Source organism: Streptomyces sp. NPDC111802 (assembly GCF_055634335.1).
This window is the reverse complement of record NZ_JBVKCZ010000053.1, coordinates 1-45,876: the sequence shown is the minus strand read 5'-3', so window position 1 is coordinate 45,876 and position 45,876 is coordinate 1. Positions and strand designations below refer to the sequence as shown.

Below are 45,876 nucleotides of genomic sequence, written 5' to 3'. Positions count from 1 at the left end.
CCGGCCCAGCCCGGCTCCAGCACCGAATCCCACTTACCGTTGGCATTCACCTCCCGCACCACACGAACCGTCGCCTGACCATCCCCAGCATCAGCAGCAGCTGAAGCCACCATGGAAAGAACACCAGTCGCTGCAAGCGACGCCGATAACGCCGTAGACAACGCCAAGGACATTCCGCCGGCCCAACGCCGACGCTGCCGCAATTCCATCAGTCAACTCCACATGAATCGAATGACCCAGATTGGTGACACATGGGCCGAGGAACAACGTAAAGATCCTCACTGTTCTCTCATATGACGCGAAGTGGGATAAGCGGGTGGCTTTCCATCAAATCGCACAATGTGCCGGAACTTGCTACGCCCATTGGCTGAGGCTTTTGACGGCTGACCTCGCCGCAGCCCTGGACGGACCGCCGTAGCCGGCTTCGTTGGGAGTGTGCCTTCTGTAACTCCCGCAAAAGAGCGTGGGAGCCCTCTACCTAGGTGTTTGGGCCTCCGGCTTCATCAGCTCACGAGCGGCGTGGATGGCGCTCGACTGAAGAGGTGGTGGCTGGCGTCATATACCTCTTTGGGGAAGCTCTCCCATTTCGTAACCGCCATGGGGCTTCTCCTGCCAGGTGCGCTCAGTCACAGCGCTCCCAACGCCGGAGGTAGACGCTCATGAAGGAGGGTCGGGCGAGGCCAGTCGCACGCTGTTTCGAGTGACCTCTTGCCGTCTATGGGTACGATCCGCTCATGGCTAAGAAGGTTGTGATGCGGTACACAGATGATCTGACTGGCATGGAATCCGATGAGGTTTCCACGCACGTGTTCTCGCTCAATGGCGTGGAGTACGAGATTGATCTGACGCCCGAGAACTACGACCAGCTGGATTCGGCTTTGCGTCCCTTCATCGACAAGGGCCGCAAGACGGGGCGAGGCAGGAAGACAGGACGTGCGCATAAGGGGCCGGTGGCTGGGTCCAGTGCGGAAGAGGTGCGGGCATGGGCGCGTGCCCATGGCTATGACATCAACGACCGCGGTCGTGTTCCGGGGAAGATCCGGGAGGCTTTCGAAGCCGCTCGGTGACCACATCTGCAGTGCGGCTTGGTGCGGGGGCTGGTACGTACCACCGGCTCCCTCACCCAGCAAGTGAGAGTCGCCGAGCCGTGCGCAGGGCCATTGCCCCATGCGAGCGTGCGGATCCGCCACATATGGCATCGCGGTCGTCGACAAGTCCGATGCGCTTACATCAGGCGCCATCAGGAAGCCGGTCGGATCAGCGTGCCGACGAACGGCTGAAGAGGCGTGTCCACAAGCGGCGGGGTTGCTGGGCGGGCGACGCCAAGTCGCCCTGCTGTGCTGCGGAGTTTGAGGGACGGTCTGAGGGAGTCGCGGGTGTGGGGGCCCCAGAACGGCGGCCCAGCCGGAGGCCCGCCGCCAGTCGAACAGTATCCGGCTGCTGATCACCGACGTGGTCAGCGACTCGACGAACACCCGGCGGCCGAACACCGTCTTCGACGGCACCACGTTGGTTGCCCTCCGACAGGCGCACCCGTTTCGACGGTCTGTCGGCCGAACCTCGGCAGTGACGACATCGAACCGCACGCTCCCGCGGGATGTCTGGCGAGGCCGTGAACCTCCGTCCGGGTGTCACCGCTTTCGCCATCGAAGAGCCCTGGTCGGCGCTCGGCCACCTGGATGCCGAAGGTCAGCCACCGTCGCCCCTCATGGCCAAGGGCGTCTCCCCCCACGGTCGCGCACGCCGTACACGAAGGGCCCACCACCTCCCGCAGAACAACGTAGGGAGCTCTTTCCGACGTGCCTCACACCGAGACGTCTCGGTGTGAGGCAGGGCAATTCACTGTCGGGGAACGCGGTTTCAGACGAGCTTAGCGCTGGCAGTGGACGAAGTTCCCTGCTGCTGACTCTGATCAGAGCCAGAGGGTTGCTGGTACGCCGGCTGCGTCTGCTGGTCAGCCGGTGTCTGCTGAGTCTGGCTCCAGATACCGGACTGCTGCGCCACAGGCTGGGCTGCCTGCTGCGTCGGGGTAGCCACGGGCGCCGCCCCATTCGGCGCCTGCTGCTGACCGCCCTGGAACGTCTGCTGCCGCCACTGCGCCCAGAAATCCTTCGATGCCGAACCGGGCGTGTCCGTGGAAATAGCGCCGCCGGCCTGCTGCGTGACGGGCGCATCCGATGCGTGCTGCACCCGGGATTCAGACGACTGTGAACCCGCCGGTGCCGCCAACTGATTCAGAGCGTTCGCCTGTTTGTCGCCGGCACCGACGCCACCGGGCTGCTGCGGGTTGGATGGCTGGCCCCAGGCGTTGGTGGTGCCGGGATCGTTTGCCTGGGGGGCGGTACCCCTGCTGTCTGAAGCGGACGGGGTGCCTGCGGACGTGCCGCTCGTGGTGAGGCTTTCGGGGGACGTGCCGCCAACGGTTGAACCGCGGCCGTCCGGGGTCGATATACCGGCCTTGACTGGGGCGGAGGCCCCCGGAAGGACGGTCTTGCCGTGGATGCTTGGCCAGTCCGCCTTCTGGCCCGGCTGCCACGCCGGACCGGCTCCATCCGCAGGCCCGTGAGCGCTGGTGCCGGAAGACAGAAGCGAGCTCTGGGAACCGAGTTGGTACTGCGTCGACTGCGGCGAGAGCGGGTTGGACTTGCCTGGCACCGACTTCGCCTGATCGGCGGCGTTCGTAGCCGAATCGGTCATCGCACCACCCCTGGCATTCAGGCTGTCGGACGTGGCCGCACTGCTGGCAGTGTCCTTGTCACTTCCGTCGGTGGATGAACTGCTCGGCGCGGGAGCACCGGTGGCTGAACCACCAGGACCGCCGCTCTTGGGCGAGGCAGCGCCACTCGCGGCGCCGTCCGTTGTAGTCGCTGACGGGGTAGTGGTATCCGACAACGGCTGAGCCTGCATGGCATCCTGGTCCGCACTTCGCTTCTGGCGCGAACCGGTAGAGGCCGAGCTCTCCTCGGGCGTCAGCGAATTGGCCGCGGCCGAGTGCGAGTCACCATCCATGGTTGAGCCGCCTGTTCGAACTGGGGCAGCCAACTGTGCACCCGCGTCCTGGTTGTTGCGCAAGCCGCTCGTGATGGTCCCGATCTGCCCGAAGGTGCGTTGCAGCTCTGGACCTTCTTGTCGCTGTTGCTCGGCCTGATCGACCAGGTTCACGATCTGCTGGAGGCTCTTGGCAACTGGGGAATTACTATCCTGCCGCTCCAGTACTGGCTTCACATGATCTCTGATCCATAACGCGGCTTCGGCGTTTTCGCGGCCGTCTGTACCGTGGGCCGCGAAATCATTGGCGAGGTCCGTCACCTGTTCGAGAGTGGTGGACAGTTCATCCTGCTTCTGTGGCACGGCATTTGAGGAGCCCCAGGGATACATGAGAGCGTCCGAGTCCGATCGTTTCATGATGGGGTACCGGTGATCCGCTTCGTAAATACCCTGTCCCGTGATAATCCAGGAAGCCTGCTGGTTGGCGTCGAAGCTGGTGAGCGGGCGAAGTTTTCCTGTCTTGCTATCCAATCCGGTGAAATCGAGGCGCACCGAATTTATCAAACCCACGTGTCCGAGGAAGCCTTTAGGGTTGAGTGGGTTGGCAGCGGGGAACAGGCTCACGCTGTTGGCATTCACCGTCTGGCCGGGAGCAATGACACTCACGCCATGGCTATCCGAAATATTTGCAGCCTCGGTCACCAGGTCAGCTACTCCCATTGACACATCGGCGATCTTACCGGGTATTTTTGCCATGCCTAGGAGCTTACTCGTGACCGCCTTTGCGGCACCACCCCAGGCATCCCATTTCGCAGCGCTGTCACTATCCGACGGGGCTACGATTGCGAAATCTCCGGTTTTATTTGTGACCCAGATCCGGTCCGTGTCCGGACTGGTGTGCGCAATACCGCGCCATGCCCTGTCAGGATGCTTCTCGGTCGTCGGCTTCGCTTCCTCCCACGTGTGCGTTACGCCAGCAGCATCGGCCGGACCCTCGATACCAATTTTATCCTTGTCGACAATCCACGAGTCACCCGCATTTCCGGTGAACTCCGACGTCCGGAGCTTCCCATCGCTGCCCACATTGAACAGGCTGAGTTGCAGATTGTTTACGCCGGGTATGTGGCGGCCCTGCTCAGAGAGGTTAGTCATGTCTCCCAGCGAGTAGACCTTAGCCTTACTGTGAGCCTTGACCATGACCACGCCATTTTCCTGCAAGAGGTCATGGAACGCACCCATGGTGTCCACCACTGAGGTAATGTCCCCATGAGGGCCTTCCATCTGTCCGGCGGCGAATTTCACGACATTACCGGCCCATGTAAACCACTTAGCCGCTTTACTTGCATCCGTAACAACGAACACGTCATTGTCAGAATTGTTCGTAACCCAGGATGTCTTGGCGAACGGGTCTTGACGCGTTGATCCCGCGCTGCCCGAACCGCCCTCGTGTCCGTTGTTCCCTGCGCTGCCTCCGCCATGGGAGCCGCCGTGTGAGCCGCTTCCGCCGTGGCCATGCCCGCTGGCAGCGAACGCCGGGGCCGCACCGCCCGCGCCGATTCCCAGAGCGACCCCTAAAGAAAGGGCCGTGGTGGCGTACCCGTTCGCCGCCAGAATCGAGCTCTTACTCACCTTCTTGTGACGCCCTGACATATCCTCAATACCTTTCATTTTCTAGTTGATCTCATCACGCCTCGGAGGGCGAATCGAAAACGGCTCCATCTGGCAGGTGGCGGACATGCGGAAGCTGCATTCCGGCCGGAAATTTCGGTGCCGCCTATGTGCAGGCTTCCCGCGTACGCCGACAAATGTCATAAACGATCGCTGCCAGGGTCCAAATCTGTCGGAGTGTAGAAGACTTATTTCCCCACGGCCTTCTTCCGTGTCATGCAAACACGATGACCTGAATGTCGTGTTCAGGGCACACGGAGGGAAACTGAACGAAGTTGGGCTACCCCCGGTAACGGCGGCCGCAGGCAGCAGCAGAGCACATTGAGATCACGAAGTCACTTTCAAACAAGCGTGCGCTCCGTTATGCGACAGCGAGCGTGATTCCCGTCACGTTAGATAGAGTGATAAATGATGGGCGACAGAGCCGTGGAAGCGGTATCCCCGACGATAAATTCTGGAGCGGGCGCCCCAGTCCAGTCACGCGAGAGGCGCTGCTACTGGGCTCTAGTCCGCCTGTGCGCATGATGCAAATCACATCCGCGCCACACGCTGTCGGCGTACGGACGTTTCTCCCCAGCTGTGCAGCGGCTTGCGTGTGGAGCAGTGAATGCGCTCGGCCTGATTGTCGCTCTGATGCGTGGTCGTGGTTGCTGGCGGGTCTTAGTCTGGAGCGAAAATCGGGGGCCGACCCCGCCGATCATGATGGAGGATCATGGCCAGGTCCCCGTGGCCCGTCGCTGCAGTGCTGTTAGGCGTGCTCGCTCTCATCATTCCCACCACGGCCTCGGGGTCGAGTGAGCCATCTCCGCTGCCGTATCCCACCAGGTCGGACTATCGAATCAAAGGTATCCAGCCTGATTACTGGGAGAACAAAGATGATATTTCCGGCAATAATGCCGGTGGCGTGGCGATGAACATGGTCTGGGCGAGCTGGGAGCCAACAGCCAAGACAGCGCCGTGTGCCGCGAACGAGCAGGAATACGACGGGCGCTGTTTCGCCGTCCCGGCTGACGTGGACGCGGCCATCAAGGAATGGGTTGACCGCGGCCTGGTGGTTACCGCCATCGTCTACGGCACTCCCGAGTGGGCACGCGCGGGGCGCCCTTGCTCACCCACGGGGCCGGGGATGGACATCTTCTGCGTGCCCAACAACCCGGCCGACTACGGACGTTTCGCGGGCATGCTCGCTGAACGTTACGACGGGCTGCACGGACACGGCAGGATCGCCGACTTCGTGATCAACAACGAGGTCAATACCAACGACTGGTTCGACATCGGCTGCGGGCAGGGCGCCCCGTGTGACACCAGCGCCTGGCTGGACCAGATCGCGGCCAATTACAACGCCGCCTATGACCGCATCATCGCCGAGCAGTCAACGGCGAAGGTGCTCACCTCGCTGGAGCACCACTTCGGCCGCGAGTTCGACCGGCCCGAGCAGGGGATGCTGTCCGGCATGACCGTGCTGGAGGGCCTCGCCGTGCGCGCGGGCAACCGCCAATGGCGCGTGGCCTACCATGCCTACCCCCCAAACCTGTCCAGTCCCACCTTCACCGCCGACGACTATCCCAAGGTCACCTTCGGAAACATCGGCATCCTGCTGGGCTGGCTGCGCCAGCGGTTCCCCGACAAACCCCATGCCTGGACCGTCCAGCTCACCGAAAACGGAATCAACTCCGGCCACCCGTCCAACGAGGCGCCGCAAGCGGAGCTGCTCTGCTGGAGCTTCCGCAACGTACTCGGCACGCCAGGTATCGAGAGCTACATCTACCACCGTATGCGGGACAACCAGAACGAAGGCGGCCTCCAGCTCGGTCTTCGCCGGGCGGACGGCTCAGCCAAACCTGCCTGGTCGACCTGGGCGCTGGCCAATCGCAACGACCTGTCCCCGGCCAAACTCTCCTGCGGCTTCGACGACTTGCCCCACACGGTGCTGCGTCGCGGCTCCCACACCGACCGGGGCCACATGGCTTCCTCCCGTGCGCTGCCGCCCGGGTTTGCTACCGAGGCGAACTGGCATCTGTTCCGCAACGAGCAGCCCGGCACGGTCATGCTCTATGAATGCAAGGTCGGCAAGCATTCGATGCTGACCCGGGACCCCGGATGTGAGGGCCAGTTCCCCCTCGGGCCCGTCGGCCACATCTACTCCAGCCAAGTCCCCGGAACAGTTCCCCTCTACCGCTGCTACACGTCGTCCAACGGCGACCACTTCGTATCCCAGCGAGCCGACTGCGAAGGCAAAACCCCCGAATCCCTCCTCGGCTACGCCATCCCATGACCCCAGTCAATTGACCCCAGTCAATTCTGCGCGGGGCTTATGGTCCGGTCGGTGCTGCGGCAGCCCACAGCACAAGTCACCGGCGACGCTACAAAGAGGGCTGCAAAAACGGATCAGCCCTCGTGCCACTCACGGTGGCAGAGATCCGGCGACTTCTGGGACGCTCTCGTGCCCTACCCACGAGCCCGCTGCGACCCCGTCATCCACACACTGAAGTGGTCGACCTGGAGAAGACGCCGCCAAGCCATCGCCCTTCATTGCCGCTACCGGAAACGCAGCTCAGGACACGAACCGCTGCTGGAGTACTAAACCCATGGCGACTGGCGGCACTGCCTCTCTCATCCGTGAGAGGCGCCGCTGCCGGAACTGTTCTCGAGGGCAAGTTTCAGCGAGTGCAGCGCATAGAGCACCCTGGAGCTTACGGTCTCACTGGGGATACCGAGTTTCTCGGCCGCTTCCCTGACTGTGTGCCCCTTGAAGTACGTTTCGATGAGCGCTTGGCGATGCGCGGCGCTGAGGCCACCCAGCGCATCGGAGAGCAGTGCGAGCGCCTTGTTGATCTTGGCTTCCTTTGGTTATGAACTCGAGGGGACAGGTGAACTTGAGACATTGGGTCGTACGGGGACGGCGCGCCGGTGTCGGGCACTTGGTCTGCGTTACCAGGATGCGCGGGCGGTCGGGAGGCCTTCCAGGCCGCGTGTAGATCGGTACGTTCCGGACCGATACGAAGTCCGCCGCTACGTGGGCTGGTAGCACCCATCATGGTGGCGCACGCCTTCCTAGCCGCTGATGGCCTCGGTGGATCTCGCCTTCCCTCAGCAGCCCTGCTATCGCGGCTAGATACCGGCGCCACCGGTCGCGCCACCGCCGGCGGCCATCAACCCGCCGCCCGCCTCGGTCACTACCAGTACCGAACACATCCCGATCGGGAGGCACGAAGCACCATCGTCCTGACGCAGCGTTAGCCAACTAGGCTCGGACAGGCCCAGCTGGCGCGGGGCGCGTCAGGACGCATGGAGAAGTAACTGGAGTCCTAGAGCTGGTGCAGTCAGTCATCGAAACCAAGAAGCGCTGTGATGGAGGAGAGAACGTCGCCCTTCCGGGCAGCGGATGAGCCCTTGTCAGGGACAGCTTGCCCACCAGCGGGGATATCCGTACGGCCGTCGTTGGACTCTTCGTCGGTGCTGGCGTCTTCGGCGCTGTCGTTTCCGGCGATGGTGCCGGTGTCGACCAGGCTCGAAAAGCCGATGTTCTGCCTGCCCTTGTTGAAGCTGGCCGCGTCTGCGGATTCTGCGGGCGAGCTTTCCGGCTCCTGGGTGGCGCTTGTGCTGGACTCGGAGGAAGGCGAGGCCGCGGCGGACGTAGTGGAGGTCTCGGGCCGGATGGAGCTATCCGTAAGGCCCCAGGAAGACGGGGATGAGGGCGAATTAGGCAAGCTGGCCGACGGTTCGGGTGGCGTCGAGCTGGACGGTGAGTCACTCGATGAAGCGCCCACCGCGTTAAGCATGCCGGGAGCATTGAGTATGCGCGAAACGGGTGGTTCATCCCTGATGCCCGTATCGACGTGTGCCGGTTCGGAGGCTTTGTTCAGCCCGGAGAGCGGTCCGCAGGTGGGCCAGGCATCTGTGCCTTGCTTGTGGAGGATCTGCTCAGCGACGGCGATCTGCTGGGAGCGGCTGGCCTGGTCGGCTGTCGGAGCGTATCTCGGGCCGCCGTACGTCTCCCAGTCCTTCTGGGAGACCTGGAGGCCGCCGTAGTACCCGTTGCCGCTCTTCTCGCTCCAGGCGCCACCGCTCTCACATTCCGCGACCTGGTCCCACGTACCTCCACTAGCGGCACTGGCCCCGGTGGCGCCGAATAACGGGATGGTGATCGCGGAGCTGGTTAATCCGGCTGCGATGAGGAGAGCCGGAGCTTGACGGGGGCGACGGTGTCGACCATTCCCGGAGAGCATGCGGATACCTTTCGTGAGACAACAGGGACCGGCGCGGCGGATGGTGACGGGGTGCCGTGCAGACGAGTGAACGTATCCGCAGTCGATCACTCGCCACAAGTCAATGCCGCGTAGATCACGCAAGCGTCACGAATTTGAGGATGTGTCACATTCCTTCAGTCGGGCAGGTGCTGTTGGGTGACAAGGATGTCGGGGCAGGCAAGGCTGAGCTCAGGTGACCGGTCTTCGTACGGCCGTGGGACCCGTGATGACGGCAAGGATCGAGGTGGTGTCATGGCGACCGAGCATGCCAACGACTTGAGGGTCTTGGTGGGTTGAGTACTTCCCGGCCATGCGCAAGGGCGGCGGGGACGCGTGGCCCTCTGTCCTAGTGCGTCGTCCGGCTGTCCGCACCAGAACTTGCCGCCGACCAGCCCACCGGGGCGCGTTTGAGATGGCGCAGATTGGCGGCATCGTTGCCTCCACCTCGGGTGCAGTCCCATACCGACGCGGTCGGCGCAGGGGTCAGGAAACCGTGCGCAAGCTCAGCGGAGCAGTGGGCCTCGTCAAGGCGACGAGAGCGGCCGTGGCCCAGAACTCTCGTACCCTGCGGGCCTTGCGTCGCTCGATTCGCCACAGCAGGTGCGTGCCCTGGTCCCGGAGCCGGTGCCAACGGGCCAGACCCCACAGCCCTCGGTCAGCCAGTAACAGCGTGCCGGTCCCGACATGGGCGTCCAGGGCGTCGGAGACGATGCGTTCAGAATCCTTGAACCCGCCGATCGCGGCGTCCAGGACGGCGTGAGAGGAACACTCGGCCACGGCGACCACTCTGGCCTGCGGATAGCCCATGGGACTGCGCTGGGATCCGGACTTGCCGAAGGCGTCGTTGTTGCCCGCAGAGTCGGGCACGGCCAGCAACATCCCGTCCAGGGCCAGCACCCGCAGCCCTCGGAACAGTTCGCCGTCCGCGCCCAGCGGCCGGGCCACCGACCGGAACAGGTCCCGCATCACCGGCCAACCGAGCCGCTGCCGGGCCCTGGTCAGCGACGACTCGTTCACCCCGGACCAGGAGCGCAGTCCCGCGTCCCCGGTCTTGACCAGGCGCAGGGCCTCCAGGTAGTCGGCCTGCGGGAACAAGCACGTCGCCAGCACGAAGTACACCGTGAACCGGGCCGACAGCAGACGCCGCCGCTTCTCCGAGCGGCCGGCTTCGGCAACGGCCCGGTCCACCTCAGGCGGACACGACCGGGTCAGGACTCCCAGCCCCAACCGCTCCAGACGGGTTATCAGCACACCGGGTCAACCGGCTGGCAGCCTCAAAAGCAACGGTATTGTCATGCCTTCGACAGGGGGGATGACGACGTGCCGGCCCTCCTCGACCGCGGTCACGAGGGTGTCGAGATCGTCGTTCTCTAGACGGTAGAGGTGCTCGTACTTCAGCGAGCCGAAACCATGCTGTCGCGTACCCCATCCCGCCCCGGGACCGGGGACGGAGACGGCAACCCCCGCCCACCCACTACTGCTGAACCGGAGCCTGCTCAGCCGCAGGAGCAGCACCCTGCTCAGGCACAGACGTAGGAGCAGGAGCAGGAGCCTGCTCCACCGGAGCTGCTGACGCAGCAGACGCCTCAGCAGCCGCAGGCGCAGCCTGCTGCGGGACCTCAGCCACAGGCCCAGGCGCAGGTGTCGTCTCAACCGGAGCCGGAACCGAAGCAGCCTCAGCAGACGCGGCCGGAGTCTCCACCACCGGAGCAGACTGCTGCACAGTCTCAGACCCAGTAGAAACCGGAGCAGACACAGACGCAGACGGGACCTCAGGCGCAGGCGCACCCGACGCTGGCACAGCACCAGCTGCCTGCGTGAACCCGCCCAGATCCTTAAGCACCGTGTCCCCGCCCCCGCCAACCGGCTCATCCGGGGCAGACACAGACGGCTGAGCAGACAGAGCCCCCAGCGAAGACCCCGCAGCAGAAGCCCCAGCCGACGGATCCCCAGAACCAGAACCAGAACCAGAGCCGGAACCGATGGAGCCCTCCGCGGACTTCGCAGCCGCCGAGCTATCCGCCAGACCCGAACCCCCAGACCCCTGACCAGCAGAGCCCAACCCGCCACCCAGGGAAGCAGGCACAGCCGGAACAGGAGCAGTAGTCGGCGCAGCCCCTGCAGAACCCACAGACCCAGACGCCGGAGCCGAAGCCTGCTGCCCCACACCAGACACAGACCCAGCAGACCCAGCGGGCGCATCCACCGAACCCACACCAGAACCGCTGGGGCTTTCTGCGGGCTTGGGAGCCGCTGAGTTATCCGTCAAGCCGGAACCCTCAGCCTTGTGAGCAGCCGGGTCCCGCAAGCCGCCCGTGGAAGGCGTACCAGCTGTTCCAGCAGGGCTGGAAGCATCCACAGCCGGCTTAGACAGATCCCCACCCGCCGGCGGGCTCTGCGTGCCTGCCGTGGCCGAGGTGTCCGCTGCCGACAACCGGCCCTCAGCACCCCCCTGCCGCCGGCCATCGTGGAAGGTCTGCTGCCTCCACTTATCCCAATGGTCAGTCAACGGTGAACCAAACGCGTTCGTGGAACCGAAGCCATCCGACACCGCCGGCGCCTTGGCACCGTCAGCCCGCTGACTGAGGAAGTTGGCATCCGGCCCAGCCAGAGCGGACAGCCCCTGCCCCGGCAAAGCACCATCCGGCTGCGCACCAGGCTTAGCCTGCGGATCCGCGACAGACCTGGCCTGCCGCCCAGTGCCACCACCCGCACCGTCCTGCGCCGACTTCGCCGCATCCGCACCTTGCTGCTGGCCCTGCTGGTCCGAATCACTAGAGGCCGGCGAACCTGCATTCCCGCCAGCAGAAGCACCCGATCCGGACTGCCCACCAGATGATGCACCTGGAGCTCGGTAAAGCTCCGGGTGAGCATTCCGGTAATCCTCGTAGCTGCCTCCGTCATACTGGTGTGTCGCGTAGTTATAGCCGGGACCCCTCAAGGTGTGCCCGCTGGCATTGATACCGTGATATTTCGGCGAGTACGGGTTAGCCTCATCTCCCGTGTACGTTTTCCCCTTGTCGTCGTAACCTAAACTAATATGCGGCTTGACATGTTGGCGATATATATCGCCAACAGTCGCGCCCATATGGCCGCTTCGCGGACCGACCGGGTTCTGACCGGGCTTCATAGCCCCCATTTGCCGCTGCAAGAATTCAGACTGAGGGTCCCCCGGCCGATACTTCAAGCCCAACGCGGTCCGCGCGAACGGATGCCCCTCCTTTATTGCTGTAACAAGATCAGGGCACTGCCATTCCCCATCCTGTTCCGAATACCGGCACCCCGGCGCATTTCCCTCGGCTGAGGCATTCGCTGCGGCAGTGACCATGAGCCCCACAGAGAGGGGGGCCAGCACAGCGGCGGTCCTCAACGCCCGCTTCTGCCCGCGGGTGAACACTTCGCGCGATTTCCTATGACTTCCTGCCATTTTAATACTTCCTTTCATGTTGCGACGAGCCCATTCACCCCCAGAGGGAACCAGGATCGGCCTCCTCCGGCAGGAAATAGGTTTGCGAATTTAGACCTTGGCGTGAATCGCACCTCGCGATCAACCAGCTCAAAGGCTTGATCGCAACCCCACACCAACTACTGCCGAACCTGCTCCACCGGAACCACAGCAGGCGCAGCCACAGGGACGCCGGACAGGGCAAGGACAGAAACCGGAGCGGCCCAAAACCGAAGACCAGACACCATCAGACCCGACCACCACCCCGGCAACCCCCGACCACCACCCCGGCAACCCCCGCCCATCACCTACTGCTGAACCGGAGCCTGCTCAGCCGCAGGCGCAGCACCCTGCTCAGGCACAGACGTAGGAGCAGGAGCAGGAGCAGGAGCCTGCTCCACCGGAGCTGCTGACGCAGCAGGCGTCTCAGCCGCCGCAGGCGCAGCCTGCTGCGGGGCCTCAGCCACAGGCGCAGGCGTAGGTGTCGTCTCAACCGGAGCCGGGACCGGAGCAGGCGCAGCAGACGTGGCCGGAGTCTCCACTGCTGGAGCAGACTGCTGCGAACTTTCAGACCCAGCAGGAGCCGGAGCAGACACCGCCGGAGCAGACACAGACGCCGCCTGCTGCGCAGCCGGAGCAGACGGGACCTCAGGCGCAGCAGACGTGGCCGGCGCAGACACCGACAAAGACCCAGGCACAGCCGACGTGGGCGCACCCGACGTGGGCGCAGCACCAGACGTCTGCGTGAACCCACCCAGATCCTTCAGCACCGTGTCCCCACCCCCGCCAATCGGCACATCCGCAACCGGCTTAGCCACAGGAGCAGTCGGCACCTCCTGCACCCCAGACCCAGGCGCAGAAGCCCCAGCCACAGGCGCAGCAGAAGCCCCCGGCGACAAGCCCGCAGAACCGGAACCAGAACCAGAACCGGAACCGGAACCGGAACCGATGGAGCTGTCTGCAGGCTTCGCAGCCGCCGGGCTATCCGCCAGATCCGAACCCCCAGCCCCCTGACCAGCCGAACCCAACCCGCCACCCAGAGAAGACGCATCCGGAACAGGAACAGCAGTCGTCGGCGCAGCCCCCGCAGAACCCACAGACCCAGACGCCGGAGCCGAAGCCTGCTGCCCCACACCAGACACAGACCCAGCCCACGTGCCCGGCACACTCACGGAACCCACACCAGAAACAGCACCGGAACTGGCAGAGCCCTCCGCGGACTTACCAGCCAACGCGGAAGCAGACCCACCCGACGGTATAGCCAGTGTGCCCAGCACAGACCCGCCTTGGGACGACCCCGGCTTGGTCCAACCGCCCTGCCCCTGCCCGTCCTTGTACTGCCAGTCACCCTGGTAGCCACCCTGCAGCCCGTGCCACGCATGCGCACCATCACCGGCAGGAAGCTCCGAACCAGCCGCATCACTATGCGCAGCTGCACCACCAGCAGGCGTGCCACCCAGCCCGCCGGAAACACCACTGGCAGACTTCGCATCCCGGTCCGATGGAGCCTGCGACGCATCCGCGGGCTTCGCCTGCCCACGAAGAGAAGCCTCCAGGTCTTTCATGGTCTGCCAGCGGTCGTCCTTGCCCAGACGGTAGCCATCAAAACGGTCATAGCGCTGAGGCTGGGACGGATCCGCAACCTCCCAGTCGCGGGCGCCCTTCACATGGCCATACACCACACCGGAACCCCCACCAGCAGAAGCAGACTCCCGATGAGACTGCGGCCCCTGCACAGCCGCCACCGGCTCTGCATGATCACCACGAGACTTCGAGCCGTCTGCGTCCGGCTTCCCGGCACCGTGCTCTCGCGCGCCCGGCCCAGACGGCACCTCCCCATCCGGATCCTTAAAAGCATTGCCCGGATCCGTATTCCGACTAAATCCGTCTTTTGCCGCCCTGTCCAGGACCTCCCGTAACCCATGGCCAGGCCGTAACCCGTGATCAGTCCGCGCCCAATTTGTACCACCTACACCGCTAGTCGAACTGACACCAATTGCCACAGGATTTCCGTTTTTATCCTTAGCGATCAGCGGGCCGCCGCTGTCACCGGGAAGACCCGGAATCGCGCGAATTAAATCAAGCGGATTATTTGTGGTGGGATTTCCGCCGTCAGGATATTGCTTACTGTTGGCGCGCCATCGGGAGCCGGAGATCTCGTGAACGTCAACATTTCCACTCAGGCGCTTAGATGTAGATCCGTAACCGGCGCTCTCGAAGGAGTTAAGCCAACCATTATATGATTTGGCAAATCTGACTGCGTCTTGGGCGCTGGGATGCTGAGGTGCCACATCGCCCCATTTTGACTGCACTTCTTGTAGTTTACGTTCCGTTTGCTCTGTGTGACCGTACACTCGCGCCCTGTACCCTTTTGATTCCGGCAAATCGACACCTGGATCGCCGGGCAATGGCAGATGCGGAACACTAGGTGGTAACGGTTCTTTCAGTCCGATAGTAGCGAAATCATTGGTAAATGTGCGGTTATTGTAACCGTGAGAAATGTATAACTTTTCTGCTTTTATGTGGTGTGGTTTCCCTTTCTCGTTAAAGTAGGTAACTTGCACGTCCTCGGGATGTGGTGCTGCATTAACCACATGCGCCGCGGTAACAATTAACTTGGGTCCGACAACAAATCCGGTCCCGAGATAAACATGGCGGCCGATAGTGTATTTAATGTGAACCACGGAGCGGGCCTCAGTCGGCCGGTGCTTCTTATAGCCTTCCAGGTCGATGCCGATCGCGCTGGCGCTGGGAGGATCCACGAGCTGACTGCTCATGGATGCTGTAACGCCGATGAACGTGGCGATCGTCGCATTACGTAACCACTTATTGGTCGAAATAGGCCCGCACCCGGATGTCAGCCCGGCGTGTGCCTTCTTGTGGCGTGCAGTCATTCCTTTATCCCTTCGAAAATATGGCAACCCATCAAGTGATGTGGTCACCGGATCTTTACGACCGGTAGATGCTGGCCATCCCGTCGGCATTCCGGATTGTTCATTTCTCTGCCCGTTTCTCATGGGAGCGTTGCCGCGATACCCTCAAAATCTCCGGAGGAGGACCAGGGACGGCCGCCTAAATGTTGAATCTCTGAATATGATTTCAGGTCGGCGCGTCGCCGTATCTGGATAAGGCTTGCGCGCTGACCTGTTTGGTGAACCTTTTCATGGCGGCGCTGACGGTGCTCCCCTCCTTGTATGTGCGGGTTCCCGCGAGCCCTGAGACGGCCTGTCAATGAGACGACCGCACGCATGCTTGGTGTGTCAACCACATCCCCGCCAGCCATCCGTTATGCAGGGGCAGCTGTGACGCTGGCCATGTCACCATCAGAAGAAAAACACAGGCCCACACTCGGCACTTCATAAACCGCATACCAAACTGCACCCGAAAGGCCAGCGGGACCTCAAAAGCAGCCTTATGCCACCCAGTGAGCCACGTGACAGACATCACCACCCCGCCTGCAGCCCTGAAACCCGCAGTATCTGCGACTTCAGCGCCTGCGAGCCAGATAACTTGCTGCCAAGGCCGTATTTCGCCGTGTTTCTTTCAGAAGGCGGCCGAAGGTCCTGGTGGTGACAGCGAGCGGGGCGACGATCCACACCCGCATCAAGAGCGGGGCGTGCCATCCATCCGCGGCCCGGCCCTGGTGATACCACCTCGGTTTGTCTGTCACCGCTTCACCATGAGCGCGTTCCGCGTCTGCCAGATGCTGAGACGGCCGTTCGGCGGCGCATAGGCGGGGCGGCGATGCACCGGCCGGTCGAGGTCTGTCGGCCATCACGTTTGCCTACAGCACGCCAAGCAGGGCGTTGTCCTCCCACTGGTCGACGACTTCGAGGTAGCTGGCCAGGACCTTGGAGTGCGGGGCCCACCCGCCCTGGCAGGGATCTTGGGTGCGGGTGTGTGGGTGGTGGAGATGGTGGTGGGTCGTGGTGCGGCCCCCTCGTTGGGCGGCGCCCGGAGGGCACCACGGCCGCCGCCGGGCCGCCAGGCCAAGCCGCTTCGCGGTCGGCTGCGCCGAGCCTGGCAGCCGGCGTTGTCAGGTTCTTGGTGCGGCTGGTGGGTTGGGGTGTGGTGTGGGTGTGGTGGTGCCTCGGTCAGCCGGTCACGGGCACGCCGGTGATGGCCTTCCAGACGTGGAATCGTTCGGTCATCTCGGTTCGGTAGTCACTGGCTGTGATGAGGTGGCGGCGGGGGCGGAAGTGGCTGGAGCGCCGAGTGCGGGAACTGGCCGCGGTCCACGGCGCGTTCTGGTCCAAGAGCGCCAAGCAGCCGGGCACGGAGGGGGAACTGGTCGTGCCGTGCCGGTGAGTGCCTGAGCGCGGGTCCCAGCAGCCCAAGGCCGCAGCTAGCGACGCTGTGTCGAGGGACCACCGGTGCGCGTGTGACCTGGTGCGTGGTTTGGCTGCGTGGTACCAGGGGCCTTCGCCGGCCCCTGGACCCCGCTGCCCCACCACTTCCCGGCGCGAATCCGTTTCGTCGTGGGACAGGACCGTGCGCGCCGGAAAGCGGCGGGGTGGTGCGTGTGCGGACGCGGAGCGCAGGACAACCCGTATGTGCCCGGTTCAATGTCAGCTGCGAGTGGAGCGGGGTTTCCGGGATGGGGCCGAGCTTCGTTTGTTCCGCTTTTGAGTGCAGCTGCAAGGTGGTGACGGGCAAGGGATGCGTCAGCCGGCGCGGGTTGGCACCGTGGGGTTCCGGTGCGGTGCCGCGAGGTGTGCTGCTTCCTGTACGAGGTAAGAGAGTGCGCCTCCCAATGCGACCATGACCTGCGCAAACACCCTGGGCGACCGAGATCGAGTGAACTGGCAGGCAGTTCCGTCGACCGTAGAGGACGATCCTCAAGCCCGAGGGCCCAGATCCCTCAGTCGTGCCACACAGTCCCAGGAATCGGGCACCACGATCTATTGAACTGACAAGGCGATCGCTTGATCTGTCAACAAGACTGCACGATCTGGGCATCACGATCCTGTAGCAGCACCAGATTGACGTGACGTACATGAGTACCCGAGGCGGACAGGGCTCGAAATGACGAGCTGTTCGTGTGAGAGCAAGCGACACGGCCTACAGGCGGAGTTGATTGACGCCCTGCTCATGTACGTTAAGTTCATCTGGTCGGCTTCACGGCCGTCCCTCGTGAACCATCCATCAACCCCCTTGCACCGGAGGGTCCGTTGGGAGCAGTACGCAGGCTGGTTGACGCCGACACGGGCGAGACGGTCCCCTATGCGCCATACGCCTTCTCGGGCAGGCACACGCAGGTCGACAAGGCACGTGTCGAGGCGATCACCGAATCGAAGGCGTTCACGCCCAGTCAGAAGTTCCTCGTCCTGTGGTGGATCGGGGTCTCACCTGAGCGATTGGAGCCGCTGAGGGCAACCGGAGCAGACATCGCCAAACGCGTAGGGATGTCTACCGACGCGGTCGGGAAGATCAATAGAAAGCTGGCCAAACACCGCATCCTGATCGTCCGAGGACGCATCGGAAACTACAACTTCTACCGAATCAGCCCTTACATTGCCTTCCACGGAACAGGGCTGGAACAGCGTGAAGCGGTGAAGACGTGCAACCCGCCGGACATCCCCGGCTTCAACGAGAACGCCCCTACACGGTGGGAGGCCCAGTGATCAGCAGTGACGACAAGCAGAAGAACCTCGAGCTGCTTGAGAAGACGGCCGGCATGACCGCCAACCAGCGCCTCGTCGTCATGCTGTACGCCCTGCACCCGACCGACCGGTCCGGCGCCGTTCTCGAGACCGCCGCCAACCTGGCCAAGCTCGTCGGCATGGCCCCGCCCGTGTTCTCCCGCACCCGCAAGCAGGTCATCGAAGCCGGCTGGCTTGAGGAGACCGAGAGGCTCGGGCACATCAAGTACTACCGGCTCGAACCCAAGCGCATGGGGGAGAACGTCGTCATCCGGCTCCGCCGCGCGACCTGACGTCTCTCAGACCGCCCCTCATTGACGTCACGTACATGAGATGCGGTCCAGAGGACGCCTTCCATGCCCTCTGCGCAAGTGCTGAAGGGCTCGGTCAAGCCACCCGAACCTGGTGCGAGACCAACTCGGCCGTGGCCTGAGGAGTGCTCAAAGCGATCAACCACCATGATGTCGGCATGAATGATGCATCGCAGGAAAGGCCTCCCGCCCGACCCGATCCTGCAGCTCAAGGCGCGTCCGGCGAGACGCTGGCGGATGTGCTGAGCCTCGCTGCTCCGCGCCGACGCACCGTGGACGACCACATGTTTCGTGCGGGGCGCACATCGTTTCGGTTGCAGTTGTTCACAGCACCCGGCCAGCGGGCGGTGGCGGTGGCGACTCAGGCCGAGGAAGAGGCCCGAGCCTGACCAACGTGGCCGAGTCGTGTGCAGCAGCGGTGTGGCAGCAGCACTGCCCCGACCAAAAACTGCCGCCGGTGTGGATCGAGCGGCAACTTCGGAGCACGTTCGGTAGGGAGCCGGACTTTCGATTGATTACCTTCAGTGAGACCGAGCCGTACCAGGTGCGCCATCCACGCTGGCGCACCATCAGCGCGGAGCAGATCGTACAGCTGGTCGGCGGTCCGGTCGCCGATGACCGCGGCGAGGGTTACGTGCCGCCCCAGCTGGAACCGGAGCCGGAGCCGCGGTTCGAGGCGATCGCGTTGTGGCGCTTGGCGAGGCCCCGCCCGTTCCGCGAGCAATGCATGTCCGGTGGCACATCCTGGTGGCGACGCTGGACGAACCTGGTTTTCCCGCAGCGCGGTGGGCGGGTCCTGCTGTTGGTACCACTCTGGCGACTGGCATCAGGTCAACCACATGGCGCTCGCCGCCCAGGCGCGCGCGAAGCACGAGGGCATGAAGGCGGAAGACATGGCCGACTACGTCTGTGAGTACGCCGCCGCGGCCGGCGCGAGTGAGTGGGAGCGTGAGGTGCTCCGGACGTTGTACTCCCTCGGCGACGCTATCCAGCCGTCCGGCGACGGCTACATCAGCGATGGCTTCATCAACGGCCAGCACCGCGTTCAGGCGATGCTGGATGCCGGAGTACGCCGCACTGTGGTCCTGCGCCACATGTGGCCGGACAGCCCGGCCCACTGCCGGATTTCGCGCCGCGCACTCAGGAGGCGTTGGCGGTTGGGGTGATGCCATCGCCTCAGCTACTCGTCGTCAGGTGTAGAGCACACCCTGAGTGTGTCCTCCCCGTACCGGCCTGCTCTGCAGTCACTAGATCACTTGCGCGTGTCGATGAGATACACGCCTATCCGTCGACCAGTTGAACTCTGCCCTGCGCCGTCCCGGCATGTTCTCGCAGCATGACGCGGCCCTGCGGATGCTGACGGACCATCTGCTGTTCGTGGAATGCCAGCCCGAGGCATTGGCGGAAGAGCCGCGCGCTGGTCGAGCCGAGGGGCCTGGACCAGCACGGGTGTGGCAGGGCTGTTCCGGGAGTTGATGCCGGGAGGCTACGATCAGAATTGCGTCGCCTCGGTCTACGCCGAGTTCGCGCACCGCCGCGGCTGGCTCAGGCCCGATCACGTTTTGCCGGCTGGCGAGTATCGCATTTTGCGTGACAGTCGTGCGCCCGTGGGCGCAGGAGGACCGCTCGTGGGCAGATGTCATCTCCGGGTTCGGCCCCCATTCATCCTGTTCGGAGGGACTAACCCGCGGTACAGCGGGACGCTCGGCCATGGGTGAGGGCCCCGACGAGCCCATCGTGTTCTTCCATCTCTGGAATGGCAGCACTCGGGCCCCCGATTCCACATGGCCTGAGCTTGAGGAACCTGTTCTGCTTGCTGTCCGCTTCGGAGACGCCCTTTGACAAAGTCTGCACCTTCACCCCCGACGGGCAACGCAGGCGGCCCGAGCCCGACTCGCTCTGCCGCTGAGCGCCCGAGAAGTTACGCAACACCAGCAGGACGGGGCCTTCGCCTTCTTGCTGTTCCCAAACCCGCCTCCGCTCACTGGGGGATGGCCGTAAAGACGCCGCCCGGCCTGTTTCAGCCCCGGCATGCCGAGCAACACCGCACAGAGGTTAAACTCAAGTTAGCGAAGATCATTCGCTTGCGGTGGGTCATCGAAAACTGGCTCCACTTCGTCAGGGACACCGCCTCCGCGGAGGAGCCTCCAAGCTCCACACCGAACGCGGTCCGGAGAACATGGCCACCTTGCTCAGCTTCGCGATCAACTGCCTTCGTGCCGCCGGGCACCACAACATCGCCGCTGGACTCCGCAAGATGTCCTACGAGCCGTTCACCCGTCCCCTGGCTCTACCGGACTCCGCTGACCAGCACATACGCGCTAAGAGTCAGGCTATGAAACCGCCCTGGCCTGTGCCTGCGCCGACAGTCGTGTGGCTTTCATCACGCAGTCGCCACTAACGAGATGCGCTGCCTTTGGTATGCACCGCTCCTCGGCCCCGAGTTGTTATGCGGCGCACGAATCTCACCTTCGCCCCTCTCTCTTTTATTCTCCGGTTGACATGTCGGACGTCATGCCTGCTATTGCGTAACGGAGTGTGTGGTCGTCGAGGGGGTGACATGGCCAGCGTGGCGTGTTCTTCTGGCCCTGGCATTCGCTATTACACGGTATCTCATGGCGGGTCTGCTGTTGTGCTGTCAGGGGCTGCCCCATTGGCATCGTCTGGCTCTGCCGCGGGTTCCGGCCCGGAATCACCGATGAGCGAATGGGAAGGAGCGGAAATTCATGGGAGCTCATTCGAAGCGCCGTGTCCAGGGCCGCCATCAGATGGCCATGCCGCTACGGAAGGCGTCAAGAAACCTGGCCCCCATGGGAGCGAGAGCAACAGCGATCGGGCTGACCATGGCAACGGGTGGCATTTTCGGCGTGGGACAGGCCATGGGAGATGATGCGGCGATCGACCCAAGCCCCTCCGTACAGGCAGAATCCGCCTCCGTGGGAGACGGTGCGACGGCCGACCCGGGCCCGTCGGTGCAGGTAGATCCGGTCGCCACGGGAGACGGTGCCGCGGTTGCCCCAAGTTCCTACGTGCAGGTAGATCCCGCCTCCACGAACCTCACCGCGGGCGAACAGAACGCTCTGGATCAGCTCAGTCCGCAGCAACATCGGGAACAGACCAATCTCACTCCCCAGAAGGTCATGGCGCTGGCGCAGTCCCTGTCTCATGGGGATGCCGTGCCGACCAGCCAGCAGTCGAAGACGCCCACGCAGTCGGCGTCACAGGCTTCTGCCGCACAAACCGCACAGACCGCGCAGCCAGCTGCACAGCCCTCGCAGTCGCAGACGGCGCAGCAGACGCCATCGACCCAATCAGCATGTCCGTCCACGTCGTCAGCGACGCAGCCGGCAGCGCCGTCAGCCCAGCAACAAACGTCCGAGCAAACGCCGTCCACGTCATCGTCAACGCCAACGACATCGACAACCCAGCAGCAGTCGCAGTTTTAGTCTCAGAGCCCGAGTCAGGGGGGTGCATCCGGCTCGAACTCAGGCGCCAACTCCGGCGGGAGTCAGCTAGGGACGACTGATTCGTCCCAGACAGCTACGGGTTCTCAACCCGGTCAGAAATCGGATGAACAGGCTCAGTCGGGTCAACAGCAGGATCCAGCTGCTCAGTCGCCGGGGCAGAACCCCAGCTCGCAGACTGATCAGCCCGACTCGCAGACCGGCAGTGCTCCGGCTCAGCAGACGCCGGCTGCTGAGGCAGGGGCGGATACGAGCGGCCAGGTTCAGCAGCCGAACGAGGCTTCAGCTCTGGCCGTTCCGGATCTGAGCCAGTCCTCCCTGCAGGATCTGGGGCAGCAGTCGGCTGCGCCATCGATGGACCTGTTCCAGGCTCCGTCTGCGGACTTGGGCTTTGCCGGTTGAGTTGGGCTGTATAGCGGCTCGGGGCTTGGTGAGGCGCTGCCTTCTCGTTCCCCGTGAGGATGAGATGCCGGGCCGGCCGGACAGAGGTGGCCCTCGAAGCTCGTTTGCCAGTAAGGGACTTGATACCTCCCTCACCTCACAGTCGGAACCAATTCCTAGAGAAGCGGGACTGGCTCACGATCATTTAGTTGCTGCGTCAGAGCAGCCCCGAACTGCCCGCCGCATTACTGGTCGGAGCCGATCTTGAATCGCCTTAAGGTCAACCCGCTTTGCCGTTAATCCACCCTGCTGACGAGTTCAGCGCACAACCGGTACACTCCGCCGGATACTGCCTCGTTTAGTTGCGAGAATCCACCTTTTGCGCTTGTGGCAGTGTCGTGCAGGCGGGATTCTGGAAAAGGGGTTCTGATGTTGGAAATAAAGGCTTTATCGGGGTGGAATAAGATCGCGCGACTGACCGTGCTGGTCGTCGTGATGGCTTTGGCCCCGGGTCTTGTTCCGGCCACTGCGGGCGCTGCGGCGAAGATGATCTATTACACGTCTCCCCATGGGAGCGGTAAGGCGTGTACGCAGTCGGCGCCATGCGCGCTGAAGACGGCGAAGTCCACTGCTGAACGGCGCACCTCCACGATGTCGGGCGATCTCGTGGTGGAGTTGGCGGCCGGCACGTATCAGCTGTCGTCCCCCCTTACGTTCGGTCCTTCCGACTCGGGGGAGAACGGTCACGACGTCATCTACAGGGCAGAGCCGGGGAAGAAGGTCGTTCTCAGCGGTGGCAGATCCATCACCGGTTGGAGCCTTCATGATGCGGCGAAGAACATCTGGAAGGCTCCCGTGCCGGCCGATTTGAACACGCGGCAGCTGTGGGTCAATGGCCGTCGTGCCACCGTCGCGAGCATGTCGGCGAACACCGCCTTCGGCGCGATGCAGAAGACAGCCAACGGCTTCACGTATGCGAGTTCCTGGCCTGACACGTGGCAGGACATCGGTCACGTCGACGTCGTCTACGGCCATCGCTCATCGAGCCGCGGCTGGACGTATTCGCTCTGCCCGGTCTCCTCGGTCTCGGGCGGCGTGGTCACCATGAACAACGCCTGCCACGCCAACGCGAGCAGCACCAACGGGATCACGGTGCCGACCGCTGTGGAGAACAACTACGCACTGCTGGGCTCGCCGGGGCAGTTCTATCTGGACGCCAGCGCTGACACGCTCTACTACATCCCGCAGGCCGACCAGGACATGAGAACCGCGAAGGTGACTGCCGGCGGGTTGCAGACCCTTGTGGAACTCGCGGGCGCCCCGGACAACCCAGTGCACAATATGCAGTTCACCGGCCTGAGCTTCGAACACGCCACCTGGCTCTTCGGCGATGAGGGTCTTGCGGACCTTCAGGCCAACGTGCTCCTCACCAAGACGGAAGACCCCCCGGCTCACGCTTCCGCTCTTCCGGCGAACGTCGCCTGCCACTCCTGCGACGACGTGACGTTCCGCGGGAATACCTTCCAGCACCTCGGCGGCAGCGGACTGGGCTTCGACGGAGGCGGCCAGGACAACTCCGTGATCGGCAATGTCATCACGGATGTCTCTGGCAACGGCCTCCAGATCGGCGCCGGTGTGGCATACACCCCACCCGCTCGGCTGGAGTCCGGCTACACCGTCAGCAACAACTACGTCCACGATGTGGCCAATGAGTACCAGGGCGGAGCGGGGATCCTCGCCACCTGGGTCAAGCACACCCACGTGGCCCACAACGAAGTCTGGGACACTCCCTACACGGGCATCTCACTGGGCTGGGGGTGGGGCGTGTCCAAGGACCAGCCCATGATCGACAATCACGTCGATTCCAACTACGTCCACGATGCGATGACTTCGGCGCTCGAGGACGGTGGGGCGATCTACGTCAACGGTAGTCAGGCAGCAGCGCAGCCATCTGTCATGACCGGGAATCACGTAGAGAACGACTCGCAGCGCTACGGGGCTCTCTATCTGGACAATGGGGCCAGCTACTGGCAGGTGGAACGCAACGTCGTCAACGGCTACGCCCCCGCCTGGCTCTTCGCACCCACCGCGGAACACAACACCGTGCACGACAACTATGCCGGCGCTGACGCGGGCGCTGCCGTCTTCAAGACCCCCACCAGTACCAACACCGTGGCCGACAACACCGTCGGCGTGACGACCTGGAACGCCGAGGCGCAGACCATCATGGCCAACGCCGGACTGGAACCGCAGTACACCGCGATCAGGAAGGGGGAGCCGCAGACGAACCTCGCCTACGGGAAACCGGCCGTTGCTTCCAGCACCTACGGGCCGAACTATCCAGCCTCCCAGGCCAACAACGAACGGATCGCCACCCCTGGCAACGGGCCCTACAGCATGCCGTTCGCCTCAGCGGGGAATGCCCCTGCCTGGTGGCAGGTAGACCTCGGCGCTCCACACCCGCTGTCGAAGATCCAGATCCTCTTCCGTCAGGACGGCGTCGACAATCCGGCCGAGAGGCAGAACCTCCAGATCCGCGTGTCCAACCATGCCGATATCTCTCAAGGCCACACCGTCGCCTGCGCCGTCGGCCCGACGCCACTGCCCTACGAGTCCAGCTACAGCTGCTTCGCCCCGCCGGGGGCCTGGCGCTACGTGGATGTCGTCAAACCCAGCCACCTCGTGCTGGGCCAGGTCCGCGTCTTCGGGGGGCAGGCCGTCAACCGGTAGTGGACCTCGACGTCGTCGTCGGCGGCCTGTGCAGCTTCCATCCAGGTCGCCGTCGCGCGGTTCGTGGGCTTGACCGGGTTTGCGCTGCCGGTGATCGCGTACGTCCTGGTCTTCCTCGACAAGCAAGCCTCCAGGCTTGCTCGAGCCCTGATGCCTGGAAACAGGCGGGTCCGGTTCTGAGGGGGCTGGGTCACGGCGACGTGACCCGGCTACCCGACCAGCAGCGCGGCATCGCCATTCGCTACGACAAGACCGCCGAGTCCTACCAGACAGAGGTCACCCTCGCTTCCCTGCTGATGTAGGCGTGGCATTTGACGCAGCTACTGCTGAGGCGCCCAAGCCTGCGGCTGCGGTTGCTGTACCTGCTGAACCGGAACCTGCTGCGGCTGGGCCTGCGGGGCCGGCGTACTCACCGCCCCGGTACTGCTCTGCCAACCCTGGCCCAGCAGTGGGGATGCCAGCGGCAGCTGCTGGGGATGCTGATTCCCACCGCCGGCGCCGCCATTGGCCACAGCGGCAGTGCCGCTATTCTCACCAAGGACGTTGCCGCTGCCACCGGCGGACTCCGAGCGCTGCAAAGCCAACGCCTGCGGCCCAGCGCTGTTGGGGGCGGCCTCGTCGGCCTTGGAGTTGTCCGCCGTTCTGTCCGACATCAGTAGCTGCGCCCCGCCCTGCGGCTGCTGCTGTCCCAACTCCTGCTGGAACTCCTCAAGCTTCTGTTGCACTCGCCCCCGATTCACCACACCAGCCCCGAAAGCGCTGCCCTTGGGCAAGGCCTCAGTGGAAGAACCCAAAACGCTGGCACCACTGGGCATAGGCTCACCGGTTGCCAAACCACCCGCCGGGGCCAATCCGCCCACAGCGGCACCAGTGAGAGTGCTCCCCGTGGCCGAACCACCCGCACTACCCGAATCCGAACCAGACACCTCCTGATTTGAACCCTGCGGCTGGGGCAGCTTGGCCGGCCGACGCTGATCCGGTACCGCCGTGAATGACGACGCAGGCTGCCGAGACTGCTGGTCCTGGTGCTGCTGCCACTGTTGCAGCCCCGATGGCGATGGGATCGACTGCTGCGTCTTGACCGGCTGCGGCTCCGCCACGCCCTGGTGGGCCTGGACCGGAGATGACCATCTCGTCGACGCCGGTCAGGCGCTTCTGCCGCTTCTTGACGGTCTTCGGTTCGGAGGACCCGTCCCGGTCGCGCGGCACCGTTATCTCCACCGGGCCGATGTCGGTCAGCACGGTCTTGGAGCGTTTGCCGTTGCGGGAGTTGCCGCCGTTCTTGCCGGCCGGGTCGTGCTTGTCATAGCCGAGATTGTCCGTGATCTCGCCTTCCAGGGCAGACTCCAGCAACCGCTTGGTCAACTGCTGCAGCAGCCCGCCTTCACCGGTCAGCTGCAGACCCTCGGCCTGGCCCGGTGCACCAGCTCGTCGATCAACTGGTCGTCAACGGCCTTCGCCGACACCACACTTGCGGACTCGGCGCCCTCGGACTCGGACACGTTCTCACTGGTCATCGATGCATCTTCCATGATCGGGAGTTACACCGAACGTCTTACAGTCCCCCGTCAGGCCTCGAACTGTCTCGATCAAACCCGGGCGATTCACATCCCCGCGTCGGCGGGCGTCCGGCACGAACGCCAGGCCGTGGCAAGTGTGGCAAGCCACGACCGTCTGGGTCTCTGTGAACGGGACTACCGGCCAGGGGCTCGACCAGGCCGAGCCGAGCGTCGGTGACGTGTGCGCAACTGCCCAGCCATGTCGGGCCTTTGAGCTACTCCGTCCGTCGTTTCTCCTTCTCGACTCGACCGGGTCCGTTCCGGTGCTCATGTACGTTGTCCGTCTCTGCGATCTTCTTCCACGACTTCGGCTGCACCGGAGCCGTCGACGCTTTCGCGATCGACGCCGCTTGTGCCGCGGGCGCCGTTGGCTTCGACGGCTGGAACAGCCACGTGTCGAAGAGTGCGGCCAGCCGCTTGCCGGACACTTTCTCGGCGTAGCGCTGGAAGTCGGTCAGCGACCCGTTGCCGTGGGCATGCTTGTGCGGCCAGCTCTTGAGAAGGGTAAAGAACGCCTTGTTGCCGATCTCGTTGCGCAGTGCCTGCAGAGCCAGCGCGCCCCGGTCGTAGACGGCGATGTGGAACAAGTTGTCCGGCCCCGGATCCCCGGGCTTGACCGTCCAGAACGCATCGTCGGCCGGGCGCGAGGTGTACACGTAGTCGGCGATCTCCTGCGCGGTCCCTTCACCCTCGTGCTCTGACCACAGCCATTGCGCGTACCGCGCGAAGCCCTCGTTGATCCAGATGTCCTTCCAGTCCTTGACCGAGACGTCGTTGCCGTACCACTGGTGGGCCAGCTCGTGCACCACGATGGAGACGTTCGACCCGTTCGAGAACTTGAGGGGGCTGTAGAAGGGCCGGGTCTGGGTCTCCAGGGCGTATCCGACGGACGGGGTGTTGGGCACGTACCCGCCGAGCGCGTTGTACGGATAGGGCCCGAAGTACTCGGTCAGCCAGTCGGCGATCTCCCCGGTCCGCTCGATGCTCGCCCGAGCGGCCCCGGCGGTGTCGCCGAGGTCCTTGCTGTAGGCGTTGATAACCGGAATTCCGCTCTCGGACGTCCCAGTGGTGATGTCGAACCTGCCGGCCGCGAAGGTGGCGAGGTAGGTGGCCTGCGGCTTGTTGGAGCGCCAGTCGTAACGGGTCCAACCGGCCTGCGAACTCGTCGACTGTAACGTGCCATTCGAGATGAACTGCGTGCCGTCCGGCACCTGCACCGACACGTCGAAGGTCGCCTTGTCACGCGGGTGGTCATTGCTCGGGAACCACCACCATGCCCCCTGGGGTTCGCCCGCCGCCACCCCGCCGTCCGGAGTGCGCAGCCAGGCATTGAAGCCATACGCCTCCTTCGACGACGGCACACCTCGGTAGCGCACGACCACGGTGATGGCCGTGCCCTTGGCCAGCGGGCTCTTCGGCGTGATCTCCAGCTCGTGCTCGCCCGAGGTTGCGAAAGCTGCCTTCGCGCCGTTCACCCGGACATCGCTGACGTCCAGCAGGAAGTCCAGATTGAAGCGGGACAGGTCCTGAGTCGTCTTCGCCAGCAGTGTTGCTGTGCCGGACAGCTCGTCTGTGGCCGGCCGGTACTTCAGCCGCAGGTCGTAGTGGGAGACGTTGTATCCGCCGTTGCCGTAGGCCGGGTAGTAGGAGTCGCCGATGCCCGGAGCGCCGGGGGAATGGCTCGCGGCCGATGCCGGCATCACCAGCATCAGACAGGCGGCTGCGAGTGCCCCCGGCGCCATGATTCTCTTAGTAGTCATTCGGCTCTCCTCTTGAGCGGTAGCAAGGGCCGCAAGACTCATCTGGGCCCAGGTCCTATCTGCAAGAGAGAACGAAGAGCTTGCCATGACGGGGTAGCGCGGGTCTTCGAACTTGAGCGGTGCGGCTTGTCAGGTGCGCTGACGGCCCGTCACGGTATTTTATGGGCGTGGCTGGACTGGCCCCTGGACACAGGACGCCCGTGGTCCCGAGTGATCATTTCTGTTCTCTACGCAGAAGGATCATTGGGGAGCCACGGGCTTGGTCAACGATACGACGTTGGTGCTCGGCCTCGACGGGTGTCCGTCGTGCGGGTTGAGTCACTAGCCGACGGGACACGTCGGGTGCACCTGATCACGGCGGACGAGGCCGCGCGGGCCTGCCCGTCCTGCGGGGTCTTCGCCTCCCGGATGAAGGCAGGCGGTGGCCCGGCCGCGGGATCTGCCCTACAGGGAGCGGGGGCTGGAGTTCTTGTGGCACAAGCGCCGCTGGTGGTGCCGCGAGGCGACGTGTCCGAGGAAGTCGTTCATCGAGAGCATTGCCCAGATACAGGCTGGAACGCGGATCACCGCCCGGCTGCGTCAGGCGGCCGTACGCCGGGTGCGTGATGCCGGCTCCACGGTCACCCAGGCCGCCCGCGACCTGCATCTGTCCTGTCCAACGGTGATGGGCGCCTTCCGTGCATTGGCGCGCGCGGTCGTCGACTCCCCGCTGCCCGAGGTGAAGGTTCTGGGCATCGACGAGACCCGGCGGGGCAAAACGAAGTGGAAGCAGGACCCCGACAACAACAAATGGCGTCTGACCCGGCACCGATGACACACCGGCTTCGTCGACGCCATTGGCCACGGCAAGCTGCTCGGCCAGGTCCAGGGCCGTGCCGTCGCCGACGTCCTGGCCTGGCTCGCCACCACCGATCTCGGCTGGAGAAAGGGCATCGGCTACGCGGCCATCGACATGTCGCCCACCTACCGCCCCGCGATCCGTATCGGCCTGCCACACGCCACCACCGTGGTCGACCACTTACACGTGGTCCAGCTCGCCAACAAAAGATGCTGTCCATGGTCAAGCGCCGCACCACCGCCGAGATCCGCAGTCGGATCGGACGGGCGAGCGCCCCGGAGTGGAAGGCCAGACGGCGGCTTCTGCGCAACCGCGAGGACCTCACCGACGAGCAGTTCGCCGCCATGTGGAACGCGCTGCTAGGCGAGGGGAAGATGGGCAGACGCTGCTGCTGGCGCACGGGGCGCGGCTGGTTCTTCGGCCAGTAGGAGTACAGCGGGTTGGGACGCTCGCTACTCCGTTGCGCAGGAACTGATCGATGACTGGGGCTGCGCCCGGTTCCACGGCGACGAAAGGCCGCGGTAGAACAGAGAACGACCGTGCACCGAGGACCACTTGCCCGTGTACTCTCGGGTGCGGCCGGCCGTTCGACACCCTCCTCGGCGGTGCAGCCGGGGCATGCCCGGACAAATACTTGCGGACCGTCTTCCGGTTCAGGCCGGTCTCCTTGGCGACCTCCGTCAAAGTCGCCGCACCAGACTCGAACAGGGCACGGAACCGCCGAAGTTCCAACCAGCGTTGCGGGTCCAAGACCATCGTCAGCTGCCCTCCGCCGCCCCTTACCAACCAGCAGCAGAGTGCCGAGCAACATCAATCACCACATCAACAAGCGGCCCTTTTCACCCGTACGTGACTGACCACCGGTGACGGCGTTGAAGGCATCGCCGAACACGTTCCCGGAGCCTCCACCTCCGGGAGCCTCCCCACCGCCCGGAGCAGGTGCGGGCTGCTGGCTCGGCTGGTTGTACTGCGACTGATCCCCACCACCAACGCCACCGGTGCCACCATTACCACCGTTGCCAATAGCGCTAATGGCAGCAGCAGGTGCAGCCTCAGGCGCAGGCGCCCCCACCGAAGGCGCAGGCGCAGGCTGCTGCGCGTTGTCCAGCGGCATCAGCATCGCATCCGGTGACGTCACGAATGTGTCCGTCCCCGGCACACGCTGATTATGCTGGGGAATATAATGATAGCTCGGGTTCACCAATTGGTCTCCATCAGCGTAATATAGCGTTCCATTCTTGAACTGGGACTCGTAATTTACACCGTTGTCGCCGCGATAGCCGACGGAATGCGTCACACTTTGACCAAATGGGCCCGGAGAAGCGTAGTGGATGCCACCATTGCCAGCCGCGGGCTGCCACTGCCCGTTTTCGTTTATCATGACAGCCCCGTTCTCCATCCTGGCGTCATACTTGCCGCGCTCATTTGTCAGCTCCAGATGGCCGCCGCCACTACCATCTACAGGCTGTCGATTACCGTCGTCATCCTCGTAGAAGAGCTGCACCGACTGCGGACCCGACACGCTCACGTCGGTGTTATTATTAGTCGGCTGGCCCCAGATGCTATTCTGACAACTAGTCGAAGTAGTGATCTGACACAGCCCTTCTTTCATTGCCGGCTTAATGAGCTGTTCAATAAAATGCTGGGCTCCCCCACCACCCCCGCTGATGCGTGGGGCGGGGGGATGCCAGGATGGCGTGTACGCTGCGGCGGATGCGTTCGCTGCGCCAGCAAGCATGAGGCCTGCGGCGAGGGGAGCAGTGACGGCGCCAGCTCTCAGTACCTGCTTCTGCCTCGTCGTCATCCCTGGGTGTGCTTTCCTGTGTCGACCTGCCAATTCATTCTTCCTTTCGCGTTCGCACTGTGAAACGATTCTTCCCCCAACGCGGGAAGGGCTAGGAGCCGGCTCCCTCCAGCAGGTTCGCGAATTATCCCTCATGAACGGAGCGCTCGTAGGTGATGCCCGCTTCACGTTGGAGGTTTCCGCATGCATCGATACTCTCATCCAGCCGCGTAATGGCAATTGGACTTCCGGCTGCCTTCCGTTATCTTAAGTTCAGGGCAGAGCCCCGCATACACGGACAGGAGAAGCTGGCGGAGAGCAGCATGCGAGACGAAAGTCTTTGTGATGCGACTTCGGTAGCAGACCGGCCGCCGGGGAAGAGACCCGTCCCGTCACCAGGGCAAGACGCGTGCATTCTCACGCGGCGAGACGAGCCGCTCACGCCCGTACCCACCCTGATCAGGGCTATTCCAAGGCCAGCGTGATCCTTTGGAGTGGCTCCCAACGGGGAGAAAATGACGCCGCGCGTGACCAACTGTCCCGCTTCTTCCGGTTGGCCGAGGGAACCTGGCCCGGCGATGACCGCATCGGTCGCCGTCCCGATACTCGGGGCACCGTGGCAAGGAAGGCCTCCGATGCTCCGCGGGCGCTCGGGCACCTGAACGAGCGGGGATCGTCAGCACACGTCAGTCTTCTTTGAGGGCTCAAGGCCCGGATCGTCGGCGGACGTTGTGCTGACGCAAACGGCCGGCGTCGAGGAGGCACCTTCAGCGACCTGAGCTACCGCCCATTAGATCGTGGGCCGCAAGCGGAGCATCGCCATCGACACGCTCGGCCTCCTGCTCGTAGTGCTGGTCACCGCGGTCGGCGTGCAGGACTCCGTGGCCGGCACCACCTTGCTCGACCAGGTCGCCGCCGCCCATACCGGTATCCGCAAGGTGTGGGTGACGGTGGCTACCGCAAGCGCTTCGTCGAGCACGCTGCCCCCCCCTCGGCATCGATATGGAAATTGCCGCCCGTACCTATGCAATAAGCCTGTTGTTCCCGCCGCGCCGGTGGCCTCCTCAGGCGGTTTCAGGTGCCCGTGGGTGGCTGTCCAGCCGTCGCCGCCACCTTCAGGAGTGAGCTGATATGTGGTGGTACCGGTGTGCTCCGGTAACGCGACAACAGGTTGGAAGCGCCTGCTGCTGTCATAGTCATGCAACGGACGGTGAGGAACCAATTACCCCCGAATATGAATCGGGCGGATAGCTCCTGGTCATCGAGGTGAAAACGGCTCGACACACGCCTCAACTGCTGGCGCGTGGAGGCGCGTTCGGCATAGGTGATCCTGCGCAGGGTGGCACGCGCGATGGGATGGCCGCGGACGAGCTACGGTGCGAGCCTCTCGGCTGCCCGAAGCTCGTCGAGGGCCTTGTGCCGGTCCCCGTCCCACGGCCACGCACGGGCCAGGTCCATGCGATGGTGCCCCTGACGGGAGTTGGGCAGCGCCGCGATCTGCGCCGGGGCGGCCTGCTCGTTGCGCCGCAGAGCCGCCCTCTGATCGCTCAGCTCCAAGGCGGTGTTGATGCCGTGGGTGACGTTCCCGGACGAGAAGGTTAGGGAGTGCCGGTCGTCGAACGGCTCACCGCCGCCGCGTCGGCACGGTTGGCGGCCCGACGGGCAAGGCCGAGGCGGTGTTCGGTCTCGGCCGCGTTGGCCGCCCGCGCGGCGGAGACAGCCGCCCTGAGCTGGAGCGTCCCCACGCGCGGACCGCGCGGCTCGCCCTGCCCGTACTCACTTTCGATACCGCCGAGGGCCTTGTCAGCCAGAGCCAGGCGTCCGCCCAGTCGGCGGTGGCCCACGTGTCCCACACCCCCATCCAGTCGGACACAGCAGGCAGCACCGGACCACCCGACAACCTCGACGCCCACGCGGCCCGCTCGCACGCGGTGGCAACGAGTTCCGGGTGACCCGAGCGCGTGCGCAGCGGTGTGAGCGAATTTGCAGCACACCGCATAGATGCCGAAGGCTTCCTCCCGGTCATGGCCGGTCGACCGGTCCGCGAGTGCGTGAGCCTTACGCAACAGGTCGGGCAGGCTCCCACGATCGCCACGCTCGCCGCAGCAGCCCGCAGCGTCGCAGACCAGCATGAGCACGTCGCTCACCCGCGGTTCTTGATCTCGGTGAGGATGTGCAGCCCGTGCTTGGCGCCCTCGCCGCCGTCGCCGGCCCACAGCCCCAGGATCTCCTGCCGGCCCTCGGTGGTGACGGCCAGGGCGACGTAGACGGGCCGGTTGGCCACCGCGCCGTCACGGATCTTCACGTGGATTGCGTCGATGAAGACGACCGGATAGACGGCGTCGAGGGGTCGGCTCCGCCATTCGGCCATGCCCTCGAGGAACTTGTCGGTGATGGTGGAGATGGTCTAACGGGAGACGTCGGCGCCGTAAACCTCGGCCAGGTGGGCCTGCACCTCGCCGGTGGTCAGGCCCTTCGCGGCCAGCGAGATGACCATCTCGTCGACGCCGGTCAGGCCCTTCTGTCGCTTCGTGTGCGGGGCCAACCCGCCCGCACGGCTCTTAGGGGCGGCGTGGCAACGCGCCGCTGCTACCCGACAGGCCATCGCGGTCACCGCAGCCGCCGCGCCCGCTGTCGCGGGCTCGCGAAGCCCCATCTTGAGAACGTCTACTCCGCCGTTGCCTTTAACCTGATCCGCATCGATGCCTGGTGGAACGGCCAGCCCCTCGACCGCACCCGCACCAGCCACCTCGTCCGCCTCGACCTCACCCTCGCCGCATAACCCCACATTTGGCCAGCGGGATCGCCGACGCTGTGAAGGGCCGCACTACCGAGAACTGGCACTCTCTCAGCACCGGGGATGCCGTGACCTGGCCGGGCCTCCGTGAGGCGCAAGTCCGGGGACTGGGCTCATGGGTCGATGACGACCTTGCAGTCGTACGTACCGGGTTCCAGGCCCTCGAATGTCGCCGAGGTCCTGGTGGTGTCCGACGCCGTCTGGCTGGTGCAGGTGATGGTGGACTCGGTGGCGCCCTGCACCCGCGGAGTCGCGGTGATGGCGAGGTCCGTCAGGGGCGTGTTCCTGAACTGGACGCTCTCGCCGGTGTACGGGGTCTCGGTGCAGTTGGCCGCGTTGTCCACTGTGACCGTCTGGCTGGGGTTGTCCGCGTAGCCCGGGTGATCCCCCTCAGCCACGGTGTAGGCACCGAACGGTAGGTCGTCGAAGCAGACCCGCCCGGTTCCTCCCATGTCGGTCGAGCCGCTCTTGACGACCTCGCCGGCGTTGTTGGTGACCGTGAAGGGCACGCCGTTGTGGGGGTGCTCACCGTCGCCGTCCGCCTTGTGCTTGCGGACCTTGGTGATCAGGATCGCGCCCCTCTTGCGCACATCGGTAAATTTCAGCGTGACCTTCTGGTTGGCGGCGACGGTGGCGTGCTGGTCGGCCGCTGTGTCGTGGCCGTCCGGGGTGCTGGTCTCGACGACCCAGTACTGCCCCTGCGGCACGTCGGAGATGGTGCAGGTGCCGGGACCGGGGGCGCCGGTCACGCACGTGAGGGCGGGGCTGGTGACCGTATCCTCTGGGCCGCGCAGGCTGCCCGTCGGCGCCTTGTCGTTGTAGAGGGTGAACTCCGCCCCGTCGAGTGAAGCGCCGGTGTCGTCCATCTTGTTGATCTGGACGCTGCCGCAGTTGGAGACTTTGATGTCCGTCGGCGGGACGAAGTCTTTCAGCGCCGAGGTGAAGGAGTCCGAGGAACGGCTCTTGAGATAGGCCGAGCCGAACGACTTACAGCCAGTGCCGGTGCCGAAGAGCGCGGACAGCCGGATCTGGGCCTCACCGAAGGTACGCGGGTCGTGCGCACCCAGACCGTCGCTGTCCGCCTGGGCGATCGGGCTAGTGTTGATTGAGGCGGCGGCCTTCGTCGCGTCGAGGGCCGTGGCCGTGCCCCACTTGGTGCCCGACCAGGTGCGGATCGAGATGCTCGGGTGGGTACCGCCCTGCGATAGGTCGTACTGGATCAACAGGTCGCCGACTGTACGCACCGGGGTGATGCCGTTGCTGCTGAGGGTGTTGCTCTGGTTGAGTTCGAAGTCCATGTTCGTGGTGCCCGAGGGCTCCTGGACACGCGACCAGAACAGGTTGAGGAAGCCGTCGGTGGTGGCGCCTTCCTGGTAGAGGCCGAAGAACTTCAGATCGCTCTTGTTCGGCGGGATGCCGCCATCGACGACTGTGGGGACGGCGATGTCCTCCTTGGTTCCCTCACCGAACGACTCATCCGTCGGCCCGCTTGTCGTGTCCGCTTTGCGGACCTCGGCGACGCTCCCCCAGTCGTCCGGGCTGTCGGAGTCGTCGACGACCAGGTTGGCGTCCTCGTCGATCTCGAAAGTACTGCTGGACAGGCTCGGCGGGGGCGCCTGTGCCGTGGCCACGGCCGGCACCAGTCCGATGGCCAGCACGGCCGTACCCGCGGCTAATCGGGTGCTGCGGGATTTCCAACCGGTACGGCGGATTCCAGCGGACAACTCGGGTTGCGTAATTGGGCTCAACGCGGATCCTCTCCATAACGGGGCTGGCCGAACCGCGCACGTTTCGGCCAGCCTCATGGGCCAGTTCTGGGTGTACAAGGCCAAGAAAGAGCGTGCGCAATGCAATGAATGGCGCGCACAAGTGGCCCTGCCCAACAACTAACACGATGGCGAAACCCGGGTGTCATCGACTGCCGCAGCCGGGTGACACACGGCTCTTTGAGGGGTGTTATCAATGCAGGTCGCGGGCGGCCTGGGTGACCGTGGACCCGGCATCACGAACCCGGCGTCCGGCCGCCTGACGCCGCCGGGCGGTGATCCGCGCCCCATCGGGTATCTGGGCAATGGTCTCGGTGAACGACTTCCTCGGACACGTCGCGTTGACCAAGCCCGTGGCTCCAGTCCGCTGGTGATCATTCACCGCAGTCCCAGCAGCCGTCTCCGTCAGTCTTGCCTGAACACCGTGCTGTGTTTCAGCAGGATCTTGCTCGCGGCGAAGGGCCTGACCACCGGCGAGGTGCAAGCCCACCTGGCCGAGGTCTATGGCGCCGAGGTCTCCCATCAGACGATTTCGACCATCACCGAGCAGGTCCTCGAGGGCATGGCCGAATGGCAGAGCCGCCCCCTCGACGCCGGGTCTATCCGGTCGTCTTCATCGACGCCATCCACGTGAAGATCCGTGACGGCGCGGTCGCCAACCGGCCCATCTACGTGGCTCTGGCCGTCACCACCGAGGGCTGGCGGGAGATCCTGGGCCTGTGGGCCGGTGACGGCGGCGAGGGCGCCAAGCACTGGCTGCACATCCTCACCGAGATCAAGAACCGCGGCGTCAGCGACGTCCTCATGCTCGTCTGCGACGGTCTGAAGGGCCTGCCTGAAGCGGTGGAGACGGTCTGGCCCAGGACGATCGTGCAGACCTGCGTCGTGCATCTGCTGCGGAACTCCTTCCGCTATGCCGCCCGCCAGGACTGGGACAAGATCGCGCGTCTCCTCAAGCCCGTATACACGGCGCCGACCGAAGAAGCCGCCCTGGACCGGTTCGCAGAGTTCGCCGATTCCTGGGGCAGGAAGTATCCGGCGATCGTGAAGCTGTGGGAGAACGCCTGGGAGGAGTTCACCCCGTTCCTGCGGTTCGACACCGAGATCCGGCGCATCGTCTGCACCACCAACGCGATTGAGTCGGTCAACGCGCGGATCCGGCGAGCGGTCAAGGTTCGCGGACACTTCCCCAACGAGCAGGCCGCGTTGAAGTGCGTCTATATGGCGATCATGTCCCTCGATCCCACGGGCAAGGGCCAGGTCCGCTGGACCATGCGCTGGAAGACCGCACTGAACGCTTTCGACATCACCTTCGACGGCCGCCTCTCAGCAGCCCGCCAGTAGCCCCAACCACCCCCAGTTACACCACTCGTTTGACAGTCCCCAAGCCGCTGGGTGAGGTTCTCGGAGGACAGCAGCTTGATGACCTCGACGTAGCGATCGGTGACCTGGCCTTCCCGGATCAGTTCGGCCTGTTCGCGGTCCTTCTCTCGGGTGTGTGCGAACAAAGCCTCGGTCTGCTTGTGGCCTTTGTGGGTGTAGTACAGGCCGAGCGCGGCGCCGGCGCCGAGGGCGACAAGCATGGTTCGGAAGCCGGTGATGACAACGCCGTCGGCAGGCTGAAGGTCTTTCGTGCGGAGGTGCGCACCGTCGATCCACCAGGGGCCTTGCCACAGCAGGAGGGCGTAACCGACGACCGCCAAGGCGATGGCGACCGCGAGCGTGATCCGCTTCGGCTTCATGGCAGCAGCATGGCCTTGCAAACGATTCGTCAACCGCTGGACACCACGGAGAGCAGAAGTTGAGGTTGCACCACATCTCTCGCAAGGTTCGCCAAAGCCCCGGCCGTGGTGACTACCAGCTGATCGCTTCGGTCACCGATCGCTCAACGTGCGACGGAAAGCGGCGCTCAACCTTGTTGCGACAGATCGGCGTGGGATGTCCGATGCCACCGAACTTTGAGTGTGTGTCATCGAAGCTTGAGAACCCATCTTTGAACGCCTGTTGGTCTCCTACATGCGCCATGGTGGAGGGCTCCGTGCCCACGAGGGCTCTCGGTTCGCAGGCGTCTGGCATGGGCTTTGCGGAGAGCTTTAGGGTGCTCCGCGCGCTGCAGCGGTACGCCTTTGCGGCATTGGCCCGACAGCCCAGGACGGTCCGCACTCCGGACCCCTGGACGTCACTCCGACCTTCACCACCTCGATCCTTGCCCGCGCCCGCCGCATCCGGCGCCAGTGCCGCGACCGGCGCACGGACGAACAGAAGACCGCCGTCGTCTTCACCGCCGGCATCAGCTGACTGCCGCACCCACGACACAACAGGGTCATGTCCCCTCAGCGCGACACCATCCACAACCGCGGCCCGAAGTCGTCGTCCGCGACCACGACCAGCCGTAGCCGGGGCACCCCGTCCCTGCCCATACAGCCACCGTACGAAGCGGAAGTGGCCGCCGGGAGAGCCCCGGCGGCCACTGCGCGAAACCCTTCGGCCTGCCCCGAAGGCGCTGACCGCTTCGAGTCCGGTCGGGGGCCTGCCAAGGACGCTCTAACTTAGGCAGAACAGGCTGGGCCCGGTCGGGTGGGACAGCCAGGTTTCACGGTCTACCATGCCGATGGCCGAGTGGTTGTCGGTGATCAGTTTCAGGCAGCTGACGGGCCAGAGGGTGTCGTTGCCCAGGTTGAACGCCGCCGGCAGACCCGACGCTCCGAGGACCGCCTGCCCGTCCTGTAGCGACGCACCGTACGGTACGGCGTAGTAGACGGATGGCGGCACGGCGATCGCGTTGCGGGTGAGGTCGGTGTAGGCGGCGATGTTCTGGATCTGCAGGCGCTGGCCGTTGACCACGACGGCGGCAGGCAACCCGGGGACCTGCAGCCCGTATCCCTCGTAGATCGCGGCGATCTGGCTGGGCGGCATCGATGCGCAGCTTGTGCCGCTGAGCAGGTCGAGACCGATGTGGGCCAACTGCCGCGGCGGGAAGGTCGTGGTGGACCGCATCACGTCCACGGGGATCCGCCCGCAGTCATTGGTCGTCGATGCAAGGGAGTGTTTGTCCGGGCGGGAGACAATGCCCGGTCCTTCGGTCCATGTGCCAGGCACGAAGCCGTCGGCGTAGGGGTGCACCCGCAGGTCGTTTCGGTCGAGGAAATGCAGAATGGTGCCGTCCGCGCGGGGCCCGTTGTTTGTGACGATAAACGCGCCCAGCGCGTCGGAGTACTGCCAATCGACTGAGAAGCCATTGACCACGAGGAAGCTGCGGGAGTTGGCTTCGGTCTTGGCCTGCCAGCCGGAGGCCGTGAAGACCTCCACACCACTCTGGAAGGTCGGATCGGGCGAGCGCCACGCGAACTGGCCGGCTCCGTTGCCCAACGCCCCGGCACCGGTGGTGTCGGTGAACATCAGGTAGAACTTGCCGTCGAGGTAGATGGCGCTGGGCTGGCCCGCACCGTAGTTGTTCCCCGTGTTCTGCTGATTCGCCGGGTTGATGATCGCCTGACCGTTGTTCAGCCGGGTCCAATGGATTCCGTCGGGGCTGGAGGCCACGCCGATTGTTGTCCCGAGCGGGTCAGTGTCGTGCCGCAAGGCACCGTAGTACATGTAGTAGGTGCCGTTGACGCGCACGACCGAAGGGTCGCAGGTGTGCTCGTTGTCGAAGCTGCCGTTGCCGGTTCCCTCGAACACGATCTGGTGGGGCGCCGTACTGCCCCGCGCGTGGAACGGGCCGTCCAGGCTGGACGACTCCGCGTACAGGATGTCGTCGCCCGGAACGCTCCCTGAAGGATCCTGGCCGCACCACCACATCTTGTAGACGCCGTCCAGCATGACCGCCGGCGCGTAGTCGTACGCCGAATCCCCGACAACGGCCCCCGGACTCGCCCGGTAGGAATCTGTACCAAGCGTGGGGGGTCCTGCAGACGATGCCGGGGGCTCAGCGGCCGTCGCGTGGGCGACCCCGTTCAGTGCCATCGCCAGCAGCGATAACAGGACAGTAGGAGCTCTTATGGCGTTCCGGGGCACATCTTCTCCTCATTGGTTAAGCCTCGGGAATATTTTCGCGAAATATGTCTGCATGTAGTGATGAGTGCGACAACACGGTATGACGGGAGCCGCGACGAAAAATCCCTCGCCCGAGGACGCGCCCTTCGGCCCCGAAGGCGTTGACCGGTCCGAGGCACTGGCCAAGAGGAAGCCCCGCAATTGAAGATCGAAGCTACGCGGCCAGGCGTCCTGCATGGCCGCTCCACGCCGCCCACTTTGGCGCTGTCGGTCGAGCAGCCTGTCCGGCGTCTGCGTCGACGCTGTTCTCGCGGCCGACTTCCGGAAGAAGCGGGCCTGACCGAACAGTGGCTCGTCATCAGGCCGCTTTCAGCGCAGATTGCGGGCGTGGCAGAGAGGCATTGGGCTGGACGGCAGGCCGGGTGAGCCTGCGGGTCATGAGCGTGATTGACGCGAGCGTGAGCATCGCCTCTGAGTGCTCGGGCAGAGTCTCGTAATCGCGGACATTCCGTCGCGCATGCAACAACCACGCCAGCGACCTCTCCACCACCCAGCGCCTCGGCAGGATCACGAACCCCTTCGCGTCCTTCGGCCTGCTCACCGTCTTGATGGTGAGCTGGAGGAAGGACTTGGCCCAGGTGATGAGGGTTCCCGCGTAGGCTAAGTCGGCCCAGACAATGGTGATTTCGGGGTGCATGAGGCGGAGCCGGAAGAGAGCTTCGCGGGCGACGACGCTGTCGTGCATGTCGGCCGGGGTGAACATCACGAGCAGCGGGAGCCCTTTGAGGTCCACGATTATGTGTCTCTTCCGACCCGGCGTCTTTTTCCGGCGTCGTAGCCCGAGGTGGCGCGCGGGACGGTGGCGGCGACCTTTACGGACTGCGAGTCGATCACCGCCGCCACCGGGTTCGGGGACGTGCCCATGGCTCGGCGGATCCGGCGCCCCAGCTGGTCGCGGATGAGGTTGAAGACCCCTGCGGCGGACCAGCGGGTGAAGAAGCCGAACACCGTCTTGAAGGGCGGGTAGTCGCTCGGCAGAGCGGCCCATTTGGAGCCCGTGTCGACGAGATAGCGCAGGGCATCGACGATCTCGCGCCGAGGGTGGGCCTCGGGCCGGCCACCGAGCGGTGTCTGGCAGGCCGGCGCCCGGCATCAAGGGCTCGATGAGCGCCCCCTCCAGGTCGATGGTGTCCGAGGGATACCGGCGCCGGCGCACGACGTCCAGCTCCCGCCCGTCGTCAGGCGATCAGGTCGAGAGTGGACTCGACCGAGTTGAGCTGGGCGACGATATGCCGCACCCGCTTGTCCTGCGGGTCCAGGGCGGCGTGCGGGGCGATGGTGCCGGTGATCAGGCGGCGTACCTCGGTGAGCAGCACATGCACCCGGGCCGTCTCATACGTCTCCAGCTCGTTCGGGTCGGCGGTGAACTGGTAGCCGTCCGCACGGGTGTAGATCACGGGCGGCCAGCCCTTCTTCGTGATGATGTCGCGCATCATCGCCATCCCTGAGCGGACCTGGCTGCGGGTGAGTTCGGTGGCCCGCGCATCAGCTGCGGCATGTGCAGCCCGGCTGGGCGGGCCTGTTTGAGCGCCTTCCAGATCGCTTCCGCGTGCTCGCGTGCCGCACCGCCCCGGTGCCGTGACCGGGGCATTCCTACTCGCCTCGCAGGAGTTTCGCGAGCTCTTCGTCGACGTCGACCTGGCCGGTGTCCACGGCGGTGAGGATCCACTCGCAGGTGGCCCGGACACGGTCGACGTTGTGGTGTACGGTGTCGCGCTCGTCCCCAGAGAAGGGCCGCTCGCGCAGTGACGGCACGATCTGCCCGGTGGCTGCGACGAACCGCTGGCAGGCGCCAATCAGGTCCAGGAACTCCAGCGCGTGGTTGATCCGCCGCACGGTCGGCCCGAACGGCTCCTGGCCGCCGGTGAGTTGCTGCTCCTGGGCCTCGCGCAGCTGGCGGGACTGCTCGACCTGGGCGTGGTTGACCTGGTGGCGAGCCGTGTCGTCGGTCATGGCCTTGAACGCCACCGACGGCCGGCGCAGCAGATCAGTCGCCACCTTCGCGGCAACCTGCTCGTCGGCGACCAGGTCGTGCACGGCCTCGACCTTCTCCTGCACGGTCTTCGGCCCCGGCCCGTGATAGCCGACCCGCTTCCGCGTCGTCTCCGGCGTCCACCGCCGCCTGCGGGTCCGCTCGTCCAGCGGTGGATTCCTGATAGCCACCCACCGTTCCTCGGGATCCGAGATCGCCGCCAGGACCTGGTGCGTGCTGAAGGCCACCCCTGCACACCGATGCCGTGCGGGCCACCGGCTGGCCAGCCACCGGTACTCCTTGATCGTGTTGTAGGGCACGTCGGTGTCCTCCGACAGCCGATGCAGCCACGCCGAGACACCGAACAAATCGTCCCGGAAGGCCCGGCCGCTGTGCGGCTCCTTCATGGGGACCACCTCGAGAGCGCCGTCGCCGATAATGAACTGGCTCTTCGACAGCGTCTCGACGGCCTCGCGCAGCCGCTCCACGATCTGCTCGTACCGGTCGACGCTGCCGCCGCCGACCTTCTCCGACCCGTCACCGCATCCACCCCCTGCCAGGCCGGAGCACGGCGCCGTGGCCGTGAAATGGGAACTCCGGCCCGCCCGGTACCGACAGAGTCCGCCTGCCGGTACGGGCCGCAAAGGCGTACCGCCGCGGCGCGCGGAGCATCCGAAAGCTCTCCGCAAGGCACGATGCGGGGCCAATGTGAACACAGAAAGCTGGTGTGTACTGAACCCTCCCCCGTGGCGCATGTACAAGATCAACAGGGGTTCAAAGATGGGTTCTGAGTGTTTTCGCGCGGGGGCGTCCGAAGTCCCACGCAGGTCTGCCTTTAAATCGATCAACATATTTGGTTCGATTGTCGTTCAGTTGCATGGTTTTCAACTCGTTCACGGTCTGGGTGACTAGTTTGGCTAGCGGTGCCTGCGTGGGTCTGCTCTGCTAAATCTCACGTGTTGTTGGCCGGGAAGGTAGGGATGGCAGTAGTGAACCCGATGCCGGCCCTGGAACGAGTGGCTGATCTGGGCGCTGTGCGGGTTGTCCACGGGGCCTCGCCGGTTCCTGGTGGAGAATTGTGTGCCAGTGACGGTCGTTGCCCATATGACCCGAGCCCATGCGCCGCGCTGCTCAAACGAGTCTTCGGCCCCGCCGCGATCCCGTTCAGGTTGACATGCGCGAGCTCGCCGCCCAGGTATCGAAGGCTTCTTCGCCTCCTGCTGGAGGGTTGCGGCGGTCCACGTGAAAGACGAGTGGAGTGAGAGCGATCCAGGGGTGTCCTCTGGCCACGGGAAGGGCAGTACCCAGTGATCTTCCCTGATGACGCTTGGCCGCTACCTTCACAAGCCCTCAGCTTCCTCAACTTCCACCCCAAGCACGGCCGGGCCTAACGCCGATGGGAGCCAGCACCATGAATGACCTTCCTCGCGACGCCTACACGATGCTGCAAGAATGCAGCCAAAGTTTCGCCCTCCCAATCAACACAATGCCCGGCACATTAAAATGCGCCGTGGCCTCCGCCTACCTTACTTTTCGCGCCATCGATGAGATCGAAGACCACCCAAAACTCGAGAGAGTGGAGAAAGAAGAGCTGCTCTTCAAGCTCAGTCAGCTTCTGCAGACTCGATTTTGCGGCCAGGATCTCACCTCTCTTCTCCGTGAAACGACACAGCCGCTGCCGCAAGTGACTCAAGAACTGCATCGCTGGCTGACACTGGCCCCCGCATCCATCAGCCCCAGCATCACCGAATCAGCTGCCGTGATGGCTATCCGCATGGCACATTGGGCGGCCAACGACTGGCAAATCCGCACCCCTGCAGACCTTGAGAGCTACACCTACGCCGTGGGCGGAGCTGTGGGACTGCTGATGAGCGAGCTGTGGGCCTGGTACGACAACAGCATCTCTCTCCGAGCCGAGAGCATCTCCATCGGCCAGGGACTGCAAATGATCAACATGGTAGTAGACCGCGAAGGCGACTTGGCGCGCGGATTCGACGGCTACCCCGACGGATGGACCACACACGACGCCATTGCATTCGCCCAAGAGAACCTGAACCTTGGTGACGCATACATCAACGCCCTACCGCCCGGACCGATTCGCACTGCATGCGCTATGCCCCTCGCTGCCGTCTGGAAATTCCTGGGGAAGTCTCCAGGAGGCTGAGGAACGTCCAAGACGCAGGCAGCCGGACAGATCCCGCTCCGGATTAACACGGCGAAGGCTGCCTACCGCCGGCCCGGCAGGGCAACCGCCCGGCATGTCCTTCGCCCCTGAGGGATGCCGAAGCCTGCCCGGCCTGAGCCCTGCCGGCGCATCAAACCTCATGCCCAGTCCGACGCCGACGGTAAAAGGAGTCCGCTCGTGTCCGGTCGAGATATACCGGGAGAGGCAAGCGTGGAGGTGCGGGATGTGCATCACGCCTACCGCCGACGTCCGGTTCTACGCGGTGTGGAAATGCAGATCCAGTCAGGGATGCTCTGTGGCATCGTTGGAGAAAATGGCGCCGGCAAGTCCACGTTATTGAGAGTAGTTTCGGGGGAGCTGCGTCCGACACGGGGCACCGTCCGTCATCGCGGCCGGTTCGGATACTGTTCCCAGCAGGTGATTCTCAACGATGCTCTGACCGTCCGCCAGCACCTCACGTTCTTTCAGACTGCCTACGGCCTGTCGGACTTACGGTATGCAGAGGAGCTGATGGATGCGCTGGGATTCACTGATCACGTCGATGACCAGGCCGGGATACTCAGCGGTGGGACACGGCAGAAACTTCACCTCACACTGGCGCTGATGCACGATCCTCAAGTGCTCTTACTCGATGAGCCGTACCAGGGCTTCGACTGGGACACCTATCAGCGGTTCTGGGACCTAGCAGTACGACTTCGTAAGGAAGGCCGCTCGGTCCTGGTCGTTTCTCATCTGGCCTACGACACCGAGCGCATGGACATGCTATGGCGGCTCGACCATGGTGTGCTGCGCCCGGCCGAGGCGGTGATCCCGTGAGATTTCATCTGACACGGTTTGCCACCGCCTTCCGGTATGCATTGATTGAGCAGGTCCATAACCGCTTCGCCATGACCCTTATAGTCTTATTCGTTCCTTTCTGGACGGCGCTGACGTATCTGGCGATGCCTGCCACCCGAGTGCCCATGCAGCTACGAGCCACCGGGGAGGAAGTAGCCCCGCCCGCTAACGAACTCACCGCGATCAGCGGTGCGCTCAATGGCGTTACCATGATCACCGGTTTCATGATGTTTGCCGCCACGCTCGCCGACAAGGCGTTCGACCGCCGGTTGGTGATGGTCGGCTATCCCCGCATACACCTCGCGTTAGCCAAGCTCACCACACTCGCCCTCGCCTCGACGGCAATCGCCGCCTATGTCACTGGGCTCACCAACCTGGCCTGGAGTCCCCGGCAATCGCTCCTATTCATGGTCGCGTTGCTTTGTGCTGGGCTTACTTACGGCGCTCTAGGTGTAAGTCTCGGTTCCGTACTGCGCCGGGAAGTTGAAGGTATGTTCGCCATCGCGATGCTCAGCATCATCGACCTCGCGCTGCAGAGCCCCGTCCTTGGCTCAGACAGTGACAACCCGGTGATACGCTACCTGCCCTCCTACGGAGCCATGCAGGCCAGCACCGCGGCGGTATTCTCTACAGGCTCTGCAACGCGCTACGTCGTCATCCAGCTAGCTTGGTTCGCAGGAGCTGTCCTCGTTGCCCTGGTGAGCTTTGATCGCAGCACTCGCGGCGCTTTGCCCGCAAACGCTGTCATGGGCCACGAGTTCACCGCCAGAGGGCGGCCGGCGGAACCCGTACACCGGCAGACATGACAACTCCCCCCACGGATGCTTCGTGGACAGCAGATCTTTTCAAGCTCCGGCATGATTTCGTCGGATCCAGACGGATGATGCTGTCCACGGCAGTACAGCGAAGAGCGGCACCACCTGCACCACATTGGTACGCAGCAACCTGCAGGATTCCCACGGCCGTGTCCCGGCAAGCTTCTCTCGTGCAGTCTGTCCGGAACGAGGGCAGGTCCAGTTCGACCGGGGGCCCTGGGGCAGGTACTCCAGGCTGTCGAGGATCTCTGGCGCTCGAGAAAGGGTTGCGTTGCCCGACAGGTGCGCCTGGATCGGTCCGCCGCCCCCGCCGGCAGGCGAGCGAGAGGGCCCAGACCGATAGGCATGCATCGCGCCCCGAACAGCAGCAGCCACATGCCGCGTACGACGTGGGACGCCTTGGTCTTGGCGCCCGCCTGGATGTTGGCCGGGCTGCGCACGGTGACCGCGGTCATCGGCAGCGCGCTGAGGGCACTGCAGACTGCGTTGCCTGCGCCCTGGGCCATGAGCGCGTAGCGTGTTCAGAGACGCCGTGGGCTAGTACTGCAACGGTGCTTGTTCTGATTGCTGGGCAGTTTCAGGGACTGTGTCCGCGTCGTTTGTAGTGGCTGATGCGGGCTTGGTGCTGG

At 64.4% G+C, this 45,876-nt stretch carries 25 protein-coding genes and 11 pseudogenes; 18 read left to right on the top strand and 18 right to left on the bottom strand.

The features are described from left to right. Positions 1-209 (bottom strand): annotated as a pseudogene (locus tag ACZ7NC_RS38585) (hypothetical protein); the annotation flags it as partial. 525 nt (positions 210-734) lie between these two features. Here ACZ7NC_RS38585 and ACZ7NC_RS38580 point away from each other — a divergent pair. Continuing rightward, a complete protein-coding gene (locus ACZ7NC_RS38580; RefSeq protein WP_471495657.1) occupies positions 735-1,067 on the top strand; it encodes a histone-like nucleoid-structuring protein Lsr2 in 333 nt (110 codons plus the stop codon). Between the two features lie 793 nt (positions 1,068-1,860). Here the strand turns inward: ACZ7NC_RS38580 and ACZ7NC_RS38575 are convergent. Beyond that, positions 1,861-4,656, bottom strand: coding sequence for a hypothetical protein (locus tag ACZ7NC_RS38575; protein WP_471495655.1), 2,796 nt, complete (start codon positions 4,654-4,656; stop codon positions 1,861-1,863). 754 nt (positions 4,657-5,410) lie between these two features. Here ACZ7NC_RS38575 and ACZ7NC_RS38570 point away from each other — a divergent pair. After that, a complete protein-coding gene (locus tag ACZ7NC_RS38570) occupies positions 5,411-6,931 on the top strand; it encodes a DUF5722 domain-containing protein (protein WP_471495653.1) in 1,521 nt (506 codons plus the stop codon). Between the two features lie 338 nt (positions 6,932-7,269). Here ACZ7NC_RS38570 and ACZ7NC_RS38565 read toward each other — a convergent pair. From ACZ7NC_RS38565 to ACZ7NC_RS38550, 4 genes and pseudogenes are all read right to left on the bottom strand, one after another. Next, positions 7,270-7,506, bottom strand: a pseudogene (locus ACZ7NC_RS38565) (sigma factor-like helix-turn-helix DNA-binding protein); the annotation flags it as partial. A 473-nt stretch (positions 7,507-7,979) separates the two neighbouring features. Continuing rightward, positions 7,980-8,885 carry a transglycosylase family protein gene (locus ACZ7NC_RS38560; protein ID WP_471495650.1) on the bottom strand — a complete coding sequence of 302 codons (906 nt, stop codon included), beginning with the start codon at positions 8,883-8,885 and terminating at the stop codon, positions 7,980-7,982. A 504-nt stretch (positions 8,886-9,389) separates the two neighbouring features. Further along, a complete protein-coding gene (locus tag ACZ7NC_RS38555; RefSeq protein ID WP_471495648.1) occupies positions 9,390-10,157 on the bottom strand; it encodes a transposase domain-containing protein in 768 nt (255 codons plus the stop codon). A gap of 2,502 nt (positions 10,158-12,659) precedes the next feature. Then, positions 12,660-15,128, bottom strand: a complete 2,469-nt coding sequence (locus ACZ7NC_RS38550) for a trypsin-like serine peptidase (protein WP_471495664.1) — start codon at positions 15,126-15,128, stop codon at positions 12,660-12,662. 1,399 nt (positions 15,129-16,527) lie between these two features. Here ACZ7NC_RS38550 and ACZ7NC_RS38545 point away from each other — a divergent pair. From ACZ7NC_RS38545 to ACZ7NC_RS38520, 6 genes are all read left to right on the top strand, one after another. Beyond that, complete coding sequence (locus ACZ7NC_RS38545; RefSeq protein WP_471495646.1) at positions 16,528-16,659, top strand: hypothetical protein; 132 nt, start codon at positions 16,528-16,530, stop codon at positions 16,657-16,659. Positions 16,660-17,522: 863 nt separating this feature from the next. After that, entirely contained in the window at positions 17,523-17,975 is a 453-nt protein-coding gene (locus ACZ7NC_RS38540) for a MarR family transcriptional regulator (protein ID WP_471495644.1), read from the top strand. Continuing rightward, entirely contained in the window at positions 17,975-18,286 is a 312-nt protein-coding gene (locus ACZ7NC_RS38535) for a replication initiation protein, RepL2 (RefSeq protein WP_471495662.1), read from the top strand. Before ACZ7NC_RS38540 ends, ACZ7NC_RS38535 begins: the two co-directional genes overlap by 1 nt. Before the next feature lie 857 nt (positions 18,287-19,143). Next, a complete protein-coding gene (locus ACZ7NC_RS38530; protein ID WP_471495642.1) occupies positions 19,144-19,470 on the top strand; it encodes a hypothetical protein in 327 nt (108 codons plus the stop codon). Between the two features lie 2,150 nt (positions 19,471-21,620). Beyond that, positions 21,621-21,830, top strand: a complete 210-nt coding sequence (locus tag ACZ7NC_RS38525; RefSeq protein ID WP_471495640.1) for a hypothetical protein — start codon at positions 21,621-21,623, stop codon at positions 21,828-21,830. 748 nt (positions 21,831-22,578) lie between these two features. After that, positions 22,579-24,879 carry a right-handed parallel beta-helix repeat-containing protein gene (locus ACZ7NC_RS38520; RefSeq protein WP_471495638.1) on the top strand — a complete coding sequence of 767 codons (2,301 nt, stop codon included), beginning with the start codon at positions 22,579-22,581 and terminating at the stop codon, positions 24,877-24,879. Positions 24,880-25,199: 320 nt separating this feature from the next. Here ACZ7NC_RS38520 and ACZ7NC_RS38515 read toward each other — a convergent pair whose 3' ends face one another. The 3 genes and pseudogenes from ACZ7NC_RS38515 to ACZ7NC_RS38505 form a co-directional block, all read right to left on the bottom strand. Next, positions 25,200-25,652, bottom strand: coding sequence for a hypothetical protein (locus ACZ7NC_RS38515; RefSeq protein ID WP_471495636.1), 453 nt, complete (start codon positions 25,650-25,652; stop codon positions 25,200-25,202). Positions 25,653-25,998: 346 nt separating this feature from the next. Continuing rightward, positions 25,999-26,396 (bottom strand): annotated as a pseudogene (locus tag ACZ7NC_RS38510) (transposase); the annotation flags it as partial. 257 nt (positions 26,397-26,653) lie between these two features. After that, positions 26,654-28,198: a M1 family metallopeptidase gene (locus tag ACZ7NC_RS38505; protein ID WP_471495634.1), complete on the bottom strand. Its 1,545-nt coding sequence runs from the start codon at positions 28,196-28,198 to the stop codon at positions 26,654-26,656. A 421-nt stretch (positions 28,199-28,619) separates the two neighbouring features. Between ACZ7NC_RS38505 and ACZ7NC_RS38500 the strand changes: the two genes are divergently transcribed. The 3 genes and pseudogenes from ACZ7NC_RS38500 (at position 28,620) to ACZ7NC_RS38490 (ending at position 29,464) form a co-directional block, all read left to right on the top strand. Continuing rightward, positions 28,620-29,012 (top strand): helix-turn-helix domain-containing protein, encoded by a 393-nt coding sequence (locus tag ACZ7NC_RS38500; protein ID WP_471495632.1) that lies wholly within the window; start codon positions 28,620-28,622, stop codon positions 29,010-29,012. A gap of 21 nt (positions 29,013-29,033) precedes the next feature. Further along, positions 29,034-29,231: pseudogene (locus ACZ7NC_RS38495) on the top strand (transposase); the annotation flags it as partial. 23 nt (positions 29,232-29,254) lie between these two features. Next, positions 29,255-29,464, top strand: a complete 210-nt coding sequence (locus tag ACZ7NC_RS38490; protein WP_471495630.1) for a hypothetical protein — start codon at positions 29,255-29,257, stop codon at positions 29,462-29,464. Between the two features lie 386 nt (positions 29,465-29,850). On the opposite strand, the gene ACZ7NC_RS38485 is transcribed toward ACZ7NC_RS38490, so the two are convergent. Continuing rightward, positions 29,851-30,540 (bottom strand): hypothetical protein, encoded by a 690-nt coding sequence (locus ACZ7NC_RS38485; protein ID WP_471495628.1) that lies wholly within the window; start codon positions 30,538-30,540, stop codon positions 29,851-29,853. Positions 30,541-31,613: 1,073 nt separating this feature from the next. Here ACZ7NC_RS38485 and ACZ7NC_RS38480 point away from each other — a divergent pair. Beyond that, a pseudogene (locus ACZ7NC_RS38480) lies at positions 31,614-31,929 on the top strand (transposase); the annotation flags it as partial. Between the two features lie 150 nt (positions 31,930-32,079). Here ACZ7NC_RS38480 and ACZ7NC_RS38475 read toward each other — a convergent pair. Together ACZ7NC_RS38475 and ACZ7NC_RS38470 are read right to left on the bottom strand one after the other, a co-directional pair. After that, positions 32,080-32,935: pseudogene (locus ACZ7NC_RS38475) on the bottom strand (helix-turn-helix domain-containing protein); the annotation flags it as partial. Position 32,936: 1 nt separating this feature from the next. After that, a pseudogene (locus ACZ7NC_RS38470) lies at positions 32,937-33,385 on the bottom strand (transposase); the annotation flags it as partial. A 6-nt stretch (positions 33,386-33,391) separates the two neighbouring features. Between ACZ7NC_RS38470 and ACZ7NC_RS38465 the strand changes: the two are divergent. Next, a complete protein-coding gene (locus ACZ7NC_RS38465) occupies positions 33,392-33,601 on the top strand; it encodes a hypothetical protein (protein ID WP_471495666.1) in 210 nt (69 codons plus the stop codon). Between the two features lie 128 nt (positions 33,602-33,729). Here ACZ7NC_RS38465 and ACZ7NC_RS38460 read toward each other — a convergent pair whose 3' ends face one another. Next, positions 33,730-35,340 carry an MSCRAMM family protein gene (locus ACZ7NC_RS38460; RefSeq protein WP_471495626.1) on the bottom strand — a complete coding sequence of 537 codons (1,611 nt, stop codon included), beginning with the start codon at positions 35,338-35,340 and terminating at the stop codon, positions 33,730-33,732. Positions 35,341-35,830: 490 nt separating this feature from the next. Here ACZ7NC_RS38460 and ACZ7NC_RS38455 point away from each other — a divergent pair. Together ACZ7NC_RS38455 and ACZ7NC_RS38450 are read left to right on the top strand one after the other, a co-directional pair. Next, positions 35,831-36,726, top strand: a pseudogene (locus tag ACZ7NC_RS38455) (IS256 family transposase); the annotation flags it as partial. A 29-nt stretch (positions 36,727-36,755) separates the two neighbouring features. Then, on the top strand, positions 36,756-37,187 hold the full coding sequence (locus ACZ7NC_RS38450; RefSeq protein WP_471495624.1) for a hypothetical protein: 432 nt from the start codon (positions 36,756-36,758) through the stop codon (positions 37,185-37,187). Between the two features lie 739 nt (positions 37,188-37,926). Here the strand turns inward: ACZ7NC_RS38450 and ACZ7NC_RS38445 are convergent. The 4 genes and pseudogenes from ACZ7NC_RS38445 to ACZ7NC_RS38430 form a co-directional block, all read right to left on the bottom strand. After that, on the bottom strand, positions 37,927-39,204 hold the full coding sequence (locus ACZ7NC_RS38445) for a glycoside hydrolase family protein (RefSeq protein WP_471495621.1): 1,278 nt from the start codon (positions 39,202-39,204) through the stop codon (positions 37,927-37,929). Between the two features lie 532 nt (positions 39,205-39,736). Continuing rightward, a pseudogene (locus ACZ7NC_RS38440) lies at positions 39,737-40,594 on the bottom strand (IS5 family transposase). A 22-nt stretch (positions 40,595-40,616) separates the two neighbouring features. Beyond that, positions 40,617-41,029, bottom strand: a pseudogene (locus ACZ7NC_RS38435) (RacP protein). A 2-nt stretch (positions 41,030-41,031) separates the two neighbouring features. Beyond that, a complete protein-coding gene (locus tag ACZ7NC_RS38430) occupies positions 41,032-41,898 on the bottom strand; it encodes a DUF6192 family protein (protein ID WP_471495619.1) in 867 nt (288 codons plus the stop codon). A 923-nt stretch (positions 41,899-42,821) separates the two neighbouring features. On the opposite strand from ACZ7NC_RS38430, the gene ACZ7NC_RS38425 reads away from it, so the two are divergent. The 3 genes from ACZ7NC_RS38425 to ACZ7NC_RS38415 all read left to right on the top strand — a co-directional run bounded on the left by ACZ7NC_RS38425 (position 42,822) and on the right by ACZ7NC_RS38415 (position 45,238). Beyond that, positions 42,822-43,574, top strand: a complete 753-nt coding sequence (locus tag ACZ7NC_RS38425) for a squalene/phytoene synthase family protein (RefSeq protein WP_471495617.1) — start codon at positions 42,822-42,824, stop codon at positions 43,572-43,574. Positions 43,575-43,805: 231 nt separating this feature from the next. Continuing rightward, on the top strand, positions 43,806-44,411 hold the full coding sequence (locus ACZ7NC_RS38420; protein WP_471495660.1) for an ABC transporter ATP-binding protein: 606 nt from the start codon (positions 43,806-43,808) through the stop codon (positions 44,409-44,411). Then, positions 44,408-45,238: an ABC transporter permease gene (locus tag ACZ7NC_RS38415; protein ID WP_471495615.1), complete on the top strand. Its 831-nt coding sequence runs from the start codon at positions 44,408-44,410 to the stop codon at positions 45,236-45,238. Before ACZ7NC_RS38420 ends, ACZ7NC_RS38415 begins: the two co-directional genes overlap by 4 nt. Here the strand turns inward: ACZ7NC_RS38415 and ACZ7NC_RS38410 are convergent. Continuing rightward, positions 45,192-45,768 (bottom strand): annotated as a pseudogene (locus ACZ7NC_RS38410) (SulP family inorganic anion transporter); the annotation flags it as partial. The gene ACZ7NC_RS38415 and the pseudogene ACZ7NC_RS38410 sit on opposite strands and share 47 nt — an antisense overlap. Positions 45,769-45,876 lie beyond the last annotated feature (108 nt).

Excerpts from the sequence above, each read along its gene's own strand:
- ACZ7NC_RS38580 (WP_471495657.1), top strand. The coding sequence starts at position 735 with ATGGCTAAGAAGGTTGTGATGCGGTACACAGATGATCTGACTGGCATG.
- ACZ7NC_RS38575 (WP_471495655.1), bottom strand. The coding sequence starts at position 4,656 with ATGAAAGGTATTGAGGATATGTCAGGGCGTCACAAGAAGGTGAGTAAG.
- ACZ7NC_RS38560 (WP_471495650.1), bottom strand. The coding sequence starts at position 8,885 with ATGCTCTCCGGGAATGGTCGACACCGTCGCCCCCGTCAAGCTCCGGCT.
- ACZ7NC_RS38550 (WP_471495664.1), bottom strand. The coding sequence starts at position 15,128 with ATGAGCAGTCAGCTCGTGGATCCTCCCAGCGCCAGCGCGATCGGCATC.
- ACZ7NC_RS38545 (WP_471495646.1), top strand. The coding sequence starts at position 16,528 with ATGAGGTGGCGGCGGGGGCGGAAGTGGCTGGAGCGCCGAGTGCGGGAA.
- ACZ7NC_RS38530 (WP_471495642.1), top strand. The coding sequence starts at position 19,144 with ATGGCGCTCGCCGCCCAGGCGCGCGCGAAGCACGAGGGCATGAAGGCG.
- ACZ7NC_RS38525 (WP_471495640.1), top strand. The coding sequence starts at position 21,621 with ATGTCCGTCCACGTCGTCAGCGACGCAGCCGGCAGCGCCGTCAGCCCA.
- ACZ7NC_RS38520 (WP_471495638.1), top strand. The coding sequence starts at position 22,579 with ATGTTGGAAATAAAGGCTTTATCGGGGTGGAATAAGATCGCGCGACTG.
- ACZ7NC_RS38505 (WP_471495634.1), bottom strand. The coding sequence starts at position 28,198 with ATGACTACTAAGAGAATCATGGCGCCGGGGGCACTCGCAGCCGCCTGT.
- ACZ7NC_RS38490 (WP_471495630.1), top strand. The coding sequence starts at position 29,255 with ATGGTCAAGCGCCGCACCACCGCCGAGATCCGCAGTCGGATCGGACGG.
- ACZ7NC_RS38445 (WP_471495621.1), bottom strand. The coding sequence starts at position 39,204 with ATGCTGGACGGCGTCTACAAGATGTGGTGGTGCGGCCAGGATCCTTCA.
- ACZ7NC_RS38425 (WP_471495617.1), top strand. The coding sequence starts at position 42,822 with ATGAATGACCTTCCTCGCGACGCCTACACGATGCTGCAAGAATGCAGC.